Consider the following 55,730-nt stretch of genomic DNA (forward strand, 5'->3'; position numbering starts at 1 on the left):
CTCTCAGTGCACCCCGAGCACCGACTCCACCACGTCAGCCATCCCCGCTTCGCCCCGTGCGTTCGGGTGCAGGGCCGCGGCCGAGGACGTCGGGATCACCCCTTCGACCCACTTGACGTCCGAGTTCGCGCACACGTCGTGCCCCTTGCTCGGCGCGGCGGTGTCCGCGAAACCGGAGTCGTGCGACTTGGCCTGGTCGGACAGGGCGTCGTTGAGCTTGCCGAGCGCGTCCCTCAGGTACGCCACGTCGCCGGAGCCCAGCGGCAGCACCGGCCAGCAGCCGTCGCCGTCGGGGAGGACCGTCGGGTAGCCGACGACCACCACTCGCGCCTTCGGGGCCTTCTTGTGGATCTGGTCGAGCGTGGTGCCGACCTTCTTCGCGGTCGCGCTGATCCGGTCGGCCAGTTCGTCCTTGCCGCCCGCGGTGAGCCGGTCTTTGCACGGCGAGGCGCTCTGATGGGAGGTCACACAGGTCTGGGCCAGTGAGATGAATCCCACATCGTTGCCGCCGATGCCCAGGGTGACGAGCGTCGTGTCCGCGGTGACCGAGTCGAACTGCGGCGGGTTCGCGCCGTTGCGGGTCGACTGGGTGTCGGTCAAGTCCTCGGTCGTCGCGCCGCTGCAGCTGACGTCCACGAACTTCGCCGGCTTCAGCTTCGCCGACACCAGGTGCGGATAGTTGTTGTCCGACCGCGCGCATCCGGCTGGCGAGCCCGCCTGCTTCCCGGTCCGCGGTGCCGACGTGTACGAGTCGCCGAGCGCGACGTAGCGGCCGCTGCCGCCGCCGGTGTCCGCGCCGGACGGCGGTGCGGTCGACGAGTCGTGCTTCGACTTGTAGTAGCCGACGGCCAGCAATGCCCCCACGACCACGAGGACGAGCAACCCGCATCCACCGCTTTTGTTTGCCCCCACCCGACCGTTTTACCGGTCCCGCTCCTCGCCGACGACCCGCTTACGGGTGATCACGCAAAGACAGCGGCATGCAGTTCGCCCGCCAGTTCCAGCGCGTGCGGGACGGTTTCGGCCACATAGTGCAGATCGACCAGTGCCTCGGTGATGCCGTCCGCTTCGGCGGCCTTCAGCTGGGCTGCGACGTCCTCGACGGACGCCGTCTTCGAGCCCGGCGTCGGGTTGATCCGCAGCACCCGGCGCAGCGACTCCGGATCCCTTCCGGCCTTCTCCGCGGATTCGACGACCACGTCCCACTTCTGCCGCAGCATCGGGATCGGGAGCCCGGCGGGAAGCCAGCCGTCGGCGATCCGGCCGACGCGGCGCAGTGCCGCGTCCGACGCCCCGCCCAGCAGCACCGGCGGACCGGGCTGCTGCAGCGGACGCAGGCCGATCAGCGAGTCCGGGATGTCCCAGCGTTCGCTCTGGTGCCCGGCCGGATCCGCGGTCCAGAGCGTCCGCAGCACCTGGACCAGTTCGGCGAGCCGCGCGCCGCGGTGCTCCCACGGCACGCCGGCGGCGATGTACTCGTCGCGCAGCCAGCTGAGCCCGAGGCCGACGTCGAGCCTGCCGCCGGACAGCAGGTCCAGCGAAGTCAGCGAACGCGCCAGCAGCACTGGGGAGTAGAGCGGGCCGTTGAGAGTGCTCGACCCCAGCCGCGCGGTCTCGGTCGAATTCGCCGCGATGGTGAGCGCCAGCAGCGGATCGACGAAGCGCACGAACTCCGGCGGGTACGGCTGTTCGGGTGTACCGGACGGGTAATAGGTCTTCGGGGCGACCGGGGTCAGGACCCGGTCGCCGACCCACAGCGAAGCGAAGCCCATCCGCTCGGCTTCGGTGGCGAAGCCGGCGATGGCGGAGGGGTCGGCGAGCTTGCCGTACTGCGGCAAAGCGAGGCCAAGCCGGAATGAGGTCACCGCTGCTCCTTGATCAGAGTTTCGCTTGCGGGTCAACGAAGATCATCTTCCAGTGTGCCGGTCTTGGCTTCCTGGCGGGGAATTTCGCGGGCGTGGAAGCGATTTCGGTTGCCGTGCCAGCGATCCGGAGCGGTCGCGAAGCCGGACGGGACAGCGCTCGTCAGCGGCTTTACGATTAATCGAATAACGGGCACGCGCTCATATTCGCACGATCAGGTGATCTTCGCCGAGGATTCCGGGGTGCTGTCCGAAGGGTCCGGAACGGCCGTCTCCGGGGTGCCGCGAGACCGTCGCGGCGCGGTCGAGGGGGCTGGGTTGCGAGGCTTCATACGGGTTGCCGTAGACTTCGGAACTCGGAACGCACTACGGTCATCCCCGCCGGATGGTGGGGACGATGGAATGCGTCCTCCGGAGCCAGGGTGACCGGGCTCCACAGGGGTGTAGCTCAATTGGCAGAGCAGCGGTCTCCAAAACCGCAGGTTGCAGGTTCAAGTCCTGTCACCCCTGCGTACGGGAACTGGTGGAGCGGAGGAGTGGTCGTGAGCGACAGCGACGCCAGCGGCGAGCACGAGCAGGACGATTCGGGCAAGCAGCCCGGAGTCGAATCCCGCCCGGTGTCCGCCGCGGCTCGGCGCGAACGCCGCGCTTCCGCTCGGCCGGCAGGCAAGTCCGAGGCACGGCCGGGCTCGACCCGTCCGTCCGGCAAGGCGGGCGACAAGGTCGCGAAGCCCGCCGACGCCAAGGGCGTGCCCACCCCCAAACGGGACCGGAAGGCCAAGAAGGCCTCGGTGTTCGCCCGGTTCACGCGGTTCATCCGCGAGGTCTGGGCCGAGCTCCGCAAGGTCATCTGGCCCAACCGCAAGCAGATGGTCACCTACACCGCGGTCGTGCTGGTGTTCGTGGTGTTCATGGTGGCCCTCGTGAGCGGCCTCGATCTCGGCTTCAAGGAGCTGGTCGGGCTGGTCTTCGGCTGACGCCCGCAACGGGCGCGCCACCGCGCTGGCCGGGCCCCGGTCCGGCCCGGCAAGCGATCAACTGAGAGGACGGAACGTGACCTCCGACAACGGCACCGAAGCCGGTCGCGACCTGACCGAGCTTTCCGACGAGCAGGTGCAGACGGCACCCGGCGACGAGGAGTCCGCCGACGCCGTCGAGGTGCCCGTCGCCGAGGACGAGGTCGCCGCCGACGAGAGCGCTGAGGAAGCGGACGACGCCGCCGAAGCCGACGTGACCGAGCCCGCCCCCGAGGCGGACGACCCGGTCGCCGCGCTGCGCGCCGAGCTCAAGGCCGCGCCGGGCGAGTGGTACGTCGTGCACTCGTACGCCGGTTACGAGAACAAGGTCAAGACCAACCTCGAGACGCGTACCCAGACCCTGGACGTCGAGGACTACATCTTCCAGATCGAGGTCCCGACCGAAGAGGTCACCGAGATCAAGAACGGCCAGCGCAAGCAGGTGCAGCGCAAGGTGCTGCCCGGCTACATCCTGGTCCGGATGGACCTCAACGACCAGTCGTGGAGCGCGGTCCGCAACACCCCGGGCGTCACCGGGTTCGTCGGAGCCACCTCGCGGCCGTCGCCGCTAACCGTGGACGAGGTGCTGAAGTTCCTCGCCCCGCAGGTCGAGAAGGAAGCCCCGGCCAAGGCTGCCAAGGGCGGCGAATCCGCTGCGGCCGCGCCGTCCGGTGCGCCCGCCGTCGAGGTCGACTTCGAGGTCGGCGAGTCGGTCACCGTCATGGACGGCCCGTTCGCCACGCTGCCCGCCACGATCTCCGAGGTCAACGTCGACGGGCAGAAGCTGAAGGTCCTGGTGTCGATCTTCGGCCGGGAGACCCCGGTCGAGCTCTCGTTCAGCCAGGTCTCCAAGATCTGACGGCCGGGCCATCCCGGTCGGCAGTCCCCGCGTACTGGCAGGTGTGCGGGGGACTCACGTCAGTTAAGAAGGACACAAGGTAATGCCACCCAAGAAGAAGAAGCTTGCGGCGATCATCAAGCTGCAGATCAAGGCGGGTGCGGCCAACCCCGCGCCGCCGGTCGGCCCGGCGCTGGGTCAGCACGGCGTCAACATCATGGAGTTCTGCAAGGCCTACAACGCCGCGACCGAGTCGCAGCGCGGGGACGTCGTCCCGGTCGAGATCTCCGTGTACGAAGACCGGTCGTTCGACTTCAAGCTGAAGACGCCGCCGGCCGCCAAGCTGCTGCTCAAGGCCGCGGGCGTGGAGAAGGGCTCCGGCGAGCCGCACAAGACCAAGGTCGCCAAGGTCACCTGGGACCAGGTCCGCGAGATCGCGAAGACCAAGGAGACCGACCTCAACGCGCACGACATCGACCAGGCCGCGAAGATCATCGCCGGCACCGCCCGCTCGATGGGCATCACGGTCGAGTAATTGCTTCGGCCTCGCTGAAGCAAAACCAGTGGGAGAGCCAGGTGCTGGCTCGTCACCACACTGATCCACTGACTTACTAAGGACAGAAGCATGACCAAGCACAGCAAGGCCTACCGCCAGGCCGCGGAGCTGATCGACAAGGCGCGCCTGTACGCGCCGCTCGAGGCCGTGAAGCTGGCGAAGGAGACCTCCAAGACGAAGATGGACGCGACCGTCGAGGTCGCGATGCGTCTCGGGGTCGACCCGCGCAAGGCCGACCAGATGGTCCGCGGCACCGTGAACCTGCCGCACGGCACCGGTAAGACCGCCCGCGTCATCGTTTTCGCCGTCGGCGACAAGGCCGCTGAGGCCGAAGCCGCCGGCGCGGACGCGGTCGGCACCGACGAACTGATCGAGCGCATCCAGGGTGGCTGGCTCGACTTCGACGCCGCGATCGCGACGCCGGACCAGATGGCCAAGGTGGGCCGCATCGCCCGCATCCTCGGCCCGCGCGGCCTCATGCCGAACCCGAAGACCGGCACGGTGACCCCCGCGGTCGAGAAGGCCGTGAAGGACATCAAGGGCGGCAAGATCAACTTCCGCGTCGACAAGCAGGCGAACCTGCACCTGGTGATCGGCAAGGCGTCGTTCGACACCGAGAAGCTGGTGGAGAACTACGCGGCCGCGCTGGACGAGATCCTGCGCGCCAAGCCGTCGTCGGCGAAGGGCCGCTACGTCAAGAAGATCACCTTCACCACGACGATGGGCCCGGGCATCCCGGTCGACCCGGCGCGGACCCGCAACCTCCTCTCCGAGGAAGCCGCGGTCTGAGTCGCACATCACGCGAAAGGGTGGTCACGCTTCGTGCGTGACCACCCTTTTTTCGTGTCTCATGGACGTATGCCAACGACGTTCCTCGCCCCCGACGGGCTCCAGCTGAGCTACACGGTCTGGGAGGGCGACGGACGGCACCGGCGGCCCGTCGTGCTGCACCACGGTTTCGCCGCCGATTCCCAGGTGAACTGGGTCAACCCCGGAGTCGTGGACGCACTGGTCAAGGCCGGGTTCACGGTGATCGCGCTGGACGCGCGCGGACACGGCGAGTCGGAGAAACCGCACGACCCGGCGGCCTACGGCGAGGACATCATGGCCGCGGACCTGACCGCGCTGTTCGACGAACTCGGCCTGGACGAGGTGTGCCTGGCGGGCTATTCGATGGGCGCGATCGTCTCGCTGCTGGTGGCTACGAGTGACCGGAGAGTCCGCTGCCTCGCGGTCGGCGGCGTCGGCGCGGGAATCGTGGACTTCGGCGGGGTGGACGCCCGGGTCATCAACCGCAGCCAGATCGCGGACGGACTGCTGGCCGAGGACCGGTCGCAGGTGCCGCCGGCGGCCCGCCCGTTCCGCCGCCTGGCCCGCCGCGCGGGCGCGGACGTCGAAGCACTGGCCGCGGTCATGCACGCGACCCCGCACGGCCCGATGCGACTCACGAACCTGTCGGCGGCGACGCTGATCCTGGCCGGGGAGTCGGACGAACTGGCGACCCAGCCGGAACGCCTCGCCGCGGGAATCGCCGGTGCGAGGTTGGTGCGGGTGCCGGGGAATCACATGGAAGCCGTGGCACATCCGGCTTTCGCGGCGTCGTTGGTGGACTTCTTCGCGTACTCGGACACGGGGGAGACCCGGTTGCCGATCAGCTCGCCTGCCTGACGGTCAGCCCGGGGTGGAGGTCGCCGTGGGAGGAGGGCATTTCTCGGGGCCGGGCAGGTGATCGGTGATCAGCCACTGGCCTTTGTCCACTCTGGTCACCTTGAACACGCCTAGCGCCGGACCGCCGCTCACGCTGAACGAGCAGGAATCGATTGTCGTCACCGGCGGCGGAGTCGGGCCGGAGACGTACGACGGAAGCGATTCGGCGTAGTCGTTGACGTTCTTCACCTGCGCGTGGAGCTTCTCGACCGCGACCTTGCAATCGGGCTGGCCGGTGGTGTCCTTGGCGAACTTGTCCTGGATGTCCTCGCGGAATCGCCCGCAGGCGTCGTCGACCCGGCCCTGGGCGATGTTGTGGTAGACGAACCGCACCGCCTCGTTCGGATTCGTCGAGAAGATGTGGTTCGTGTGGTAGGTCCCGCCGCCCTCGGCGGCGATCTGGGCCGAGGTTTTGCCGTCGTCGCTGGGAAAGATCTGGTGGTATCCCCAGTTGACCAGGATCCCGAGGATGACCAGGGCGATCACCCAGCCCAGGATCTTCCCGCCGAGCCGCTTCACCCAGCGCGGGACCGGGCGACGGTTCTTCGGCGGTTCTTCGTACGCGGTCAGGGCTCCCGGCTGGTTCGGCGGGGCTGGCGGCTGGCCACCGGCCAGCGGTTGCGGCTGGCGGTTTCCGGCCGGGACCAGACCCGCGTCAGGGGCCGGTTCGGCGCCCTGCTGGGACTGGGTGAACCGCAGGTACTCCTGGAACCGCTGGAATTCCTGGAACTGGCGCAGCTGCTCCGGATCCAGCTGAGGCTCGCTCGCCGCTGGTTGCGCGGGAGTGCGCGGCGTGACCTCGGCTCCACCGGGCTGAGGCAACGCAGGCGGTTGCGCGGGCGGTTGTGCCGAGGATCCGCCCGAACCGGGAGAGGGGGTTTCTTCCGGCTTTCCGTGATCACGCTGTTCCGCCACGTCACCAATGATGCCCGCTCCGGCGCGATTTCCCGAGACTGCCCCGGTTCTCGCAGCTCAGCAAGGGGGTGCCCGCGAACGGCAAACAACCCTCCCGTATGCTGGTCGACGGTTCTACCAAAGACCGCTGGTTCTCTCCGGATTCCCGGGGAGCGAAGGTTCGCCCGCAACGGCGACGGCCCGCGCAGGAGGAACGAGGCTTTCACCCCAGTCTTCACGGCTGGGCAACGCCCCGCGTCTGACTGCGCGTGGGCGTTTTTTCGTTCGGGGGCGCCTCCGCCGAAGCCAGTGGTGACACTAGCCAAGAGAGGAGGCGACCATGGCGAAGCCCGACAAGGTGGCGGCCGTCGCCGAGATCGCGGAGAGTTTCCGCAGCAGCTCGGCCACCGTCGTTACCGAGTACACCGGCCTCTCCGTGACTCAGCTGTCCCAGCTGCGCCGCGCTCTCGGCACCAGTGCCAAGTACCGGGTCGCGAAGAACACCCTCGTCAAGCGTGCCGCTGAGGACGCCGGCCTCGAGGGGATCGAGGACCTGTTCGTCGGCCCGACCGCGATCGCTTTTGTGCACGGCGAGGCAGTCGACGCCGCGAAGGCGCTTCGCGACTTCGCGAAGGAAAACAACGCGCTTGTCATCAAGGGCGGTTACATGGACGGCAAGTCGCTGTCCGTGGACGAGATCACCAAGATCGCCGATCTCGACAGCCGCGAGGTGCTGCTCTCCAAGGCGGCGGGCGCGTTCAAGGCGAAGCTTTCCCAGGCCGCGGCGCTGTTCCAGGCGCCGGCGTCCCAGGTTGCCCGCCTGGCTGCCGCGCTGGAGGAGAAGCAGCGCAACGCCACCGGTACCGAAGCAGCCGAAGCACCCGCCGAGAGCTGAACCACCCCACCCCCCGAACGTCTCGTTCGTTTTTCTGAGAGGAAGCCATCATGGCGAAGCTGAGCACCGCCGATCTGATCGACGCCTTCAAGGAGCTCACCCTTCTTGAGCTGTCCGAGTTCGTGAAGGAATTCGAAGAGGTCTTCGACGTCACCGCCGCCGCCCCGGCCGCCGTCGTCGCCGCCGCCCCGGGCGCCGCGCCCGCCGAGGCCGCTGCGGAGCAGGACGAGTTCGACGTCATCCTCGACTCGGCCGGCGACAAGAAGATCCAGGTCATCAAGGTCGTCCGCGAGGTCGTCTCCGGTCTGGGCCTGAAGGAGGCCAAGGAGCTGGTCGAGGCCGCTCCGAAGGCGCTCCTGGAGAAGGTCGACAAGGAGGCCGCCGAGGCCGCCAAGGAGAAGCTCGAGGCCGCTGGCGCCAAGATCTCCATCAAGTGATCCCGGGCGCGCAAGCGCCTGTTGCACCACCTCGAAAGGGGCGGACACCCGACACGGGTGCCCGCCCCTTTCGCTGTCCGGACAAAAAAGACGCACAGTTGCCGAGCCGGGCCCGCGACACCCTCGTTCAGGCGAACAAACCGTGCGTCCGGCGACGCCGGGTCACCCCCTGTTTGCCGCGTTTCCGCCGGTTAACCCGTCAGGGTGAGCGGAAGTCGGCCATCTGGATCTGCGCCCGAACGTGACGTGCACTACCGTGCTGCCAGCGGTCGCCGTACTGGATCCCCGTCGCGTGAGGTGTGCACGGGGGCTGGCCAGAGAACAAAACTGGTGAGTAACCTGTTCGCGCTCAGCTCGTTGCACCTGGTTGAAGCGGAGTTCGCCGCGCGAGCTCCGCCGCTGCCAGCGGTGACGGGGCGGCGGTGCGCGACGACGCGGAACAGCTCCTGGAGGTGCGATGGGTGCCGAGGTGGTCATCGAAGGTCTGACGAAGTCCTTCGGAAAGCAGACCATCTGGCGGGACGTGACGCTGACCCTGCCTCCCGGCGAGGTCTCGGCGATGCTCGGCCCGTCCGGAACCGGCAAGTCCGTGTTCCTGAAGTCGATGATCGGCCTGCTCAAGCCGGACCGCGGACGATGCGTCATCAACGGCGTCGACATCGTCACCTGCTCCGAGCACAAGCTGTACGAGATCCGGAAGCTCTTCGGCGTCCTGTTCCAGGACGGCGCGCTGTTCGGCTCGATGAACCTCTTCGACAACGTGGCCTTCCCGCTGCGGGAGCACACGAAGAAGTCCGAGACCGAGATCCGCCGCATCGTGCTCGAGAAGCTCGAGATCACCGGTCTGGCAGGCGCGGACAAGAAGCTCCCCGGCGAGATCTCCGGCGGTATGCGCAAGCGCGCCGGCCTCGCCCGCGCCCTCGTGCTGGACCCGGAGATCATCCTGGTCGACGAGCCGGACTCCGGTCTCGACCCGGTCCGCACGACCTACATCTCGCAGCTCTTCCTGGACGTCAACGCCCAGATCGACGCGACGTTCCTGATCGTGTCGCACAACATCAACCTCGCCCGCACGGTGCCGGACAACCTCGGCATGCTGTTCCGCAAGGAACTCGTCATGTTCGGTCCGCGCGAGGTGCTGCTGACCAGCGACGAACCGGTGGTCGAGCAGTTCCTCAACGGCCGCAAGCTCGGCCCGATCGGCATGTCCGAGGAGAAGGACAGCGCCCAGATGGCCCGCGAGCAGGCCGAGGCCGAGGCGGGCCACGGCGACGTGCTCAACGAGGACGTGCGCGGCGTGGTGCCGCAGATGCAGGTCAGCCCGGGCGTGCCGGAGCGGGCCGGGGCGAAGCGGCGGATGGACCGCGTCATGCGGATCCTGCACACGCTCCCGCCGAGCGCGCAGGAGGGGATCATCGAATCCCTGACGCCCGAGCAGCAGCGGCACTACAACGTGCGGCCCAACCCCGGCGCCTTCCACCACCAGCCAGGCCCCGAGGACACCCAGCAGCTGCCTCCGGTCAGCTCGCCGGGTCCGGTGCCCAACCAGCACCAGGGACAGCTTCCCGCCGACCAGGTCGCGCGCATCCCCGGCGCCGCCGACCGCCGGTCGCCCCGGCACGGGCAGGGTGGCGCGTGACCACCAGCACGGCCAAGATCCCCGGCTACGGAATGCTGCGGGAGACCGGGAACCTGTTCGCGCTCGGCCTCGACATCATCCGCGGCATCTTCCAGCGCCCGTTCCAGTTCCGCGAGTTCATCCAGCAGGCCTGGTTCGTCGCGAGCGTGACGATCCTGCCGACGGCGCTCGTCGCGATCCCGTTCGGCGCGGTCATCTCGCTGCAGTTCGGCGCGCTCGCCCGCCAGCTCGGCGCGCAGTCCTACACCGGTGCCGGTTCGGTGCTGGCGACTGTGCAGCAGGCCAGTCCGCTGGTCACCGCGCTGCTGGTGGCCGGCGCGGGCGGCAGCGCGGTCTGTGCGGACATCGGCGCGCGGACCATCCGCGAGGAGATCGACGCGATGGAGGTGCTGGGCGTCTCCGCGGTCCAGCGCCTGATCGTGCCCCGCACGCTCGCCATGATGCTCGTCGCGCTCCTGCTCAACGGCATGGTCAGCGTCATCGGCGTGCTCGGCGGCTACTTCTTCAACGTCGTGCTCCAGGGCGGCACCCCTGGTGCGTACCTGTCCAGCTTCTCCGCGCTCGCGCAGCTGCCCGACCTCTGGGTCGGCGAGATCAAGGCGCTGATCTTCGGCTTCATCGCGGCGGTCGTGGCGGCTTACCGCGGCCTGCACCCGAGCGGCGGCCCGAAGGGCGTCGGCGACGCGGTGAACCAGTCGGTGGTCATCACGTTCCTGCTGCTCTTCGTCGTGAACTTCGTGATCACGCTGATCTACCTGCAGCTCGTGCCCGGAAAGCTGGACTGATCATGACGTTCCTCTCGGGGGCGAAGCGGATCGCCAACCGCCCGCTGGAGACCCTGGACACGCTCGGCGACCAGATGTCGTTCTACGGCAGGGCTCTGCTGTGGACGCCGCGCACGCTGCGCCGCTACACCAAGGAAGTGCTGCGGCTGCTGGCCGAGGTGAGCTTCGGTTCCGGCTCGCTCGCGGTCATCGGCGGCACGGTCGGCGTGATGGTCGGCCTGACGCTGTTCACCGGTGTTCTCGTCGGCCTCCAGGGCTACTCGGCGCTGAACTCGATCGGCACCTCGGCCTTCACCGGCTTCCTCACCGCGTTCTTCAACACCCGTGAGATCGCGCCGCTGGTCGCCGGGCTGGCGCTGTCGGCGACGGTCGGCGCGGGCTTCACCGCGCAGCTCGGCGCGATGCGGATCTCCGAGGAGATCGACGCGCTCGAGGTGATGGGCGTGCCGAGCCTCCCGTACCTGGTGACCACGCGGATCATCGCCGGGTTCGTGGCCGTGATCCCGCTGTACGTGATCGGCCTGCTGAGCTCGTACCTCGCCTCGCGGCTGGTCGTTATCTATATCTACGGACAATCCGCGGGTACCTACGACCATTACTTCGACCTGTTCCTACCACCGCAAGACGTGCTCTATTCGTTCATCAAAGTGCTGATCTTCAGCGTTTTGATCATTCTTTCGCACTGCTACTTCGGGTACCGGGCCAGCGGCGGGCCCGCCGGGGTGGGCGTGGCCGTCGGCCGCGCGGTGCGGCTTTCCATCGTCACGGTTTCGGTCGTGAACTTCTTCATCGGTTTCGCGATTTGGGGAACCGACGTCACGGTGAGGATTGCGGGATGACCACACTACGGCGCAGGTTGCTCGGCCTGCTGCTGGTGGCGGTGCTCGTCGGCGGGATCGCGCTCAGCATCGCGATGTACGACAAGGCGTTCAGCAAGTTCGTCACCGTGAAGCTCGACGCGGGCCACATCGGCAACCAGCTGCTCAAGCAGTCGGACGTGAAGGTCCGCGGTTTGATCGTCGGTTCGGTGCAGGACATCAAGGCCACCGAGAACGGCGCGGAACTGACCCTGGCGATGGATCCGGAGTCGGTGAAGCTGATTCCGGAGAACGTGTCCGCGCGATTCCTTCCCAAGACGTTGTTCGGCGAACGCTATGTGTCGCTGCAGATTCCGCAGGACCCGTCGAGCAGGACGCTTTCCCAGGGCGACGTGATCACCCAGGACCGCACTTCCGGCGCGGTCGAACTGGACCAGGCGCTCGAACACCTGATGCCGGTGCTGCAGGCGGTGCAGCCGCAGAAGCTGTCCAGCACGCTCACCGCGATCTCGACCGCGCTGCAGGGCCGCGGCAAGCCGCTCGGCGAAACGCTTTCGCAGCTCGGCCAGTACATCGGCGAGCTGAACCCGCACGAGCCGGAGCTGCAGCACAACCTCCAGGCGCTCGCGGAGTTCTCCGGCCACCTGAGCAACGCGACGCCGGATCTGGTGCAGAGCCTGGACAACCTGAGCACGACCACGCGCACCGTGGTCGCCGAGCAGGCGAACCTGTCGAGCCTCTACGGCAACCTCACCACCGCGTCGCAGGACCTGCAGTCGTTCCTCGAGGCGAACTCGCAGAACCTGATCAGCCTCGCCAGCACCGCGCGCCCGACCGCTGAGCTGCTCGCCAAGTACTCGCCGGAATACCCGTGCGTGCTGAAGCAGATGGCGAAGGTCGTGCCGGTCGCGGACGCGGCGCTGGGCAAGTACAACGGCAAGCCCGGCCTGAACGCGACCATCGAGGTCGTCGTCAACCGCGGGCCGTACAAGCCGGGCGAGGAACCGCGGTTCGAGGACAAGCGCGGCCCGCGCTGCTACGACCTCAACCCCGCGCCGGACCCGTTCCCGCAGCAACCGCCGGACGGCCCGTTCAAGGACGGCACCAAACAGGGCGCGGCTCCGAAGACCGTGGGCGAGGGCCTCAACCCGGCCAACTTCAAGGCGGACGCGGCCGGGGCCAACGGCGGCGGCACCTCGGGCGGCAACCCGGTCAACACCGCGGCCGAGAACAACTTCCTCGCCGCGCTGGTCAGCCCGGAGATGGGGATTTCGCAGAACCAGTTCCCGGGCTGGGGCTCGCTGCTCGTCGGCCCGCTCTACCGGGGCACGGAGGTGACGGTCAAGTGAGGGGACTCGCCGCACCGCTGATCAAGCTGACGATCTTCGTGGTCGTCACGGTGCTGTTCACGACAGTGCTCGGCATCAGCATCGCGAACATCAACACCACCAGCACGAGCGCCTACTCCGCGCGGTTCACCGACGCCACGCTCCTGCTGCCGAACGACGACGTGCGCATCGCCGGCGTCCGCGTCGGCCAGGTCAAGGACGTGAAGATCGTCGACAAGCGCCAGGCGCAGGTGGACTTCGAGGTCGACTCCGGACGCAAGCTCCCGGCAGGCGTCACCGCGCAGATCAAGTTCCGCAACCTGGTCGGCCAGCGCTACGTCTCGCTCGGCGAGGGCGACGACACCAGCGGCGCGACGCTCAAGCCGGGCGACACCATCCCGCTCGAGCGCACCACGCCCGCGCTGGACCTGACCGAGCTGTTCAACGGCTTCAAGCCGCTGTTCACCGCGCTGAACCCGGCCGACGTCAACAAGCTGTCGTACGAGGTCATCCAGGTCCTGCAGGGCGAGGGCGGCACGGTGGAAAGCCTGCTGTCGCACACCGCTTCGCTGGCCACCACGATCGCCAACAAGGACCAGGTGATCGGCGAGGTCATCGACAACCTCAACTCGGTCCTCGACACGGTCAACCAGCACACCCCGCAGCTCAACGACCTGATCGTGAAGCTGCAGCAGCTGGTGTCCGGCCTCGCCGCGGACCGCAAGCCGATCGGCGACGCGATCGAGGGGCTGGGCAACCTGGCCAACACGACCGCCGGTCTGCTGACCGACGCGCGGGCTCCGTTGAAGGACGACATCGCCGCTCTGGGCAAGCTCACCACGAACCTGAACCAGAACGAGCCGCTCGTCGAGCACTTCATCCAGTTCATGCCGAAGAAGGTCAGTGCGCTCACCCGCACCGCCGACTACGGCTCGTGGTTCAACTTCTACTCCTGCGAGATGACCGGGACGGTGGGCGTGCCAGGGCTGCTGCCGCCGACGGACTTCACGCTCGCGCCGGTGAACCGGGACAGGTGCAAGCCATGAAGTCCTTCCAGAAACGCAACCCGATCCCGATCGCGCTGGTCGGCATCGCGGTCATGGCGCTCGGCCTCGTCGCCGCCATGAATTCCGAGGACCTGCCGGTGATCGGCGGCGGCACCACCTACAGCGCGGACTTCTCCGAAGCGGCCGGGCTGCAGAAGGACAACGACGTGCGGATCGCGGGCGTGAAGGTCGGCAAGGTGTCCGACATCAAGCTCGACGGCCCGAACGTCAAGGTGTCGTTCAAGGTCAAGGACGCCTGGATGGGCGACAAGACCACGGCGGCGATCAAGATCAAGACGCTGCTCGGCCAGAAGTACCTCGCGCTCGACCCGCAGGGCAACGGCAACCTCGACCCCGGTTCGCCGATCCCGCGCGACCGCACGATGTCGCCGTACGACGTGCTCGACGCGTTCCGCGGCCTGTCGCAGACGGTCGACGCGATCGACACGAACCAGCTGTCGAAGAGCTTCGAGGCGATCACCCAGACGTTCTCGAACACGCCGCAGGACGTGAAGGGCGCGCTGTCCGGGCTGTCGAAGCTGTCGGACACGATCGCCAAGCGTGATTCGCAGCTGGCGAACCTGCTGGCCAACACGCGCCAGGTGTCGCAGACCCTGGTCGACCGGGACGCCGAGGTGCAGAAGCTGATCACCGACGGCAACCAGCTGCTGGACGAGATCGGCAAGCGCGAGCAGGCGATCAAGACGCTGCTCGACGGTTCGAAGCAGCTGTCGACGCAGCTGCAGGGCCTGATCGACGACAACGACGGCCAGCTGAACCCGGTGCTCACCCAGCTCGACCAGCTCACGTCGATGCTGCAGCGCAACCAGGACTCGCTGGCGCAGGGGATCCAGAAGTTCGCGCCGTTCATCCGGGTCTTCAACAACACGATCGGCACCGGGCACTGGTTCGACAACTACATCTGCGGCCTGGTGCTTCCTTCGGTCGGCCCGCTCAATCCGGAGGGGTGCAACTCCAAATGACCGACACCCGCTTCGGCCAGTCGCTCACCCGCGGCTTCACGATCGCGATCGTCCTCGCGCTCGTGGTCGCGGGCGCGCTCTGGTGGACGTTGAAGGACGCCGGCCGCAACCACCTGACCGCGTACTTCTCCGGCGCCGTCGGCCTTTACGAGGGCAACAGCGTCCGGATGCTCGGCGTGGACATGGGCACGGTGACCAAGATCCAGCCGATGGGCAACCAGGTCCGGGTCGACCTCGAGTACGACCGCTCGGTCGCGGTGCCCGCCGACGCGAAGGCGGTCATCGTGTCGCCGTCGCTGGTCAGCGACCGCTACGTCCAGCTCGCCCCGGCCTACACCGGCGGCCCGCGGATCTCCGACGGCGCGACGATCGGCCTCGACCGCACCGAGGTGCCGCTGGAGGTCGACCAGCTCGCCGCCAGCCTCGCCAAGGTCAGCGAGACGCTCGGACCGAACGGGGCCAACAAGAACGGCTCGCTCTCGGACCTGCTGAACACCGCCGCGAACAACCTCGACGGCAACGGCAAGGCGCTGCACGACACGATCACCAAGCTCGGGCAGGCGTCCGGAACGCTGGCGGGCAACAAGGACGACCTCTTCCAGACGGTGCAGAACCTCGGCAAGTTCTCCCAGTCGCTCGCCAACAGCGACGGCCAGGTGCGCCAGTTCGAGAGCCAGCTCGCCGACGTGAGCGGATTCCTCGCCGGGGAGAAGGACAATCTCGCCCAGACCGTGCAGCAGCTCGGCACCACGCTGCAGTCGGTGCAGGGCTTCATCGAACGCAACCGCGGCCGGTTGAAGTCCAATGTGGACAAACTGGCCAGCGTGACCAAGGTGCTGGTGGACCAGCGCAGCTCGCTCGCCGAGATCCTCGACGTCGCGCCGGTCGCGCTGTCCAACATCGTCGGCGTCTACAACGGCTCGTCCGGCACGCTCGACGCGCGGCCGAACCTCAACGAGCTGACGCAGCCGCCGCTGGTGATGGTCTGCAGCCTGCTCAAGCAGACCTCGGTGACCAAGCAGCTGCTCGGCAACGCCTGCGACGGCATCGCCAAGGTGGTCGACGGCGTGGTTCCGCTGCCGTCCACCGCGCAGGTCATCCAGGCGATGCAGAACGGCCAGCTGCCGCCGCTGCCGCTCCCGCTGCAGGGCCAGGTCTACGGGACGCAGGGGAGCTGACGTGAAGCGACTGACGAAGTTCGCCGCGGGCGGAGCGCTCGCCACGGTGTCCGCGCTCGTGCTGAGCGGCTGCGCGTTCAACGGCGTCTACGACGTCCCGCTGCCCGGCGGGGCCGACCTCGGCAGCCACCCGTACACGCTGAAGATCCAGTTCAAGGACGTGCTCGACCTCGTCCCGCAGTCCGGGGTGAAGGTCAACGAGGTGCCGGTCGGGCAGGTCAAGTCGATCGGGCTGACGCCGGACGGCTGGCACGCCGAGGTGACCGTCGAGGTCAACGGGGACGTCAAGCTGCCAGCCAACGCGATGGCCAACGTGAAGCAGTCGAGCCTGCTCGGCGAGAAGTACGTCGAGCTGGCCTCGCCGGGCGGCGACGAGGCGACCGGGCAGCTGGCGAACGGGGCGACCATCCCGCTCGCGCGCACCGGCCGCGACGTCCAGGTCGAGGAGGTGCTCGGCGCGCTGTCCCTGCTGCTCAACGGCGGCGGCGTGGAGCAGCTCAACACGATCACCAAGGAACTCAACAACGCCACCGCCGGCCGCGAGCCGGACATCAAGGCGCTGCTGGCCAACGCGAACGAGCTGGTCACCAACCTCGACAACCAGTCGGCCAACATCACCCGCGCGCTCGACGGCCTCAACCGGCTGTCCATGACGCTGCGGGACCAGAAGGACAAGCTGGTCGGCGCGGTCGACAACCTCGGGCCCGGGCTCGGGGTGCTGGAGCAGCAGCGCGGCCAGCTGGTGACCATGCTGAACGCGCTCAACAACCTCTCCGGCGTCGCGACCGACACGGTCAACAAGAGCAAGGCGGACCTGGTCGCCGACCTCAAGGCGCTCACGCCGACGCTGCAGAAGCTCGGCGAGGCGGGCAGCGACCTGCCGAAGGCGCTGGAGATCCTGCTGACCTATCCGTTCACCGACCAGGCCTACAACGACGTCAAGGGCGACTACTTCAACCTGTTCGCCAAGGTCGACCTGAACCTCAAGGACGTCATCGACAACCTCGGCCGCAGCAGGCAGAACGGCCTGAACGGGCTCCTTCCCGCGCCGGGGCTGACCGGCGGCGTCGAAGGCTCGCCCGCGAACCAGCCGCCGCCGCTGTCGTTCCCGGGCAGCCAGCCCGCGCAGCAACAGCAGGCTCCGTCCTCGACCGGCGGCCAGGGCGGCGGGCAGCCGTCGCAGAGCGGGTTGTCCGGCCTGTTCGGGGTGCTTTCCGGAGGTGCTGGCTGATGTTGCTGCGCAGGACGAAAATCCAGCTGGTGGTCTTCGCCATCATCTCGGTCGTGGCCATCGTGTACGCGCTGATCCGGTTCGCCGGCCTCGGCACGGTGTTCGGCAGCAACGGGTACACGGTCAAGCTGCAGCTCAACGAATCCGGCGGGATCTTCACCAACGCCGAGGTCACCTACCGCGGCTTCAACGTCGGCCGCGTCGGGCAGCTGCGGCTGACCCAGAGCGGGCTCGAGGCCGACCTGAACATCGACCCGTCGGCCCCGCGCGTGCCCGCCGACCTCGACGCGGTCGTCGCCAACCGGTCCGCGGTCGGCGAGCAGTACGTCGACCTGCGGCCGAAGAACGACCAGGGCCCGTACCTCGCGAGCGGTTCGGTGATCCCGGCCGCCCGCACGAGCACCCCGGTCAGCACCGACCGGCTGCTCGGCGACCTCGACTCGCTGTCGGCCTCGGTGCCGACCGACGCGCTGCGGAAGGTCGTCGACGAGTCCTACGACGCGTTCCGCGGCACCGGCGGCGACCTGCAGAAGCTGCTCGACACCGCGCGCAGCTTCACCACCACCGCGCAGCAGTACCTGCCGCAGACCGTGCAGTTGCTGCAGGCAGGCGGCCAGGTGCTGGACACGCAGAACGACGAGGCGTCGAACTTCGCGTCCTTCTCCAAGAGCCTCAACCAGCTCAGCGGGACGCTCAAGAACTCCGACGGCGACCTGCGCAAGCTGATCGGCGTCACCCCGCAGGTGGCGACCCAGATCAGCCAGGTGCTCAAGGAGACCGGGCCCGGCCTCGGCGCGCTGACCGCGAACCTGCTGACGACGGCCAACCTGACCGTGACCCGGCTGGACGGCCTCGAACAGGGCCTGGTGACCTATCCGGCACTGGCGGCCGCCGCGCCGTCGGTGGCCCCCGGCGACGGGACCGCGCACCTCGGCCTGGTGCTGAACCTGTTCAACCCGCCGTCGTGCACGAAGGGCTATCTGCCCTACAGCCAGTACCGTCCGGGTTCGGACACCTCGCCCCGGCCCGAGGACGACAAGGCCTACTGTGCCGAGCCGAAGGGCAGCCCGATCAACGTCCGGGGTTCCCAGAACGCGCCGTACAACGGCGTGCCGGTGCAGCCGTCGCAGCAGGACATCGCGGCGAACCAGAACCGGCCGGCGCAGCAGCTGCAGGAGCAGCGCGACGCTCAGGTGCCGGGCGTCGTCGGCAGCCCCGGGGTCTCGCTGAACAGCATGGGCTCGCTGCTGGGACTCGGCTGACCGGGATTTGATGACTGTTACCTACTCTGGAGTGTTATGAGTGCCGAGCACGCGGTCGCCGAGGAAGAGGTGACCGCTGATACGCCCGAACCGGCAACGGCGGTGGCGGCGAAGGAAAAGTGGACGCTTCCCGGATCGCCGCGGGTGTGGCTGTTCGGATCCGGGGCGTTCGCTCTCGCCGCGCTGGTGGTGGCGATCGTGTTCGGGATCATGTGGCTGGTCGCGGAGATGGACGGCGACCGGGATCTGGCTTCGGCGCGCGACGACGTGCTCAAGGACGGCACCGCCGCGGTGCTGGCCTACACCCAGGTCGACTACCAGCACCTGGACACGTACTTCCAGCAGCAGAAGGACGTCTCCAGCGACGACATGGCCAAGCAGATCGAGCAGGCCCAGCCGAACTATTCGAAGGCGCTGACCGACCAGAAGGTCAAGGTCACCACCACGATCCAGGACATCGCGGTCGAGGAGCTCAACGACCACGACGGCAAGGCCAGCTTCCTGGCCGCGATCAGCACGGACACCTCGGCGGGCGGGAAGAACGCCACCAAGGCGCTGCGGCTCGAGGTCCAGATGACCCGGGTCGACGGCAAGTGGAAGCTGTCCGGGATCGACCAAGTGCCGCTCGTCGCCGCCGGCAAGTAGCTTCACCCGCAGATCGGAGTTCCGCAGTGCCCCCCTCCCGTCGCCAGCCACCGCGCAGCAGCAGCACGCCACCGGCTCGCAAGCCGAAGGTCGCCGGGCTGCGCAAGCCGTCGGACCCGGCGGCGCCGGCGGCCTCGCCCAAGCCGCGCCCCCGGCCGCGGCCGCTCCCCGACGCGGATCCGGCCGAGGTGACCCAGGAACTGCGGATTCCCCGCGGCGGCCTGGTGCGCCCGGCCGACCCTGAGCCCGCTTCGACCGAGACCGAGCCCGCTTCGGCCGAGGTCGCGGAGACCGCTGTCGAGGAAGACGCCGCCGAGGTCTCCGGCGTAACCAAGGAAGCCCCGGCCGAAGAGGTCGACGCGCTCACCGGCGAGACCGTCGAGGACGAGGAACCGGCCCGGCCGAGCCCGCGGCGCAAGAAGCGCGACACCGGCTCGGAGAAGCCCTCGGACGTCGAGGAAGCCGAGACCAAGGCCCGGGCGGAGGACGCCGCCGAGGTGCCGGCTCAGCGGTCCGTGGTCAGCCGCAACACCGTGCGCGTCGCACTGCTGCTGGTGGTCGGGCTGGCACTGGTCGCGGCGGCGGTGATCTTCCAGGTCAAGGGTTCGGACGCGGCCGATTCGACGAGCAACCGCGCGGTGCTCGACGTGGCGAAGACCGCGCAGGTCAAGGACCAGGTCTCGAAGGCCATCGAGACGCTGTTCTCCTACGACTTCAACAACATCAAGAAGACCGAGGACGCGGCCAACCAGCTGCTCGCCACCGACCAGGTCAAGACGAGCTACAACGCGCTGATGGGCCAGGTCAAGAAGCTGGCTCCGGAGCAGAAGGTGGTCGTGACCTGCAAGGTCACCCGCAGCGCGGTGATCCGGCTGAACGGCGACCTCGCCAGGGTGATGCTGTTCATCGACCAGACGTCGACGCGTGCGGACACGAAGCAGACCGCCGCGGGCACGGCGCAGATGCACGTGGACGCCCAGCTGCAGGGCAACACGTGGAAGATCACCGACATGGACACCTACAAGGCCGCCGCACCGGCCGCCGGCGCCCCCGCGCCGTCCGCGCCCGCTTCGGCTCCGCCGTCGAAGTAAGCGTCCTGAGCAGTCGTCACGGCCCGTTCCCGGAACCTCCGGGGGCGGGCCGTTGTCGTGTCAGCGTCCGGAACGCCGTCCGAAGCGGCTCCTGCAGCTCAACCGGGCTCTCCGGCGGCTCCAGGGCCTCCGCGCCGGTCGCGGCCAGCCGGTCCAGCAGAGCGACCGTGAGACCGTCCAATTCGGCCCGCAGCACCGACAGGTCGGGACCGCCCTCGGGCAGGTCGCCGGGATGCGCGCTCCAGTGCGTGAAGAGCCGATGCTGGACCTGCTTGCTGGCGGCGATCTGATCCGACAGGAAACCGGCGGCCAGCTCCGGGTCGAGGCCCATTTCCCGGGCAAGCACTCGGACGCGGGCCAGCTCCCGCTGCTCGCGGACGGGATCGTCGACCGGCCGCCCGGCCCCGAACTTCGCGGCGGCGACCTGTTCGCTGATCGCCAGCCTGCGCAGGACCAGGTCGGGAAGCGACGCGTCGGGTACGGGCATCGTGCGCACCTCCGGGAGTTCGGGCCCGCCCAGTTGATCACCGGGACGCATCCGTTGCCAAGCGTCGCTTCCGGGCGTGCGCAACCCCTGTCCGGGGGACCCGGAATCGGGTGCCGAGCTGCCCGAAGTTCCCCTGTTTTCGTCCGCCGCGAAGCATCCGGCCACTCGCGGAATGTGATCCATCCCGCGCCCGCCGCGCCGATGCGGAAACCGCCGCCGAAACCGTGCGCAGGCCGCCCACCTGCGTCGCTGTCCGGCCGACCTGCGCGGCCGTCCCGGAGTACCCGGCGGTAACCGGGACCGCGGCCGGATCGGTCACCCTGTGCTGTCCGGGTTCGACGCTGCGCCAACCGGCGGGAGAGCCGCGCGGCATCTTGACTCCAAAGCCGCGTGGGTTCACGCTTACTGCCAACGGTCACGGCCGGGGAACGCGAACCTTGCGGGAGGGGCGCGAAAACCCGGGCGAACCGGGAGCCGGAAGGACGCAGTGAGGCTCAGGGAGACGCACTGCCCCAAGGTGACGCGATGCAGGCTGGGCCCCGTCGGGAGCGCCCCCTGGACAGACCGCGTCATCGGGGCTAGACTGCTTCTTTGCGCTGCCCTCTTTCAGGCTGCCCGGAGCCGGTAGTTAGGATAGTGGGCACACGGCACCCCTGACAGTCCGCGACAGCTGTTGCCATCGCGGCTGCTCACCGCTCATTGTCCCCGGAAGGACGCATCTTGGCAGTCTCTCCCGCGAACCAGGCCACTGCTGCGACCACCTCGGCTGAATCCCGCGCGCAGGCCACGGGAATCCCCGGAGCGCCCAAGCGGGTCTCCTTCGCGAAGATCCGCGAGCCACTCTCCACCCCGAACCTGCTTGACGTCCAGATCCAGTCGTTCCAGTGGTTCACCGGCAACGAGGCGTGGTTCGAGCGCCGCGTCAACGAAGGCGAAGAAAACCCGGTCGGCGGTCTGGAAGAGGTCCTCAACGAGATCTCGCCGATCGAGGACTTCTCGGGCTCGATGTCCCTTTCCTTCTCCGCTCCGCGCTTCGACGAGGTCAAGGCCTCGATCGAGGAGTGCAAGGACAAGGACATGACGTACGCGGCCCCGCTGTTCGTCACCGCCGAGTTCGTCAACAACAACACTGGCGAGATCAAGAGCCAGACGGTCTTCCTGGGCGACTTCCCGGTGATGACCGACAAGGGCACCTTCATCATCAACGGCACCGAGCGGGTCGTCGTGTCCCAGCTGGTGCGTTCTCCGGGCGTGTACTTCGACAGCAGTGTCGACAAGACGACCGACAAGGACGTCTTCAGCGTGCGCGTGATCCCGAGCCGCGGCGCGTGGCTCGAGTTCGACGTGGACAAGCGCGACACCGTCGGCGTCCGCATCGACCGCAAGCGCCGCCAGCCGGTCACCGTGCTGCTGAAGGCGCTCGGCTGGTCCACCGAGGCGATCCGCGAGCGCTTCTCGTTCTCCGAGACGCTGCTGGCCACCCTCGAGAAGGACCACACCGCGGGCACCGACGAGGCGCTGCTCGACATCTACCGCAAGCTGCGCCCGGGCGAACCGCCCACGAAGGAGAGCGCGCAGACGCTGCTGGAGAACCTGTTCTTCAAGCCGAAGCGCTACGACCTGGCCAAGGTCGGCCGCTACAAGGTCAACAAGAAGCTGGGCCTCGACACCCCGTACGAGACCGGCACGCTGACCGAAGAGGACATCGTCTCGGCCATCGAGTACCTGGTCCGGCTGCACGCCGGCGAGGACAAGATGACGAGCTCCGCCGGCGTCGAGGTGCCGGTCGAGACCGACGACATCGACCACTTCGGCAACCGCCGCCTGCGCACCGTCGGCGAGCTGATCCAGAACCAGATCCGGGTCGGCCTCTCCCGCACCGAGCGCGTCGTGCGCGAGCGCATGACCACGCAGGACGTCGAGGCGATCACGCCGCAGACCCTGATCAACATCCGCCCGATCGGCGCGGCGATCAAGGAGTTCTTCGGCACCTCGCAGCTGTCGCAGTTCATGGACCAGAACAACCCGCTGTCGGGCCTGACGCACAAGCGTCGTCTTTCGGCCCTCGGCCCGGGCGGTCTGTCCCGTGAGCGCGCCGGCATGGAGGTCCGCGACGTCCACCCGTCGCACTACGGCCGGATGTGCCCGATCGAGACGCCGGAAGGCCCGAACATCGGCCTGATCGGCTCGCTGTGCTCGTACGCGCGGGTCAACCCGTTCGGCTTCATCGAGACGCCGTACCGCAAGGTCGTCGAGGGCCAGGTCACCGACCAGGTCGACTACCTGACCGCGGACGAGGAAGACCGTTACGTCAAGGCGCAGGCCAACGCGCCGCTGACCGACGACGGGCACTTCGTCGAGTCCAAGGTCCTCGGCCGCCGCAAGGGCGGCGAGGTCGAGCTGATCGACCCGCTCGAGATCGACTACATGGACGTGTCGCCGCGGCAGATGGTCTCCGTCGCCACCGCGATGATCCCGTTCCTGGAGCACGACGACGCGAACCGCGCGCTGATGGGCGCGAACATGCAGCGGCAGGCTGTTCCGCTGCTGCGCAACCAGGCTCCGTACGTGGGCACCGGCGTGGAGCTGCGCGCCGCGGTCGACGCCGGGGACGTCCTGGTCGCCGAGCAGGCGGGCGTGGTCGAGGAGCTGTCCGCGGACATCATCACGATCATGCACGACGACGGCACGCGGAAGAGCTACGGACTGTACAAGTTCCGCCGCTCCAACCACGGCACGTGCTTCAACCACCGGCCGATCGTCAACGAGGGCGACCGGGTCGAGCAGGGCCAGGTCATCGCCGACGGCCCGTCCACCGAGAACGGTGAGATGGCGCTCGGCAAGAACCTCCTCGTCGCGGTCATGCCGTGGGAGGGCCACAACTACGAGGACGCGATCATCCTCTCCGAGCGCCTGGTGCAGGACGACGTGCTGACGTCGATCCACATCGAGGAGCACGAGATCGACGCCCGCGACACCAAGCTGGGCGCTGAGGAGATCACCCGGGACATCCCGAACGTCTCCGAGGAGGTCCTGGCCGACCTCGACGAGCGCGGCATCATCCGCATCGGAGCCGAGGTCCGCGACGGCGACATCCTGGTCGGCAAGGTCACGCCGAAGGGCGAGACCGAGCTGACCCCGGAGGAGCGCCTGCTCCGCGCGATCTTCGGCGAGAAGGCGCGCGAGGTCCGCGACACCTCGCTGAAGGTGCCGCACGGCGAGACCGGCAAGGTCATCGGCATCCGGGTGTTCTCCCGCGAGGACGACGACGAGCTGCCCCCGGGCGTCAACGAGCTGGTCCGCGTCTACGTGGCCCAGAAGCGCAAGATCCAGCCGGGCGACAAGCTCGCCGGCCGGCACGGCAACAAGGGTGTCATCGGCAAGATCCTGCCGGTCGAGGACATGCCGTTCATGGAGGACGGCACCCCGGTCGACATCATCCTGAACACCCACGGTGTGCCGCGACGGATGAACATCGGCCAGATCCTCGAGCTGCACCTCGGCTGGCTGGCCTCGCAGGGCTGGACGATCGAGGGCAACCCGGACTGGGCGAAGAACCTGTCCGAGGAGCTCTACGACGTCGCGCCGAACACGAACACCGCGACCCCGGTGTTCGACGGCGCGAAGGAAGAGGAGCTCACCGGGCTGCTCGGGGCGACCAAGCCGAACCGCGACGGCGAGCGCATGGTCAAGGAGAACGGCAAGGCCACGCTGTTCGACGGCCGCTCCGGCGAGCCGTACCCGTACCCGGTGTCGGTCGGCTACATGTACATCCTGAAGCTGCACCACCTGGTCGACGACAAGATCCACGCCCGCTCCACCGGCCCGTACTCGATGATCACCCAGCAGCCGCTGGGCGGTAAGGCGCAGTTCGGCGGCCAGCGCTTCGGCGAGATGGAGTGCTGGGCGATGCAGGCCTACGGCGCGGCTTACACGCTGCAGGAACTGCTCACGATCAAGTCGGACGACGTGGTCGGCCGCGTCAAGGTGTACGAGGCGATCGTGAAGGGGGAGAACATCCCCGAGCCGGGCATCCCGGAGTCGTTCAAGGTGCTCCTCAAGGAGCTCCAGTCGCTGTGCCTCAACGTCGAGGTGCTCTCCAGCGACGGCGCGGCGATCGAGATGCGCGACTCCGACGACGAGGACCTCGAGCGCGCAGCGGCGAACCTCGGCATCAACCTGTCCCGCAACGAGTCGCCCTCGGTGGACGACGTCGTGCACTGATTCGGTGTCGAGCGGGAACCTGCCTCCCGCGGGTTCCCGCTCCACCGCCGACCCCTCTCTAGCCGAAACAACCCCAAGGGGACTTAGACGTGCTGGACGTCAACTTCTTCGATGAGCTCCGGATTGGCCTCGCCACCGCCGACGACATCCGTCAGTGGTCCTTCGGCGAGGTCAAGAAGCCGGAGACCATCAACTACCGGACCCTCAAGCCGGAGAAGGACGGGCTCTTCTGCGAGAAGATCTTCGGTCCGACCCGGGACTGGGAGTGCTACTGCGGCAAGTACAAGCGCGTCCGGTTCAAGGGCATCATCTGCGAGCGCTGCGGCGTCGAGGTCACTCGCGCCAAGGTGCGCCGTGAGCGGATGGGCCACATCGAGCTGGCCGCGCCGGTCACCCACATCTGGTACTTCAAGGGCGTTCCGTCGCGCCTTGGCTACCTGCTGGACCTGGCGCCCAAGGACCTCGAGAAGATCATCTACTTCGCGGCCTACGTGATCACCGGCGTGAACACGGAGCTGCGGCACAACGACCTGCCGACCCTCGAGAACGAGATCGGCGTCGAGCGCAAGAACCTCGAGACGAAGCGCGACGCCGACATCGAGGCCCGCGCGCAGAAGCTGGAAGCCGACCTGGCCGAGCTGGAGGCGGAGGGCGCGAAGTCCGACGTGCGCCGCAAGGTCAAGGAGGGCGGCGAGCGCGAGATGCGTCAGCTGCGCGACCGCGCCGGCCGCGAGCTGGACCGCCTCGAGGAGGTCTGGACGACCTTCACGAAGCTCGAGCCGCGTCAGCTGATCGCCGACGAGCTGCTCTACCGCGAGCTGATCGACCGGTACGGCGAGTACTTCACCGGCGGCATGGGCGCGGAAGCGATCCAGAAGCTGGCGACCGAGTTCGACGTCGCCGCGGAGGCCGACAGCCTGCGCGACACCATCCGCAACGGCAAGGGGCAGAAGAAGCTCCGCGCGCTGAAGCGGCTCAAGGTCGTCGCCGCGTTCCAGGCGACCGGCAACGACCCGCGCGGCATGGTGCTCGACGCCGTCCCGGTCATCCCGCCGGACCTGCGCCCGATGGTGCAGCTCGACGGTGGCCGCTTCGCCACGTCGGACCTGAACGACCTGTACCGCCGCGTGATCAACCGGAACAACCGGCTCAAGCGGCTGATCGACCTCGGCGCGCCCGAGATCATCGTCAACAACGAGAAGCGGATGCTGCAGGAGGCCGTCGACGCGCTGTTCGACAACGGCCGCCGCGGGCGTCCGGTCACCGGCCCGGGCAACCGGCCGCTGAAGTCGCTGTCCGACCTGCTGAAGGGCAAGCAGGGCCGGTTCCGCCAGAACCTGCTGGGCAAGCGTGTTGACTACTCGGGCCGTTCGGTCATCATCGTCGGTCCGCAGCTGAAGCTGCACCAGTGCGGTCTGCCGAAGGACATGGCGCTCGAGCTGTTCAAGCCGTTCGTCATGAAGCGGCTGGTCGACCTGAACCACGCGCAGAACATCAAGTCCGCCAAGCGGATGGTGGAGCGGTCGCGGCCGCAGGTGTGGGACGTGCTCGAAGAGGTCATCACCGGCCACCCGGTGATGCTGAACCGTGCGCCGACCCTGCACCGGCTGGGCATCCAGGCCTTCGAACCGCAGCTGGTCGAGGGCAAGGCCATCCAGCTGCACCCGCTGGTCTGCGAAGCGTTCAACGCGGACTTCGACGGCGACCAGATGGCGGTGCACCTGCCGCTGTCGGCCGAGGCGCAGGCCGAGGCCCGGATCCTGATGCTGTCGGCGAACAACATCCTGTCGCCGGCGTCGGGCCGTCCGCTCGCCATGCCGCGACTGGACATGGTCACCGGTCTGTTCCACCTGACCCGGCTGAACGAGAACGCCGAGGGCGCGGGCAACGCGTACTCGTCGCCCGCCGAGGCGATCATGGCGTTCGACCGCAAGGCGCTGAGCCTGCACGCCCCGGTCAAGATCCGCGTCACCGACCGTCAGCCCGCGAAGGCCGACGAGGCGGCGCTCGCGGAAAAGGGCTGGGAGCCGGGCAAGCCGTGGCTGGCCGAGACGACGCTGGGCCGCGTCCTGTTCAACGACCTGCTGCCGGCGGACTACCCGTTCATCAACGAGCCGATGCCGAAGAAGCGGCAGGCGGCCATCGTGAACGACCTCGCCGAGCGGTACTCGATGACGCAGGTCGCGCAGACGCTGGACAAGCTCAAGGACGCCGGTTTCTACTGGGCGACCCGCTCGGGCGTCACGGTCGCGATCTCGGACGTGCTGACCCCGGTCGGCAAGAAGGCCATTCTCGACGAGTACGAGGGCAAGGCCGACCAGGTCGAGAAGCGGTACCAGCGCGGTCAGCTGTCCCACGCCGAGCGCAACAACGAGCTCGTCAAGGTGTGGACGCAGGCGACCGAAGAGGTCCACAAGATCATGGAGACGGCGCTGCCGGACGACAACCCGATCGCCATGATCGTGAAGTCGGGCGCCGCCGGCAACATGACGCAGGTCCGTTCGCTGGCCGGTATGCGTGGTCTGGTGTCGAACCCGAAGGGCGAGTACATCCCGCGTCCGATCAAGGCGAACTTCCGTGAAGGCCTGTCGGTGGCGGAGTACTTCATCGCCACCCACGGCGCCCGGAAGGGTCTGGCGGACACGGCGCTGCGTACCGCCGACTCGGGTTACCTGACCCGTCGTCTGGTGGACGTTTCGCAGGACGTCATCGTCCGCGAGATCGACTGCGGCACCACGCGCGGCATCATGATGCCGATCGGCGAGGACCTCGGCGACGGCAAGGTCGTGCGCGACCAGCACGTCGAGACCTCCGTGTACGCGCGGAACCTCGCGACGGACGCGGTGGACGCCAAGGGCAACGTCGTGCTGAACGCGGGCGACGACATCGGCGACCCGGCCATCGAGAAGCTGCTCTCCAGCGGCATCTCGAAGGTGAAGGTCCGCTCGGTGCTCACCTGCGAGTCGGCGGTCGGTGTCTGCGCGACCTGCTACGGCCGTTCGATGGCGACGGGCCAGCTCGTCGACGTCGGCGAGGCGGTCGGCATTGTCGCCGCCCAGTCGATCGGTGAGCCGGGCACGCAGCTGACGATGCGTACGTTCCACCAGGGTGGTGTCGCCGGTGACGACATCACGACCGGTCTGCCCCGTGTCACCGAGCTTTTCGAGGCTCGGGTGCCGAAGGGCAAGGCTCCGATCGCGGACGTCGACGGCCGCGTGCGGATCGAGGAGAGCGAGCGGTTCTGGAAGATCACCCTGATCCCGGACGACGGGTCGGAGGAGATCGTCTTCGACAAGCTGTCCAAGCGGCAGCGGCTCGCGAACACCCCGAACGGCCCGCTGGGCGACGGCGACCACGTCAACGTCGGCCAGCAGCTGCTCGAGGGCACGCCGGACCCGCACGAGGTCCTGCGCGTCATGGGCCCGCGCGAAGCGCAGATGCACCTCACGGACGAGGTCCAGAAGGTGTACCGGGCGCAGGGTGTGTCGATCCACGACAAGCACATCGAGGTCATCGTGCGGCAGATGCTGCGCCGCGTGACGATCATCGACTCCGGAGCCACGGACTTCCTGCCGGGCGAGCTGCCCGAGCGGACGAAGTTCGAGGCGACGAACCGGGCCGCGGTCGCCGAGGGCGGCGAGCCGGCTTCGGGCCGTCCGGTGCTGATGGGCATCACGAAGGCGTCGCTGACCACGGACTCGTGGCTGTCGGCGGCCTCGTTCCAGGAGACCACGCGCGTCCTGACCGACGCGGCCATCAACGGCCGCTCGGACAAGCTCGTGGGCCTCAAGGAGAACGTCATCATCGGTAAGCTCATCCCGGCCGGTACGGGCATCAACAAGTACCGGAACATCCAGGTGCAGCCGACCGAGGAGGCGCGGGTCGCGGCGTACGCGATCCCGTCCTACGACGACGGTTACTACACCCCGGACGTGTTCGGTTCGGGCACCGGCGCCGCGGTTCCGCTGGACGACTACGACTTCGGTCGCGACTTCCGCTGATCCGCTCCGCTTGAACGAAACGCCCCCGGCTTCGGCCGGGGGCGTTTCGCTGTATGCGGGGTCAGACCGTGGCGGGCACGTTGATCCGGTCGAGGAAGTCGGCGATCAGGTCGATTCTGGCGACCAGGGTCGCCGGGTCGATCTCGTCCCGGTACACCGCGTAGCACCACCCGTGCTCGAGGCCGATGAGGTCCGGAAGCAGTTCATGGTTGCCGCGCAGCCAGTCCATGGTCTCCGGGGCGATGACCTGGGCCGAGAGGTCCTGATCGCTGGCGTATCCGGTGAACTCGTTCTCGGCCGGCGTGAATTGCTCCCAGCGGGCGGCCGAGGGCGACGTTTGCGCCTCCGCTTCGAACAGCCTTTGCTGGTAGTTGAGATACGCCATGGTCCGCCCGAACATCCGCACCGGTTCGGTCGGGTACGCCTTGGCGATCTTCATGCTCGGCGTCGGCCCGACCTTGGTTTCGATGGTGTACTCGTAGATCCTTCTGGAGCTGTTGGCCCCGACCCGGAGCGAGCACCAGTACGCGCTGACCCGGAACTGCCGGTCCCGCCGCGGCAGGTCAGCCGCGAACTCGACGGTCGGAGGACTGCTGGGGAAGGTCATGCCCTCGGAGATGGTCTTCGGCCGGTACAGCTCGCCAAGAGGCTTCCGGCGCTGCGCGGACCGGGGCCGCCCGTATTTCAGATCGGCGACCATGGATCCGCCCAGTTCCTCGGGCACCGCGTGCAATGCGGCCTCCCGGGCTTGTCTCGCCCGTTTCTTCTTCAGATGCCAGCGGAAGCCGAGATAACTCGGGAGCACGACCATGACCAGGAGTCCGAGGATCGGCCTGAGCCAGTACCAAGCGTCGTGCTCTGCGAGGGCGAGATCCACGGCTCAGAACTCCAGATCCTTTTTGGTCTCGTCTTCCGAAGTTCCGTCCCCGGTCGTCGCGTACTCGACGGCCTTGCGCGCGTTCTCCAAGTGTCCCAACGGTTTCCCTGGCTTGACCGGCAGGTCGGTTTCGTTCTTGTCGTGGCTTCGGAGCCCGACCTGCGACCGTGCCTCGTCCAGCAGCTTCCCGCCGACGGTTTTCCCGAAACCGTCCTTGGCCCGCTTGGCGGTGGTCTTGCCGCCTTCCACGGCCATCTTGGCCACCTCGTCCTTGGCCGCTTTGAAGAACGTCTGGAACCGGGCGATCAAGTCCTTGATCATGTCCAGCAGCTTCTGCAGCTTGCTGACCTGCTTGGTCGCCTTGCCCGCGGTAGACGCCGCGCGCACCCCGGTCGCCGTGCCCGCCGCCGCGGTGGATGCTCCGAACGACGGGACCGCTGCGGCCAGTGCCGGGATCCAGATCATGATCAGCCAGGTGATCAGCTCGGTCAGCAATGCCTTGATGAAGTCCTCGATGACGGTCATCGCCATGCTGCACACCTGCAGCATCGTCGCGATGTCGCCGGCCTGGTCGGCGGTGCCGGTGATCCCGGTCGAGAACTTGGCCAGCTTCTCCGCCGCGGTTTCGGCCGCGCCGCCTTCCCACTGCGAGAGCGAGCTCTTCGCCTGCTCGCTGAACTGGTGCGCGAACTGCTCCAGCCCGCGCCCGATCGCCGTGAAGTTCTCGGCGGCTTTGGACAGTGCCGGGCCGTCGCCGCTGACGAAATGGATCGCGTCCTGGAGCGGGTCGCAGACGGCCAGCAGGAAGTTCAGTCCCTGGCCGACCAGCCAGCCGATCGGGTCGGAGCTGATGCTCATCGCGGTTTCCGCGCACGACTGGACGAAGTTGGTCGTCTCGGAAACCACCCCGCTCAGCCCGGTCGCGGTGTCGCCTGCCTTGATCGCGTCGCTGGTGCCCGCGTCGTAGATCCTCACCGCGCCGCCCACCACCGGCAGCGCGTTGACGATCTTCTTGCCGGTGCCGTCCTCCGGCTTGATCTCGATCTTGCCCAACGGATCAGACATCCCGCCCCCTACTTCCGTCCGCTGCCGAGGTTGTCGATCTTGCCCATGACGTCTTTCCAGCTGCGGCAGTGGTCCTCTTCGGTCTGGTCGTAGAACTGGCCGGCGCGGTTGATCTTGTCGGACGCGGACTGCAGGCCGGTTTCCATCGAGGTCAGCAGGTCTTTCAGGTCGTTGACCATGTCCGTGTACATGTGCTTGACGAGGATGCCGATGACGCCCCAGGACTCGTCGCCGACGTCGGCCTGCGCCACCTTGCCCTTGACCCCGGCGACCGCGGTCTTGTTGCCCGCCAGTTGGCGGGAGTAGTCGTAGAGCTTCGCCGTCTGCACCTGGTAGCCGGCCATCAGCGGTGGTCCTCGTCGTCGAACAGGTTCTTCAGGAAGTCGTCCCCGGCGGACCCGGCCGAGGACGGCGGTGGCGGCGGGGGAGGGGTCTTCTCCGCGGGGTCGGCCAGCAGCTCGCGCTCGGAATAGTCCTCGTGCTGTTCTTCCTCGACACTCCGCTGCGGCGCGGGCGCGCCCCGCTCCATCGCGGCACGCAATTCCTCGACGTCGGTGCCCAGCAGTTCGGCCTGGGTTTCCAGCACCTGCTCGGTGAGCTGCATCGAGTTGCCCGTGTGCTGGTCCACCAGCACGGCCTGCTGCCGCGCGGACTCGGCGACCGCCTGCTGCAGGGTCGCCATCACCATCCCGGACAACTCCGTCCCGCCGTGGCGCAGCGCGGCATCGGTGATCCGGATGTCCTTGATCGACCCGCCCGGGCCGGAGACGACGGTGACCGACTGGTCGGGCGACGTCGCGGTCGCTTCGAGCGCGCTCAGTTCCTCCTGCATCTGGGCGATGCCGGCGAACTGGTCGTCCACCCGCTGCAGCCTCGATTGGAACCGGTCGAATTCAGCGACCAGCCGGTCGAACTCGTCGGACATGCCGTCTCCCCTTGTGTTCTGTTGCCATACCGTCATGGCCCAATCCGGCATCTTACGGTCGGTATCCGACTAAACACGGCGAAACCGCCAAAAAAGCCCCGTCGCGCGCTCTCTGGTCCCGGTCGCGCTGCGTAGCGGGTCCGGAGACGGTACTTGTACGGTCGCGGCCCGGATCCGGCTGGCATAACTTCGCGCGCGTGGCTGATGTCGTGCCGTTCACGGACAACTTCTCGGATCTCTCCAACGCGCAGGGGTACCAGTTCGAATTCCGTTGCGAGCGCTGCGGAAACGGGTACCGGTCGGCGTTCCAGCGGGACGCGATGGAGACCGGGCGCAGCATGTTGCGCGCGGTGGGCTCGTTCTTCGGCGGGACGCTGCAGCAGTTGAGCAGCTCCGCGGACCAGTGGAAGTACGACCGGGCGACGAACTCGTCAGCGAAGGACCGCGCGCTGACCGCGGCCGTCGAGGAGATCACCCCGCGCTTCCGCCAGTGCCGCGGCTGCAGCGACTGGATGTGCGCGGATCAGTGCTGGAACGAGGAAATCGGCCAGTGCCTGCGCTGTTCGCCCAGCGTGGCGGAGGAGGTCTCGCGCGCGCAGGCGGCGGCGCAGCGGGACCAGATCTGGGACAAGGCGCGCGAGAAGAACTGGACCAAGGGTCTGGACCTGGGCACCCGCGCGAAGCTCACGTGCCCGGACTGCGGCCTGAAGGTGGACGGCGGGAAGTTCTGCACCGGATGCGGAAGCTCGCTGGCCCCGACTGTCCACTGTGGAGAGTGCGGCAAGGAGTCCAAGGCGGGCGCGGTGTTCTGCGCGGATTGCGGGCACCGGCTCTGAGGTCTCAGACCTTGGCGAGGGTTTCGCGCCGCTTCTTCACCCGGCGAGGGACGCTGGGCAAATAGGTGCGCTTGAGCAGCAACAGGCCGGGGAAAAGCAAGATCAGGGCACCGAGGAGATCGACGGCCGCGAACACCGAGCCGACTTGGTAGCCCAGATCTCCCCCGAACGGGCCCACTGCGATCTCGACGACGGCGCCCCGCGCGGGAAGCTCGTTCTTGTTCCATTCGGCGGTGATTTCGTGGATGATGCCGCCCTGCTCGTAGGTTCCGTACACCTCGGCCCGGTCGACGGTGCAGGACGGGCCGCCGGTGGTGCTCACACAATGCCGGGTGCCGCCGCCGCTGGCCCCGGTGACCGTCGCTTGCACCTGCGGAGCCAGCCCCGTCAGCACGGCGATCGAGTTGCCCGCCGGTCCGATTCCGACGGCGATCAGGGCGAGCGCGATGAGCGTCCGCGCGGTCAGCGAGATGGAGGTGACCGGCTGCCGGTCGCGTGCGTCGCGCCTGCGGTTCAGCGGCGTGCGGAGGACTCCGCCGCGCTTGCCGATCCAGGCGTCGTACCGGGTGTCCGCTCTGGTCGCGACTGAACGGAATTGCCGGTCGTTCGCCCACTTCTCCCAGATCGCTGAGGGGACAGCGGCGGCGAGAATCGCGAGTTTGCGGGAGTTGTCGAACATCCGGTCTTCGGTCAGCCCGCCGGTGTCGGTGGTCCAGATCGAGTCCTCGCGGAAGGCGACCTGGTGCACGCGGAAGAACCGGTCGTTCAGGAGCAGCTCGCGGACCTCGCCGGTCAGCATCTCCCGGGCGAACTCCGGATCCGAGGTGTAGACGGAGAACCGGCGGTCGAATTCGGGGTCGGTCTCGAATTCGTGCAGGGTGGTGTCGGGCCGCAGCCAGCTGAACTGGTTGCGGGTGATCCGCATGTCTTCGAGCGGAGTGAAGTGCTCTGGGGCGAAGGCTTTGATCTTCGGCGAGATGGTCAGCGCGGGCACGCTCGGGATCCGCAGCTCCACGACCGAGCAGATTGAACCCAGCGCCTCGGCCAGCTTCGACTTCCGGCGGAAGTTCTCGTCCCGGTAGGGAGATTCGGTCGAGTACTCGATGCCGAGCAGCCGATGCCCGTGATGGGTGAACTCGACCGTGGCCCGGCTCGGCCAGGGGTCGGGATGGTTGCGCGGGACAGCAAGCCCTTGCCGGGAAAGGAAACCGAAGCTGGGCTCGCCGCTTGAATCGACGTGCTTGGCCCAGCGCTGCGAGCGCCACCCCCGCCAGGCAAGCAGCGCGGCGACGACCAGCGGCACGCCGTACCAGGCCAGCGGCGGCACGGTCAGGCTGGCGGAGAACCAGTACAGCGTGGCGAGGGAGACGGTGATTCCGCTGAGCACATGGAAAACCGCCGCCAGGACCGCGCTGCGACGCTCGGCCCAGGCGGCGGTCCACAGCAGCAGGAAGGCCAGCGCGCAGCCGCCGAAGAAATAGCCGGGGACAACCAGCTCGTCCGTCACACAAACCCTTACATGTCCAGGTTTTCCCGAGTGTCCTTGGCGGAATGCTCTCCGGCCTCGTCGCTCGCGTCCTGGGACTTGCCGATGTCCCTCGCGTTGCTGATCATCTTGTCGGCGAAGTCGAAGCCGCCCTTGCCGACATAGGCGGAGCCCTTGCTCAGGTCGGACGGGTTCACGCCGATGACCTGCTTGACCGCCTCGCCGGGCATGCCCTTCAGCGCGTCGACCGTCGCGGTGCCGAAAGCGCTTCCCTTGGTTCCGGTGGCGTTGGCGACCGCACCGGCGAGCGCCTTCTCCGTGCCGGGGGTGATGCGGGCGCCGGACGGGGTGAGCTTCGAGCCCTGCTTGATCATCTCGTCGGCCCACTTGGCGAGGAACGTCAGGAACTTCTCGATCAGCTGGCCGAGTTTGCCGAGGTGGCTGGTGACCCGGCTGACCGTGCTGGCCACGCGGGCGACCGAGGCCGTCATCGCCGCGGCGACGGACGAGCCGAGGCTGACGACGGAGGCGGCGAGCGCGGGCAGCCACAGGTAGATGAGCCAGCTGACCAGTTCGGAGATCAGCGCCTTGACGACCTCTTCGATGACGGTCATCACCATCGACCACATCTGCAGGGTCTCGGCCACCGCGCCCGCGCTGGAGCCGATGCCCTTGATGCCCTCGGAGAACTGGGCCAGCGCCTTCTTCGCGGCGTCGCCGCCTTCGCCCTGCCAGTCCTTGAGCGCCTCGTCGCCTTCCTTGACGAAATTGTCGGCCAGGGTGACGAAGCCCTTGCCGATCTCGACGAAGTTGCCGGAGGCTTCCTTCAGGGCGGGACCGTCGCCGGTGACGAAGTGCAGGGCGTCCTGCAGCGGCTGGATCAGTTCGATCAGCATGTTCAGGCCGTTGCTGACCAGCCAGCCGACCGGGTCGAGCGCGAAGCTCGCCAGGTCCACCGCCGCGCCCGCGACGAAGCCGGCGCCGTCCTGCACCAGCTGGCCGCTGGCCGAGGCGAAGTCGCCGAAGCTCTTCGCGTCGCCGTAGTTCTCGATGGCGCCGGAGATCGTGTTGACGCCCTTGCCCACGAACGGCGTCTTCTTGGCCGCTTCGAGCGCGTCGTGGCCGAACCCGTCTTCGTGCTTGATTTTTACGCCGTCGGCGACGCTGTCCTGTCCCATGAGTTCCCCTTGCTCAGAGCGGTCCGTCGATCTTCGCGTCGAACTTGCCGAAGGTCATGACGGTGTCCTTCTCGTGCCCGTCGTAGATCTCCGCGGCTTTGCCGAGCTTGTCCTGAAACACCTCGACGCCGCTCTTCATGGCCTCGAGCAGTTGCTTGAGCTCGTCGAGCTTGCTCGTGTAGGTCTGCTTGGCGACCAGCCCGATCAGGCCCCACGACTTGTCGCCCACGTCGGCCTGGCCCACGAGGCCGTTGAATTTGCCCGCCTCGCTCTTGTAGTGGTCGAGCCCGGTGGAGTACTTCGTGATGGCCGTCGTGACGACGCTGTGGGTCATCGGTGGTCCTCCTCGTCGTTGAACAAGTTCTTGAGGAACTGGTCGCCCGCCGAAGCGGAAGGCGGCGGCGGAGCGGCCTGCGCCGGCTGCTGCTCAGCGCGAAGCAGGTTGTTGTTCGCGAAGTCCTCCTCGTCGCGAACCGGCGCGGCCGGCCGCTGCGGCTGCGCCTCCGGGAGGTTGGACTCCAATTCCTCGACCGTGGTTCCCATGCCCGCGGCTTGCGCTTCGAGAACCTGCTCGGACACGTTCAGCCCGAAGGCCGTGCCCACGTGCTCGTCGACGATCCCGGCCTGCTTGCGCGCGGATTCCGCGACGGCTTGGTGCAGCGTCGCCAGGATCGTGGCCGCCAGCTGGTCCGGCTGCTGGCGGAACGCGTCGGGGGAGAGCCGGAGGTCCTTGACCGAACCGCTCGGGCCCGCGACCACGGTGACCGACCGGTCCGGCGACGTCACCTGCGCTTCGAGCGCGTTCAGTTCCTCCTGCATGTCGCCGACCTTCGCGAACTGCGCTTCGGCCTGCTTGAGCTTCGTCTGGAACTTCTCGAACTCCGCGACGAGTCGGTCCATCTCTTCGGACACGGCGGTCACACCTTCCCTGCACCTCGCTGATGTGCGGGATTATGCCGCTTCTGTCGGCTTCGTGCTTCAAGAGTGCGGAATCCGCGGCGCCGGATTGCCGCAGGTCAGCAATCCGGCTCGCTAAGACGGGGACCCGACCTGCCGGGATTCCCTGATCTCGCGCAGGATGCGGACCCGCCGGGGCGCGCGCGGGCGGAAGATCGTCTTGAAGAACAGCAGCCCGAGAAGGAGGGGGATCAGCGCGCCGAGCGTGGTCGTCACGACGGCGGTGGTGTTCTGGAAGACCGTGTACCACCAGATCGGGCCGATCCGCACGTCGACGACGTCGCCGCGTTCGGGCAGTTCGCCGGAGGACCAGCTGGTGACGACCTCGTGCGTCCGGCCGTCGAGCTGGTAAGTACCGCGGACCGCGGGCGACCTGCTGCCGCAGATCTGCGTGCGGTTGGCGCCACAGGCATGGCCCGTGTCGCCCCTGTCGGATTCGAGGACCGTGAGCGGGACTTCCGCGGAGAGGCCAGCGGCGGTGGCCAAGCCGTTGGCGATCGGCAGCAGACCGCCCACCACCATGGCCGTGGCGAGCAGCGAGCGCGTCAGCACCGTCGTCGGGGCGAGCGGCTGCCGGTCCATCGATTCGCGGTAGCGGTTCACCCGGTTCCGCACGAAGCCACGGCGCTGGCCGAACCACAGGTCGTAGCCGGTTTCGGCGCGGGCGGTCACCCGGGAGAACTCGGTGTCGCGCCAGAGGTTCGGCGTGACAGCCGCGGCGAAGATCGCGAGGTGGCGGGCGTTGCCGAGCAGCCGGTCTTCGTTCAGCCCGTCCGCTTCGGCGGTCCAGAGCGCGTCGCGGTCGAACACGACCTCGTGGACCCGGAACCACAGGTCGTTGAGGATCAGCTCGCGCACTTCCGGGGTGAGCACCTTGGCGGCGAACTCCGGATCCTCCGTGGTGACCTCGAAACGGCGGTCGAATTCGGGGTCCACCGCGAACCTCTGCAGCTCCTCGGCCAGGAACTCCTGCGGCTTCCCCGGCGGCTTCGGGGTGCCGACTTGGATCCGGGTGATCCGGGCGTCCTCGAACGGGGTGCTGTAGTCCGGTTCGAACGCGCCGACCCTCGGCGTGATCAGCAGGGCCGGGCTGGCCGGGATCCGCAGTTCGATCATCGAGTAGATGCCGCCGACGCGGTCGGTGGCCCGGTCGGTGACCGTATCCGGCTCGCTGAGCGGGTATTCGACGCCGAGCAGCCGATGACCCTGATGCTCGAGCTCGAGGACTCGCCGCAGCGACAGGCTGTTCTGCTGGTCGAACGCCACGGTGCGGCCTCGCTTCGGCAGCACCCCGAAGCTCGCCTCGTTCGTGACGCCGAGACGGCGGAGCGAATCGCGTTGCCGCCAGGACTGCCAGAGCACGAAGGCGACGAACGCCACCGGCAGCGCGATCCACACCGCCAGCGGCGCGCGGACTTCCATGCTGACGGTGAACCAGGTCAGCGTCGTGCCGAGGAAGACGAGGCCGCAGGCGATGTTGCTGATCGCCGACGTGACCGTGCCGCCGCCCTCGGTCCGGCCCGCGATCCAGAGCAGGACGAACGAGGCCAGGAAGCCGAGAACGATGTACCAGGGAAGCGGTTCTGCCATCTATTCGCCCAGGTCGAGGTTGTCGCGGGGTTCTTCGCCGTCGTCGGCCGAGGGTTCTTGGCACCCTCGGCCCCGGAGCGGAGTATGCCGTTTCGTACCGGTTCGTGCGGCTCCGTCGGCGAGAAGAGACCAGAGTTCCCGGGATTCGATCACGAAAAGGTAACGAACATATCGGGCGAACAACCCCACCTCGGACGCCGAAGCGCCGAACATACTTTGGGCCGAACGGAGCATCGCAGGTCAGCGCCGCCGCTCCAGCCGGGTGTCGGGGTGCGGGCCGGGCAAGTCGGCCCAGTTCGTGGGATATTCACCCCTTCGGTCGACGTTCCCACGATTGATCACCGCATTGACAGTGCGTGCGGTTCGCCAGAGTATTTCGCGCATGTCCATTCCGGTTGCCCTCGTGTGGCGCCTGCACGTTGATCTGCGTCAGCAGGCCAGCGCGCTGTGTAGGAATTCCTGACCTTTTCTTCCGGCCGCGTTCGGCTGGTTGATTTCTCTTGCCCCGCAACGGGTTTCTGTGGCCCGAGGGGATAACCGCTTTTCCCGTTCCGGGTGGGTTTCGGGCTGCCCGGAGAACGGGGAAAGAAGTGCCTTCGCGGGCGCTTCACGGGAACACGAACAGGGAGACACAATGCGATTCAGCTCCTCCTCGGGCGCCCCGCCCCGATGGCGGAAAGCGCTGACCGTCGCCGGCGCGGTCGCGCTCGCGATCGGTGCGGTGACCTACACCGGGTCCAGCACCAGCGCCTACGCCGACGTCCAAGTGGTCACCGACGCCAAAACCGCGTCCGACGGCAAGCAGTACTGGGTGCAGAACCACCTGGTGAGCAAAGACCTTGCCGCGCAAGCGCGTTCCGCGGACGGCACGCCGAAGAAGTGGCTGCTGGTCTGGGCGGGCGACGAGAACATCGCCGACACCGCGGTGAAGGACGTCAAAAACCTGCCGGGATCGCTCGGCGGCGGTCTCGGCAAAGTCAAGAATGCCTTGCCCGGTCCCGATTTCCTCGCGGTGATCGACGCGACGCAGGGCTCGCCGACGTACGGCAAGGTGGTGAACACCGCGACCGTCGGGCCGCTTGTCGAGAACGAGCCGCACCACATGCAGTACGTGTGGCACAAGGGCGACACGATCTACGCCGGTGCGTTGTTCGCCGCGGCGACGTACGCGTTCGACGTCAGTGCGTTGCCGCAGTTGAAGCTCAAGGGCATCAGCCTGCCGACGCAGACGCTCGGCGGCTCCGTGCCGGACGCGTACTGGGTGTTGAAGGACGGCACCGCGTACGGCACGTACATGGGCGGGCCGGTCGTGCCCGGTCCGTACGCGTACCAGGACGGTTCCACGCAGATCGGCAACGGCTTCGCCGGCAGTCCGGGCGAGGTCGTGCACTTCGACCAGAACGCGCAGGTGCTGTCGCAGAATCCGGCGGCGACCCCGCAGGGCGACAACGCGAAGCTGTGCGACAACCTGCCGCAGATGGGCAAACCGTCCTGCGCGAACCCGCACGGCGTGCAGGCGCGCGAGGACCTCAACACCCTCGTCACCAGTGACTACGCCGAACCGCGCAACATCATTCTCGACCCGGTGAAGCAGCCGTCGCCGTATCTGCGCCGTCCGACGATCCGCACCTGGGACATCTCCGACCGCAACCACCCGAAGCTGAAAGCGGTGTCCTACCTGCACGACGGCCCGCGGGCGAATCCGGCGGACCCGCTGCACTCGGAAAGCCGCGCGGTCATGGAGACCACGGTGACGAACCTGCCCGGCCACAAGGGCGCGTTCGCCGAGACGATGCAGGGCGGCGCGATCTTCTACACGCCGGACATCACCGCGAAGGACCCGCACTGGATCGAGGTGTTCGACGACGGCACCGCGGGCAAGCCGATCTACTCGCAGAACGACTCCAACGGGGCCAGCTCCAACGGCGGCTGGCTGCAGACCAGCCCGGACGACCGGTTCCTGTACCACGCGGTGCAGGGCAGGCAGAAGGGCGCGCTCGGCCCGGACGACCCCGGCACCACCGGCGGCGTGTACGTGCTCGACATCCAGAAGCTGGTCGCGGCGGGCGACAAGGTCGAGGACATCAAGGGCCGCGTCGACACCGTGGAGAAGGCGCAGCAGGGCGGCGGGGGAGACCTGCCGACCGTCGTCGGCTCCGCGCCGATCAACCCGGGCGTGCCCGGGGCGGGCCCGCACTGGGGCGCGTACGACAACTTCGCGCTCGGCCAGGACGGTTTCTACCACGAAACCCAGCAGCCGCAGCACATCGCGGTGTCGAACTACTTCGTCGCCCGGTCCGGTTTGGACGGTGACCACAAGGTCAACCTGCTGAACCTGTCGCCGGACGGGAAGGTCGCGGTCGACGCGAACTTCCGCGACGAGTTCACCGGCCAGGTCGGCATCAACTTCAACCGGAAGTCGTGGCCGCACGGGGACTTCGGCAACGCCAAGCCGCACTCCGAGCTGTTCGTGGTCGCCGACCAGAACGTGAAGTAACTCGTTCCCGGCGCGCGGGCGTCCGTCCGCGCGCCGGGACTCTCCCCGAAGAAGGTCTCCATGGATCACCACGTCACTCCGGCCGCCACCGGATCGTCCGGGGTGGACAGTGCCGCGCTGATGCTGCGGCTGATACTGCTGCTGGCGACGGCATTCCTCGCCGGTACCGGGATTCTGCGTCCGCTCGTCGGACCGCTGCCGCGCAAGCTGTGGCTCACCACCGGCGCGCTGGGGGTCGGCTCGGCGGTGCTGGCCGCGGTGTCGGCGGCGACGGTCGACGTCAACCTCGTCGCGCTGATCGTGCACATCGTGCTCGCGTTGGCGGTGCCGGTGCTGCTTCGGTGGCCCTCGGCGGGCCGTTGGGCTTCGCTCGCGCTGGTCGTACTCGTGGTGTTGGAGACCTCCGTCGACGGCACGGGTATCTCCTTCGCTATCGACACTGTGTACGTCGCCGCAGCTGCGCTGTGGTTCGGCGTGACGCTGCTGTCGGCGTGGGTGCCGGTGGAGGAGTGGCGCTCGACGCCGTTGCGCGTCGGGCCGCTGTCGGTCAGCCTCGCCGGACTGTTGACGCTTGCGGGCGTCGTGCAGCTCGGCGTCTCCGGAGTCGCCTTCGACCGACGGCTGTACGAAACGCTCTTCGGCATCTCGCTGATCGTGGTGGTCCTGCTGCCCGCCGCGGTCACCGTCGTGTCAGCAATCTTGTTGTCTCGCAACGCTTCCATTCGCGGTTACCGCTACGGCGTCGCCGGGGTCGCGCTCGGTTTCGTCGCGTGGAGTGCGCTCGCCGCGGTGCCGCAGCCAGCGCCGTTACCGGTGCCCGGAGTGCCGCTGCTGGCGGACGCGACCGTCGGCGGCGCGAGCGTGCCGGTGCTGGTCAGCCCGCAACGGCCCGGACGCAACCTCGTGCACTTCCCGGCGAGCGCGGGCACGGACCTGTCCGCTGGCGTCGAGGGCGGGACCGTGACCACCGCGGCGGCGCGCGCCGGTGCGGAAGGCAGCTGGGCCGAGGTCGAACTTCCGCCCGGACGCAGCACTCTCGTCGTGCACAAGGGCGACGCGACCACCACGGTCGACGTCGACGCGGGCACGGAGGCAGGCCCGGCGGTGTCGGACGCTGACGCGCCGGAATGCGCGGAAGCCGCGCTCGGCGGTCTGGTGGCGGAGAAACGCGACGTGCTCACCAGTTGCCCGGCGGACGCGTTGTCGCCGGAGGACCGCGGTTCGCTGGTGAAGCTGGTCGAATTCCTCGCCTCGCGGAACCCGTCGGCGATCACGCTGGTCGAGGACAAGTCGCCGCGCGGGGTGCAAGCCGCCCAGCTCGTCCGTGAAACCGCCGCTCGCGCCGGGCTGCCGGTGCGCCCGGACGCGGCAGCGGACACCGCACTGGTGGTCGTCTCCGGCTGGAGCGACGGGTACCTCGCGATGAGCCGCGCCGCCGAGTCGCAGCGGCTCAAGCCGACGCACCAGTTCGGCCTGTATCTCGCGCCGTGGCTGCTCAACGGACCCATCGTCAACACCGTGGCCAGCGCGGCCATGCCGCTGCGCTTCGACCCGCGCGACCAGCTCGCGGTCAGCTACGCGGTGGCGGTCGGCAACAGCTTCGGCGGAGAAAGCCCGTCACTGGGCGGTTTCCGGACCTGGCTCGGTCCACAGTGGACAGCGGTGAACGGCGAGGTGCAGCTGTTCGCGGCCGCGCAGGTCAACGCGATGCCGATGTACCCGAACGAACCGCACGCGCCCGGCATGCAGGCCGCGCGCGACTACGCCGGGCAGTGGATCCCCGACGGAACCATCGTCCCGATCAGCGGCGCGCTCCGCTGACCCGCAGTTCCCCGAAGTACCCCGAAGAAAGGAAACCCCTGATGAAACGCACTGCCGCCCGGATCCTGCTGCCGCTCGCCGCGGCCGGGGCGTTCGCCGGATTCGGCGGGGGAGCGGCCAGCGCCGCCACCCCGGACGCCTCCGCTCCCGCCCAGCCCGCGGTCGCCGCTGGCCAGGCCGCCGCTCCGGAATCCTCCGTTGCCGGTCTCCCCGGTGGCCTGCCTTCCCTGCCGACCGGCGGCCTGCCCGCGCTTCCGACCGGCGGTCTGCCCACCCCGAGCCTCCCCGGCCTCCCGGGCGCGCCGACCGGAGGCAACCCGTCGATCTGGGTCGTCCCCGGCCTCGACGCGGGCAGCCTCCTCGGCCCCACGACCCAAGCCCCGGCGCAGCTCCTCGCGCCGGTGTTCAACCTCGTCACCGCCGTTTCCTGAGCACTGAAGGAGAAAGCCATGAAGAAGACAGTCGTCCGCGCCGTAGCCGCCACCGCGCTCGCCGGAGCCGCGGTGCTCGGCGCCGCCGCTCCCGCGCTGGCCGCCGCGCAGGACCAGCCCGGTGTCGTCGTGGTCGACGAGCCGGACACGTCGAACCTGAACAACATCTGGACGTTCGCGCCGCTCGGCGTGCCCGTGCTGGGCCTGATCCAGTCGCTGAACGGCGTCCCCGGCCGGATCCTGCCCGGCTGACCCCGACCCCGCCGGTGGTTCCCCTCGTCCCCGGGAACCGCCGGCGGACCCCGGAAAGAAGGACCATGGACAGACAGCTGATCGGCCGGCTCGCGATCGCCGGGATCGCGGTGGCCGCCGTCGCCGCGGCAGCAGTGATCCTCGGCGACGACGCAGACCCCGCCCCGGTCGCCGTCTCGACGCCGGCCGCGGTCGTGCCGCAGCGCGCCCCGGACCGCACCGTCACGCGCACCCTGGCCCCGACGACGTCCACCGCGCCGGCCGCGCCCGCTCTGTCCAGTTGGCAGATCACCTACGAACTCGCCGGCTCCGGCACCGCCACCGTCGTTTACGACGACAACGGCCTCGGCCTGGTGCACCAGGAGCTGTCCGTGCCGCTGCCCTGGCGCAAGACCCTGACCTGGCCGAAGTCCGCCGTCGCGCCGACCGTGCAGCTGATGGGCCAGTCGAGCGGCCCGGTCGAATGCCGGATCTCGGTGAACGGCGTGCTGGCGCGGTCCGCGAAAGCCGCCGACGGCGAGGTCGCCAGCTGCGCGGGACGGCTCAGCTGAGGTCTTTCGAGAACCAGTGCTCGGCGTACTTGTCGTCGTTGAACGCCTCGACCTCCGCGTAGCCCATCGACGCGTACAGCGCGCGTGCTTCGACCAGGTCGTCCCGGGTGTCGAGCCGCATCCGGACCGAGCCCAGCCGCTTCGCCGCCTCTTCGGCCGCCGTGACGATCAGCTTCCCGCCGCCGTGCCCGCGGTGCTCCGGGCGCACGTACACCTTCGTCAACGCGCTCAGCCCCGGCTCGACCACGCGGACCCCGACACAACCGGCCGGTTTGCCGTCCCGGTAGGCCATCAGGAAGGCCCCGGTCGGCGCGACGAGGCCGTCGGCGGGCTCGTCGGCCAGCGCCTCGTCCACCTCGGCGGGCGTGGCCGGACGGCCGTAATACCGCGACGCCACCTCGTCCATGTACTCGCGCAGGATCGCCGTCGCGTCGGGGTGTTCGGCCGGGATTTCGCTGATCTTCCAGTCCACGTCCCTCATCTTGGGGAGTCCGTCCACCGATTTCCCCGGCAGGTACCGTGCAGTCCGGCAGGGGAACCGAACGAGGAGGCGACATGGACGGCAGCGAGAACGTCGACCAGCCGGGGGACAAGAAGACCGGCGGCAGCCATGCCGCGCCGGAGGGGGCTGGAGTGCACCCGCTGATCGATCTGTCGCGCGACCCGAACCCGGGCAAGCCCGACCACGCGAAGCCGGACGAGGACTGACCCGCGGCTGGCCGGACGGGGACTGATCTCCGGCCCGGCCTGGACGAGGATTGACCCGGCCGGGCGAGGACTGACCCTCGGCTCGGCCCGGACGGGGACTGATCTCCGGCCCGGCCTGGACGAGGATTGACCCGGCCGGGCGAGGACTGACCCTCGGCTCGGCCCGGACGAGGACTAACCCGCGGCCCGGTCCGGACGAAGATTGGCCGCGGCCCGGTCCGACGAGGTTTGACCCCGGCCCGGCGGGTGCACACCGCCGGGCCGGGTTTCGCGGCTCCGCCCAGCCCTGAGGCGGGCGCCGTCTCCGGTGAGGTGCTTGTCACCCCGGGCGAGGTCCATTGTGGAACACCCGGCGGCTCTTCTTCTTGCCGCTGAAGAATTTCTCTCGCGTTCTTAACGCCGTCGCAAGCCGCGGCGCGGCTGCCGGCGAGCGATGCCCGGCGCGCGTCCATTCATTGGTCGCCCCGTCCCGGCATGCGAACCGAAGTGCGCTCTGACCGCGGGAACCCGGCCGGGAATAGCGTCGCCGAGCCCCGCGTTCTGCATCTCGGGAAGTCCCGCGCGGCACCGTCCCAAGGCCCCGATCTGGGGTTACGATGACCGGTCGGCGACCGTAGCGACCCCCCGCCCGGACCGCTCCGTGAGTGGACGGGTATCTTTGGAGACCGTGCCCGGCAGGCGTCGGGCCGCTCCGCGTGCCGTTGGGCATGAGCGGGGTGCTTTTGCACCCGGTTCACCGGCCTCGCCACGTGGGGTTCCGACGGAAAATCCCTCCGGGAAGTTACCGGTCGCGAGACCGTGACGCGGGCCGACACGCCCGACCGCGGGGACCGGTGAAGACACGAAGAAGCAAGATCACGACAGGAAGCTGGTCCATTGCCCACGATCCAGCAGCTGGTCCGCAAGGGCCGCCAGGACAAGGCTGCCAAGCAGAAGACCGCGGCCCTCAAGGGGAGCCCGCAGCGTCGTGGCGTGTGCACCCGCGTGTACACCACGACTCCCAAGAAGCCGAACTCGGCCCTGCGCAAGGTTGCTCGTGTGAAGCTGACCAGCGGTATCGAGGTCACCGCGTACATCCCGGGCGAAGGCCACAACCTGCAGGAGCACTCGATGGTGCTCGTGCGCGGTGGCCGGGTCAAGGACCTGCCGGGTGTTCGCTACAAGATCATCCGCGGTTCGCTCGACACCCAGGGTGTGAAGAACCGTAAGCAGGCGCGCAGCCGGTACGGCGCGAAGAAGGAGAAGAGCTAATGCCTCGCAAGGGTCCGGCGCCGAAGCGGCCGCTGATCTCCGACCCCGTCTACGCCTCCCCGCTGGTCACCCAGCTGGTGAACAAGGTGCTGAAGGACGGCAAGCGGTCCCTGGCCGAGCGCATTGTCTACGGCGCTCTCGAAGGCGCTCGCGAGAAGACCGGCACCGACCCGGTCGTCACGCTGAAGCGCGCGCTCGACAACGTGAAGCCCACCATCGAGGTGAAGAGCCGCCGCGTCGGTGGCGCCACCTACCAGGTGCCGATCGAGGTCAAGCCCGGCCGCTCCACCACGCTGGCGCTGCGCTGGCTGGTCTCCTTCTCGCAGGCCCGCCGCGAGAAGACGATGATCGAGCGGCTGCAGAACGAGCTGCTGGACGCGAGCAACGGCCTTGGCGCCAGCGTCAAGCGTCGCGAAGACACGCACAAGATGGCCGAGTCCAACAAGGCCTTCGCGCACTACCGCTGGTGATGACCGCCCGGCTGCCGATAGAAGCCATGCCGGGCCCCACGTTCGAGACAGGGGAACATTCTCGTGGCACGTGAAGTGCTGACCGACCTCAACAAGGTCCGCAACATCGGCATCATGGCGCACATCGACGCCGGTAAGACCACCACCACCGAGCGGATCCTGTTCTACACCGGGATCAACTACAAGCTCGGCGAAGTCCACGACGGCGCCGCCACGATGGACTGGATGGAGGAGGAGCAGAAGCGAGGCATCACCATCACCTCGGCTGCCACCACCACCTTCTGGAACGACTACCAGATCAACCTGATCGACACCCCCGGGCACGTCGACTTCACCGTCGAGGTGGAGCGCAACCTGCGGGTGCTCGACGGCGCGGTCGCCGTCTTCGACGGCAAGGAAGGCGTCGAGCCGCAGTCCGAGCAGGTCTGGCGGCAGGCGGACAAGTACGACGTCCCGCGCATCTGCTTCGTCAACAAGATGGACAAGCTGGGTGCGGACTACTACTACACCCTGCAGACCATCTCGGACCGTCTCGGCGTCCGGCCGCTGGCCATCCAGCTGCCGATCGGCGCGGAGAACGAGTTCGAGGGCGTCATCGACCTGGTCCGGATGAAGGCCCTGGTCTGGCGCGGCGAGGTGCAGAAGGGCGACGACTACTCCGTCGAGGACATCCCGGCCGAGCTGGCCGACCGCGCGGCCGAGTACCGCGAGAAGCTGATCGAGGCCGTCGCCGAGACCGACGACGCGCTGATGGAGAAGTTCCTCGAGGGCGAAGAGCTGACCCAGGACGAGATCAAGGGCGGCATCCGCAAGCTGGTCGTCACCCGCGAGGCGTTCCCGGTGCTCGCCGGCTCCGCGTTCAAGAACAAGGGCGTGCAGCCGATGCTGGACGCGGTCATCGACTACCTGCCGTCGCCGCTGGACGTGCCGCCGGTCGAGGGTCTGCTGCCCGACGGCGAGACCCCGGTCACCCGGCACGCGACGACCGAGGAGCCGTTCTCCGCGCTCGCGTTCAAGATCGCCGCGCACCCGTTCTTCGGCAAGCTGACCTACATCCGGGTCTACTCGGGCAAGGTCGCCTCCGGCGCCCAGGTCGTCAACGCGACCAAGGAGCGCAAGGAGCGCATCGGGAAGATCTTCCAGATGCACTCCAACAAGGAGAACCCGGTCGACGAGGCTCTGGCCGGCCACATCTACGCGGTCATCGGCCTGAAGGACACCACCACCGGTGACACCCTTGCCGACGCGCAGAACCCGGTCGTGCTCGAGTCCATGACCTTCCCGGACCCGGTCATCAAGGTGGCCATCGAGCCGAAGACCAAGGCCGACCAGGAGAAGCTCTCCCTGGCGATCCAGAAGCTCGCCGAGGAAGACCCCACGTTCCAGGTCAACCTGGACGAGGACACCGGTCAGACGATCATCGCGGGCATGGGCGAGCTGCACCTCGAGGTGCTGGTCAACCGCATGAAGTCCGACTACAAGGTCGAGGCGAACATCGGCAAGCCGCAGGTCGCCTACCGCGAGACCATCAAGAAGACCGTGGACAAGCTCGACTACGTCCACAAGAAGCAGACCGGTGGTTCCGGCCAGTTCGCGAAGGTCATCGTGAAGCTGGAGCCGCTCGAGCGCACCGACGGTGCTCTCTACGAGTTCGACAACAAGGTGACCGGTGGCCGCGTGCCGCGGGAGTACATCCCGTCGGTCGACGCGGGCGCCCAGGACGCGATGCAGTACGGCGTGCTGGCCGGCTACCCGCTCGTCGGGTTGAAGTTCACCTTGTTGGATGGCGCGTACCACGAGGTCGACTCTTCCGAAATGGCGTTCAAGATCGCCGGTTCCATGGCGATGAAGGAAGCCGCGAAGAAGGCAGGCCCGGTCATCCTCGAGCCGATGATGGCCGTCGAGGTCACGACTCCCGAGGACTACATGGGTGACGTGATCGGCGACCTCAACTCCCGCCGTGGCCAGATCCAGGCCATGGAGGAGCGCGCCGGTACCCGTGTCGTGAAGGCACTGGTCCCGCTGTCGGAGATGTTCGGCTACGTCGGCGACCTGCGGTCCCGTACCCAGGGCCGGGCGAACTACTCCATGGTGTTCGACTCCTACGCCGAGGTTCCCGCGAACGTCGCGAAGGAAATCATCGCGAAGGCGACGGGGGAGTAATCCCCTCCGCTCGCGGGCATTAAGGGACTCTCCTGAACGTCCGCAGCAACGACGAAGGAACATTCGCGGGGCGGCAGCCACGCTGCCCCGCGAGCACAAAGCAAATCCAGTCCAGGAGGACATTCCAGTGGCGAAGGCGAAGTTCGAGCGGAGCAAGCCGCACGTCAACATCGGCACCATCGGTCACGTCGACCACGGCAAGACCACGCTGACCGCGGCGATCACCAAGGTTCTGCACGACGCGTACCCGGAGCTGAACGAAGCCCGTGCGTTCGACCAGATCGACAACGCGCCGGAAGAGAAGCAGCGCGGTATCACGATCAACATCTCGCACGTCGAGTACCAGACCGAGAAGCGTCACTACGCGCACGTGGACGCCCCCGGTCACGCTGACTACATCAAGAACATGATCACCGGTGCCGCGCAGATGGACGGCGCGATCCTGGTGGTCGCGGCGACCGACGGCCCGATGCCGCAGACCCGCGAGCACGTGCTGCTGGCCCGCCAGGTCGGCGTGCCCTACATCGTCGTGGCGCTGAACAAGGCCGACATGGTCGACGACGAGGAGATCCTCGAGCTCGTCGAGCTGGAGGTCCGCGAGCTGCTGTCCTCGCAGGAGTTCCCGGGCGACGACGCGCCGGTCGTGCGCGTCTCCGGCCTCAAGGCCCTCGAGGGCGACCAGAAGTGGGCCGACGCCGTGCTCGAGCTGATGCACGCCGTCGACGACAACGTGCCGGACCCGGTGCGCGAGCTCGAGAAGCCCTTCCTGATGCCGATCGAGGACGTCTTCACGATCACCGGCCGCGGCACCGTCGTGACCGGTCGCGTGGAGCGCGGCCAGGTCAACGTCAACGAAGAGGTCGAGATCGTGGGTATCCGCGAGAAGTCGACCAAGACCACCGTCACCGGTGTCGAGATGTTCCGCAAGCTGCTCGACTCGGGCCAGGCGGGCGACAACGTCGGCCTCCTGCTGCGCGGCATCAAGCGCGAGGACGTCGAGCGCGGCCAGGTCGTCGTGAAGCCGGGCACCACCACCCCGCACACCGAGTTCGAGGGCCGGGTCTACATCCTGTCCAAGGACGAGGGCGGACGGCACACCCCGTTCTTCAACAACTACCGCCCGCAGTTCTACTTCCGCACCACGGACGTGACCGGCGTCGTGACCCTCCCCGAGGGCACCGAGATGGTCATGCCGGGCGACAACACGGACATCAGCGTCGTGCTGATCCAGCCGGTCGCCATGGACGAGGGTCTGCGCTTCGCCATCCGCGAGGGTGGCCGGACCGTCGGCGCGGGCCAGGTTACCAAGATCAACAAGTGACGTCGGCGCCCTGAATTCGGGTCAATACACCCCCGAGTTCAGGGCGTCAACTCACGTGTGCGACACTATTCAGGTTGCTCGTCCTGGGGCGGCCGAATCCTGATCGGTTTTCAATCGACTGGGTTCCGGCCGCCCTGGTATGAGCGGCCACGGTCCGTGGAGCTCGTCCTTCGGGTGAGGCTAGCGGGCAAGGCCAGTAGGGACGACCCCGTGTCGGCCCGCGGCCTCCTCACGTAGAGGAAGACCAGGCAAGACGACGATCCTTAGGGATCCGTCTGTGCGGCGGGCGCGACACGCCCGACCGCGTGGACCGGGGACAGGGCCGTTGAACTGCTGAAACCCGGGCTCCGGCCCAGGTTGACGAGACAAAGCGGCACGAGACGACAAGGAACGCAGCCACCATGGCGGGACAGAAGATCCGCATCCGGCTCAAGGCCTACGACCACGAGGCGATCGACACCTCGGCGCGCAAGATCGTGGAAACGGTCACGCGCACCGGTGCCCGTGTTGTCGGGCCGGTGCCGCTGCCTACCGAGAAGAACGTTTACTGCGTCATCCGCTCGCCGCACAAGTACAAGGACTCGCGCGAGCACTTCGAGATGCGCACGCACAAGCGTCTGATCGACATCCTCGACCCGACGCCGAAGACGGTCGACGCGCTCATGCGCATCGACCTCCCGGCGAGCGTCGACGTCAACATCCAGTAAGCGTTGGGCGAGCGGCGGAGATAAGAACTCATGTCTGACAGGCAAATGAAGGGCATCCTGGGCACCAAGCTCGGCATGACCCAGGTCTTCGACGAGCAGAACCGGGTCGTCCCGGTCACTGTCGTCAAGGCCGGTCCGAACGTGGTGACCCAGGTCCGGACCACCGACAAAGACGGCTACGCGGCCGTGCAGCTGGCGTTCGGCGCGGTCGACCCGCGCAAGGTGAACAAGCCGCGCACCGGCCACTTCGACAAGGCTGGCGTGACGCCGCGCCGGCACCTCGCCGAGCTGCGCACCACCGACGCCGAGACCTACGAGGTCGGCCAGGAGATCACCGCTGAGGTGTTCGAGGCTGGCACTTCGGTCGACGTGACCGGTACCAGCAAGGGCAAGGGCTACGCCGGTGTCATGAAGCGCCACGGCTTCAAGGGCCAGGGCGCGAGCCACGGTGCGCAGGCCGTGCACCGCAAGCCGGGTTCGATCGGCGGCTGCGCCACGCCGGGCCGCGTGTTCAAGGGCCTGCGCATGGCGGGCCGGATGGGTAGCGACCGGGTCACCACGCAGGGCCTGACCGTGCACGCCGTGCGCGCCGAGGACGGCCTGCTGCTGATCAAGGGCGCGGTGCCCGGTCCCAAGGGCGGCCTGCTGTTCGTGCGCAGCGCCGCGAAGGGTGGAAACTGACGATGACGAGCGTCGAGCTGAAGACTCCGGCCGGTAAAGCCGACGGCACCGTCGAGCTCCCCGGGGAGATCTTCGACGTGCAGGCCAACGTCGCGCTGATGCACCAGGTCGTGGTGGGCCAGCTGGCCGCCGCGCGCCAGGGCACGCACGACACGAAGACCCGCGGTGAGGTCTCCGGTGGCGGCAAGAAGCCGTACCGGCAGAAGGGCACCGGGCGCGCCCGCCAGGGTTCGACCCGTGCGCCGCAGTTCGCCGGCGGTGGCGTCGTGCACGGCCCCACGCCGCGCGACTACACCCAGCGCACCCCGAAGAAGATGAAGGCCGCCGCTCTGCGTGGCGCCCTCTCCGACCGGGCCCGCGCCGGCCAGCTGCACGTCGTGACGGAACTGGTCACCGGCGAGAAGCCGTCGACCAAGACCGCGAAGTCGGCGATCGCCGCCGCGACCCAGGCCAAGCGCGTTCTCGTGGTCCTGCACCGCGACGAGGAGCTCGCCTGGGTGTCCGCGCGGAACCTGCCGTACGTGCACCTGATCTGGGCTGACCAGCTCAACACCTACGACGTCCTGGTCAACGACGACGTCGTGTTCACCAAGGCCGCCTACGACGCGTTCGTGGCAGGTCCCGTCCGCGGGAAGGTCGTCAAGGCCCTCGCGCGTTCGAGCGAGGTTTCGGAAGGGAGTGACGAGAAGTGAGCTCGGTCGCCATCCCGGACCCCCGCGACATCCTGCTCGCGCCGGTGATCTCCGAGAAGTCCTACGGACTGCTCGAGGACCACAAGTACACGTTCATCGTCCGTCCGGACGCCAACAAGACCCAGATCAAGATCGCGGTCGAGAAGGTGTTCGGCGTGAAGGTCGTCAGTGTCAACACGGCCAACCGCCAGGGCAAGCGGAAGCGGACTCGTACCGGCTTCGGCAAGCGCAAGGACACCAAGCGCGCCATCGTGACTCTTTCGCCTGAGAGCAAGGCGATCGAGATCTTCGGCGGACCCACCGCGTAAAGGACTGAGCTGACAATGGGCATCCGCAAGTACAAGCCGACGACCCCGGGTCGTCGCGGTTCGAGCGTCTCGGACTTCGCCGAGATCACCCGGTCCACGCCGGAGAAGTCGCTGCTGCGTCCGCTGAGCAAGACCGGCGGCCGGAACGCTTCGGGCAAGATCACCACCCGGCACAAGGGCGGTGGCCACAAGCGCGCCTACCGCGTGATCGACTTCCGTCGTCACGACAAGGACGGCGTGCCGGCCAAGGTCGCGCACATCGAGTACGACCCCAACCGCACCGCGCGCATCGCGCTGCTGCACTACGCCGACGGCGAGAAGCGCTACATCATCGCGCCGGAGAAGCTGAAGCAGGGCGACACGGTCGAGAACGGCCCCCGCGCCGACATCAAGCCGGGCAACAACCTGCCGCTGCGCAACATCCCGGTCGGCACCGTGATCCACGCGATCGAGCTCCGCCCCGGCGGCGGCGCGAAGATGGCCCGGTCCGCCGGCGCCCGCGTGCAGCTCGTCGCCAAGGACGGTCCCTACGCCCAGCTGCGTCTCCCCTCGGGCGAGATTCGCAACGTGGACGTGCGCAACCGCGCGACCGTCGGCGAGGTCGGCAACTCGGAGCACTCGAACATCAACTGGGGCAAGGCGGGCCGCAACCGCTGGCGCGGCAAGCGCCCGACTGTCCGCGGTGTCGTGATGAACCCGGTCGACCACCCGCACGGCGGTGGTGAGGGCAAGACGTCCGGTGGTCGCCACCCGGTGAACCCGAACGGCAAGCCCGAAGGCCGCACTCGCAAGAGCAAGCCGTCCGACAAATTGATCGTCCGCCGCCGGCGCACCGGCAAGAAGCGCTGAGCAGGGAGGTAGAAGCACATGCCACGCAGCCTTAAGAAGGGCCCGTTCGTGGACGACCACCTGCTCAAGAAGGTGGACGCTCTCAACGAATCGGGCAAGAAGACCGTGATCAAGACTTGGTCGCGGCGCTCCACGATCATCCCGGACTTCCTGGGTCACACGATCGCGGTGCACGACGGCCGCAAGCACGTCCCGGTGTTCGTCACCGAGGCGATGGTGGGTCACAAGCTGGGCGAGTTCGCCCCGACGCGGACCTTCAAGGGCCACATCAAGGACGACCGCAAGTCGCGCCGCCGCTGAGCGGGCCAGAGAAAGTTAAGGGAAGCAGATGAACGCCCAGTCAAACGCCACGGCCGCAGCCGAAGAGCTGCCTACGGCCGTCGCGCGGGCTCGTTTCGTCCGGGACGCCCCGATGAAGGTGCGCCGGGTGATCGAGCTCGTCAAGGGTCGTAGCGTCAGCGAGGCCTTGGCCGTGCTCCGGTTCGCGCCGCAGGCGGCCAGCACGCCGCTCGCGAAGGTCATCGCCAGCGCGGCGGCCAACGCCGAGAACAACCTCCAGCTGGACCCGGAGACGCTCTGGATCAAGTCCGCGACCGCCGACGAGGGCCCGACCCTCAAGCGCATCCGTCCGCGTGCCCAGGGCCGTGCGTACCGGATCCGCAAGCGCACCAGCCACATCACCGTGGTGGTCGAGTCGCGGCCTGCGGAGAAGAAGAGCAACAAGAAGGCAGGTGGCCGGTAGTGGGCCAGAAGATCAACCCGCACGGCTTCCGCCTGGGTATCACCACTGACTGGAAGTCGCGCTGGTACGCCGACAAGCAGTACGCGGAGTACGTGGCCGAGGACGTCAAGATCCGCAAGCTGCTCTCCACCGGCATGGAGCGCGCCGGCATCTCCAAGGTCGAGATCGAGCGCACCCGTGACCGGGTTCGCGTCGACATCCACACCGCCCGGCCGGGCATCGTCATCGGCCGCCGCGGCGCGGAGGCCGACCGGATCCGCGGCGCGCTGGAGAAGCTGACCAAGAAGCAGGTCCAGCTGAACATCCTCGAGGTGAAGAACCCCGAGGCGGACGCGCAGCTGGTCGCGCAGGGTGTCGCGGAGCAGCTGAGCAACCGCGTGGCGTTCCGCCGCGCGATGCGCAAGGCGATCCAGACCTCCATGCGCTCGCCGCAGGTCAAGGGCATCCGCGTGCAGTGCGGCGGTCGTCTCGGCGGTGCCGAGATGTCCCGTTCCGAGCACTACCGCGACGGCCGGGTCCCGCTGCACACGCTGCGCGCTGACATCGACTACGGCTTCTTCGAGGCCAAGACGACGTTCGGCCGCATCGGCGTGAAGGTGTGGATCTACAAGGGCGAGCTGGTCGGCGGCCTGAAGGCGCGCGCCGAGCGCGACGCCGCCGCGTCGGCCGCGGACCGCGCGCCGCGCCGCGACCGCGGCGACCGGCCGTCCCGCCCGCGCCGTTCCGGCGCGTCGGGCACGACCGCGACGTCGACCGAGGCTGGTCGCGCCGCTGCCGCCGCGAAGAGCGACAACGCGACCGAAGCGGCTCCGGCCGCCGAGACCGCAGAAAAGACGGAGGGCTGAGACGTGCTCATCCCGCGCAGGGTCAAGCACCGCAAGCAGCACTCCCCGAAGCGCCACGGCGCCGCCAAGGGCGGTACCAAGGTCAACTTCGGCGAGTACGGCATCCAGGCGCTTGAGCACAGCTACGTGACGAACCGGCAGATCGAGTCCGCTCGTATCGCCATGACCCGTCACATCAAGCGTGGCGGCAAGGTGTGGACGACGATCTACCCGGACCGCCCGCTGACCAAGAAGCCGGCGGAAACCCGCATGGGTTCCGGCAAGGGTTCGCCCGAGTGGTGGATCGCCAACGTGAAGCCGGGCCGCGTGATGTTCGAGATCAGCTTCCCGAACGAGGAGACCGCCCGCGAGGCGCTCCGCCGCGCGATCCACAAGCTGCCCATGAAGTGCCGCATCGTGACCCGGGAAGGTGAGTTCTGATGGCTAACGGAGCCGCACAGGCATCCGAGCTGCGTGAGCTCACCGCCGAAGAGCTCGTGCTGCGTCTGAAGGAATACAAGGAGGAGCTCTTCAACCTCCGCTTCCAGATGGCGACCGGGCAGCTGGACAACAACCGTCGGCTGCGCACCGTCCGCACGGACATCGCGCGGATCTACACGGTCATGCGCGAGCGCGAGCTCGGCCTGTCCGTGGCTCCCGACGCCGAAAGTGAAGGTGCCGCATGAGCGAGGCTGCCACCGAGAAGACCGCCCGGAACTACCGCAAGGTCCGTGAGGGTTACGTCGTCTCGGACAAGATGGACAAGACGATCGTGGTCGAGCTCGAGGACCGCAAGAAGCACCCGCGCTACTCGAAGGTCGTCCGCACCACCTCCAAGGTGAAGGTGCACGACGAGAACAACGAGGCGGGCGTGGGCGACCGGGTCACCCTGATGGAGACCCGTCCGCTGTCGGCGACCAAGCGCTGGCGTCTGGTGCAGGTCGTGGAGAAGGCCAAGTAAGCAGGGCTCTTTCGGGAGTCCTTGGTTCCGCAAGGCTCGCGACAGCGAGAACCAGCGCGACATACAGGAGTTGACGTGATCCAGCAGGAGTCGCGGCTTCGGGTTGCCGACAACACGGGCGCGAAGGAAATCCTTTGCATCCGCGTGCTCGGCGGATCCGGGCGGCGCTACGCCGGCATCGGCGACATCATCGTCGCCACCGTGAAGGACGCCATCCCGGCCGCCGGGGTGAAGAAGGGCGATGTCGTCAAGGCTGTCATCGTCCGCACGGTGAAGGAGCGCCGTCGTCCGGACGGTTCCTACATCCGGTTCGACGAGAACGCCGCCGTGCTCATCAAGAACGACAACGAGCCCCGGGGCACCCGCATCTTCGGCCCGGTGGGCCGCGAGCTGCGCGACCGAAAGTTCATGAAGATCATTTCGCTCGCGCCGGAGGTGCTGTGATGAAGGTGAAGAAGGGCGACACGGTCGTCGTTATCGCCGGCAAGGACAAGGGCGCCAAGGGCAAGGTCATCCAGGCCTACCCGGACCGCGAGCGCGTTCTGGTCGAGGGTGTCAACCGGATCAAGAAGCACACCCGGATCACCCAGACCCAGCGCGGCGCGCAGTCCGGCGGCATCGTGACCCAGGAAGCGCCCATCCACGTCTCGAACGTGATGGTCGT

The 55,730-nt window shown here is 68.0% G+C and carries 58 protein-coding genes and 1 tRNA gene (1 of these 59 running past the window's edge); 45 read left to right on the plus strand and 14 right to left on the minus strand.

From position 1 onward, the window contains the following. Positions 1–3: 3 nt before the first annotated feature. Together WA670_RS42460 and WA670_RS42465 are read right to left on the minus strand one after the other, a co-directional pair. On the minus strand, positions 4–912 hold the full coding sequence (locus WA670_RS42460; RefSeq protein ID WP_336161831.1) for an SGNH/GDSL hydrolase family protein: 909 nt from the start codon (positions 910–912) through the stop codon (positions 4–6). 50 nt (positions 913–962) lie between these two features. Further along, the gene (locus WA670_RS42465; protein WP_275293180.1) at positions 963–1,865 is read right to left on the minus strand and encodes a TIGR03619 family F420-dependent LLM class oxidoreductase; all 903 of its coding nucleotides are present in this window, start codon (positions 1,863–1,865) and stop codon (positions 963–965) included. A gap of 434 nt (positions 1,866–2,299) precedes the next feature. Between WA670_RS42465 and WA670_RS42470 the strand changes: the two genes are divergently transcribed. The 6 genes from WA670_RS42470 to WA670_RS42495 all read left to right on the plus strand — a co-directional run bounded on the left by WA670_RS42470 (position 2,300) and on the right by WA670_RS42495 (position 5,940). Beyond that, positions 2,300–2,372, plus strand: a tRNA-Trp gene (locus tag WA670_RS42470). A 32-nt stretch (positions 2,373–2,404) separates the two neighbouring features. Then, positions 2,405–2,839, plus strand: a complete 435-nt coding sequence (secE, locus tag WA670_RS42475) for a preprotein translocase subunit SecE (RefSeq protein WP_107051120.1) — start codon at positions 2,405–2,407, stop codon at positions 2,837–2,839. Positions 2,840–2,915: 76 nt separating this feature from the next. Next, a complete protein-coding gene (nusG, locus tag WA670_RS42480) occupies positions 2,916–3,737 on the plus strand; it encodes a transcription termination/antitermination protein NusG (protein ID WP_037816303.1) in 822 nt (273 codons plus the stop codon). A gap of 82 nt (positions 3,738–3,819) precedes the next feature. Next, positions 3,820–4,251 (plus strand): 50S ribosomal protein L11, encoded by a 432-nt coding sequence (gene rplK / locus WA670_RS42485; RefSeq protein ID WP_037360170.1) that lies wholly within the window; start codon positions 3,820–3,822, stop codon positions 4,249–4,251. A gap of 90 nt (positions 4,252–4,341) precedes the next feature. After that, positions 4,342–5,061 (plus strand): 50S ribosomal protein L1, encoded by a 720-nt coding sequence (gene rplA / locus WA670_RS42490; RefSeq protein WP_037816302.1) that lies wholly within the window; start codon positions 4,342–4,344, stop codon positions 5,059–5,061. Positions 5,062–5,130: 69 nt separating this feature from the next. Then, a complete protein-coding gene (locus WA670_RS42495; RefSeq protein ID WP_037816301.1) occupies positions 5,131–5,940 on the plus strand; it encodes an alpha/beta fold hydrolase in 810 nt (269 codons plus the stop codon). Between the two features lie 3 nt (positions 5,941–5,943). Here the strand turns inward: WA670_RS42495 and WA670_RS42500 are convergent, their stop codons facing one another. Further along, positions 5,944–6,894 carry a hypothetical protein gene (locus tag WA670_RS42500; protein WP_336161836.1) on the minus strand — a complete coding sequence of 317 codons (951 nt, stop codon included), beginning with the start codon at positions 6,892–6,894 and terminating at the stop codon, positions 5,944–5,946. A gap of 319 nt (positions 6,895–7,213) precedes the next feature. On the opposite strand from WA670_RS42500, the gene rplJ reads away from it, so the two are divergent. The 13 genes from rplJ to WA670_RS42565 all read left to right on the plus strand — a co-directional run bounded on the left by rplJ (position 7,214) and on the right by WA670_RS42565 (position 20,211). Continuing rightward, the gene (rplJ, locus tag WA670_RS42505; protein ID WP_037816297.1) at positions 7,214–7,768 is read left to right on the plus strand and encodes a 50S ribosomal protein L10; all 555 of its coding nucleotides are present in this window, start codon (positions 7,214–7,216) and stop codon (positions 7,766–7,768) included. 50 nt (positions 7,769–7,818) lie between these two features. Next, the gene (gene rplL, locus WA670_RS42510) at positions 7,819–8,205 is read left to right on the plus strand and encodes a 50S ribosomal protein L7/L12 (RefSeq protein ID WP_336161839.1); all 387 of its coding nucleotides are present in this window, start codon (positions 7,819–7,821) and stop codon (positions 8,203–8,205) included. Positions 8,206–8,662: 457 nt separating this feature from the next. Beyond that, complete coding sequence (locus WA670_RS42515; RefSeq protein WP_037816295.1) at positions 8,663–9,844, plus strand: ABC transporter ATP-binding protein; 1,182 nt, start codon at positions 8,663–8,665, stop codon at positions 9,842–9,844. Between the two features lie 32 nt (positions 9,845–9,876). Continuing rightward, a complete protein-coding gene (locus WA670_RS42520; protein ID WP_051165981.1) occupies positions 9,877–10,629 on the plus strand; it encodes an MlaE family ABC transporter permease in 753 nt (250 codons plus the stop codon). A 2-nt stretch (positions 10,630–10,631) separates the two neighbouring features. Continuing rightward, the gene (locus tag WA670_RS42525) at positions 10,632–11,468 is read left to right on the plus strand and encodes an MlaE family ABC transporter permease (protein ID WP_037360186.1); all 837 of its coding nucleotides are present in this window, start codon (positions 10,632–10,634) and stop codon (positions 11,466–11,468) included. Next, entirely contained in the window at positions 11,465–12,796 is a 1,332-nt protein-coding gene (locus WA670_RS42530; RefSeq protein ID WP_037816294.1) for an MCE family protein, read from the plus strand. The genes WA670_RS42525 and WA670_RS42530 overlap by 4 nt, the downstream gene beginning before the upstream one ends. Next, positions 12,793–13,821, plus strand: a complete 1,029-nt coding sequence (locus WA670_RS42535) for an MCE family protein (RefSeq protein ID WP_037816293.1) — start codon at positions 12,793–12,795, stop codon at positions 13,819–13,821. Before WA670_RS42530 ends, WA670_RS42535 begins: the two co-directional genes overlap by 4 nt. Further along, complete coding sequence (locus WA670_RS42540) at positions 13,818–14,804, plus strand: MCE family protein (RefSeq protein ID WP_134733102.1); 987 nt, start codon at positions 13,818–13,820, stop codon at positions 14,802–14,804. The genes WA670_RS42535 and WA670_RS42540 overlap by 4 nt, the downstream gene beginning before the upstream one ends. After that, positions 14,801–15,982 (plus strand): MCE family protein, encoded by a 1,182-nt coding sequence (locus tag WA670_RS42545; RefSeq protein ID WP_037816291.1) that lies wholly within the window; start codon positions 14,801–14,803, stop codon positions 15,980–15,982. The genes WA670_RS42540 and WA670_RS42545 overlap by 4 nt, the downstream gene beginning before the upstream one ends. Before the next feature lie 10 nt (positions 15,983–15,992). Next, positions 15,993–17,213, plus strand: coding sequence for an MCE family protein (locus WA670_RS42550; RefSeq protein WP_336161877.1), 1,221 nt, complete (start codon positions 15,993–15,995; stop codon positions 17,211–17,213). Continuing rightward, complete coding sequence (locus WA670_RS42555) at positions 17,213–18,475, plus strand: MCE family protein (protein ID WP_037816290.1); 1,263 nt, start codon at positions 17,213–17,215, stop codon at positions 18,473–18,475. The genes WA670_RS42550 and WA670_RS42555 overlap by 1 nt, the downstream gene beginning before the upstream one ends. Before the next feature lie 36 nt (positions 18,476–18,511). After that, positions 18,512–19,120, plus strand: coding sequence for a hypothetical protein (locus tag WA670_RS42560; RefSeq protein ID WP_043827673.1), 609 nt, complete (start codon positions 18,512–18,514; stop codon positions 19,118–19,120). 26 nt (positions 19,121–19,146) lie between these two features. Further along, a complete protein-coding gene (locus WA670_RS42565) occupies positions 19,147–20,211 on the plus strand; it encodes a hypothetical protein (protein WP_336161842.1) in 1,065 nt (354 codons plus the stop codon). A gap of 16 nt (positions 20,212–20,227) precedes the next feature. Here the strand turns inward: WA670_RS42565 and aroQ are convergent, their stop codons facing one another. Further along, positions 20,228–20,698 carry a gamma subclass chorismate mutase AroQ gene (gene aroQ, locus WA670_RS42570; RefSeq protein WP_336161844.1) on the minus strand — a complete coding sequence of 157 codons (471 nt, stop codon included), beginning with the start codon at positions 20,696–20,698 and terminating at the stop codon, positions 20,228–20,230. Positions 20,699–21,418: 720 nt separating this feature from the next. On the opposite strand from aroQ, the gene rpoB reads away from it, so the two are divergent. Next, on the plus strand, positions 21,419–24,922 hold the full coding sequence (gene rpoB, locus WA670_RS42575; protein WP_037816287.1) for a DNA-directed RNA polymerase subunit beta: 3,504 nt from the start codon (positions 21,419–21,421) through the stop codon (positions 24,920–24,922). Between the two features lie 89 nt (positions 24,923–25,011). Next, the gene (locus WA670_RS42580; protein WP_037816286.1) at positions 25,012–28,923 is read left to right on the plus strand and encodes a DNA-directed RNA polymerase subunit beta'; all 3,912 of its coding nucleotides are present in this window, start codon (positions 25,012–25,014) and stop codon (positions 28,921–28,923) included. 61 nt (positions 28,924–28,984) lie between these two features. On the opposite strand, the gene WA670_RS42585 is transcribed toward WA670_RS42580, so the two are convergent. From WA670_RS42585 to WA670_RS42600, 4 genes are read right to left on the minus strand one after another with little or no spacing between them, the layout of a single operon-like run. After that, complete coding sequence (locus WA670_RS42585) at positions 28,985–29,800, minus strand: hypothetical protein (protein WP_134663735.1); 816 nt, start codon at positions 29,798–29,800, stop codon at positions 28,985–28,987. Positions 29,801–29,803: 3 nt separating this feature from the next. Continuing rightward, on the minus strand, positions 29,804–30,865 hold the full coding sequence (locus tag WA670_RS42590) for a hypothetical protein (protein ID WP_336161845.1): 1,062 nt from the start codon (positions 30,863–30,865) through the stop codon (positions 29,804–29,806). Positions 30,866–30,873: 8 nt separating this feature from the next. Next, on the minus strand, positions 30,874–31,209 hold the full coding sequence (locus WA670_RS42595) for a hypothetical protein (protein WP_134663737.1): 336 nt from the start codon (positions 31,207–31,209) through the stop codon (positions 30,874–30,876). Next, positions 31,209–31,790 (minus strand): YbaB/EbfC family nucleoid-associated protein, encoded by a 582-nt coding sequence (locus tag WA670_RS42600; RefSeq protein ID WP_336161847.1) that lies wholly within the window; start codon positions 31,788–31,790, stop codon positions 31,209–31,211. The genes WA670_RS42595 and WA670_RS42600 overlap by 1 nt, the downstream gene beginning before the upstream one ends. Positions 31,791–31,987: 197 nt before the next feature. Here WA670_RS42600 and WA670_RS42605 point away from each other — a divergent pair, with 197 nt between their 5' ends. Then, on the plus strand, positions 31,988–32,626 hold the full coding sequence (locus WA670_RS42605; RefSeq protein ID WP_240691485.1) for a double zinc ribbon domain-containing protein: 639 nt from the start codon (positions 31,988–31,990) through the stop codon (positions 32,624–32,626). A gap of 4 nt (positions 32,627–32,630) precedes the next feature. Here WA670_RS42605 and WA670_RS42610 read toward each other — a convergent pair whose 3' ends face one another. The 5 genes from WA670_RS42610 to WA670_RS42630 all read right to left on the minus strand — a co-directional run bounded on the left by WA670_RS42610 (position 32,631) and on the right by WA670_RS42630 (position 37,837). After that, the gene (locus WA670_RS42610; RefSeq protein ID WP_336161849.1) at positions 32,631–34,133 is read right to left on the minus strand and encodes a hypothetical protein; all 1,503 of its coding nucleotides are present in this window, start codon (positions 34,131–34,133) and stop codon (positions 32,631–32,633) included. 8 nt (positions 34,134–34,141) lie between these two features. Continuing rightward, entirely contained in the window at positions 34,142–35,290 is a 1,149-nt protein-coding gene (locus tag WA670_RS42615) for a hypothetical protein (RefSeq protein WP_336161851.1), read from the minus strand. A gap of 13 nt (positions 35,291–35,303) precedes the next feature. Beyond that, positions 35,304–35,624 (minus strand): hypothetical protein, encoded by a 321-nt coding sequence (locus WA670_RS42620; protein WP_238608647.1) that lies wholly within the window; start codon positions 35,622–35,624, stop codon positions 35,304–35,306. Further along, positions 35,621–36,202, minus strand: a complete 582-nt coding sequence (locus WA670_RS42625; protein WP_336161852.1) for a YbaB/EbfC family nucleoid-associated protein — start codon at positions 36,200–36,202, stop codon at positions 35,621–35,623. The genes WA670_RS42620 and WA670_RS42625 overlap by 4 nt, the downstream gene beginning before the upstream one ends. A gap of 120 nt (positions 36,203–36,322) precedes the next feature. Next, the gene (locus tag WA670_RS42630) at positions 36,323–37,837 is read right to left on the minus strand and encodes a hypothetical protein (RefSeq protein ID WP_336161854.1); all 1,515 of its coding nucleotides are present in this window, start codon (positions 37,835–37,837) and stop codon (positions 36,323–36,325) included. Positions 37,838–38,471: 634 nt separating this feature from the next. Here WA670_RS42630 and WA670_RS42635 point away from each other — a divergent pair. The 5 genes from WA670_RS42635 to WA670_RS42655 all read left to right on the plus strand — a co-directional run bounded on the left by WA670_RS42635 (position 38,472) and on the right by WA670_RS42655 (position 43,389). Further along, positions 38,472–40,334 carry a hypothetical protein gene (locus tag WA670_RS42635; RefSeq protein ID WP_336161856.1) on the plus strand — a complete coding sequence of 621 codons (1,863 nt, stop codon included), beginning with the start codon at positions 38,472–38,474 and terminating at the stop codon, positions 40,332–40,334. 60 nt (positions 40,335–40,394) lie between these two features. Beyond that, the gene (locus WA670_RS42640; RefSeq protein WP_336161858.1) at positions 40,395–42,155 is read left to right on the plus strand and encodes a hypothetical protein; all 1,761 of its coding nucleotides are present in this window, start codon (positions 40,395–40,397) and stop codon (positions 42,153–42,155) included. Positions 42,156–42,196: 41 nt separating this feature from the next. Further along, positions 42,197–42,586 carry a hypothetical protein gene (locus WA670_RS42645; protein ID WP_336161859.1) on the plus strand — a complete coding sequence of 130 codons (390 nt, stop codon included), beginning with the start codon at positions 42,197–42,199 and terminating at the stop codon, positions 42,584–42,586. Between the two features lie 18 nt (positions 42,587–42,604). Beyond that, entirely contained in the window at positions 42,605–42,838 is a 234-nt protein-coding gene (locus WA670_RS42650; protein ID WP_336161861.1) for a hypothetical protein, read from the plus strand. Positions 42,839–42,903: 65 nt separating this feature from the next. Next, entirely contained in the window at positions 42,904–43,389 is a 486-nt protein-coding gene (locus WA670_RS42655) for an MmpS family transport accessory protein (RefSeq protein WP_336161862.1), read from the plus strand. Here WA670_RS42655 and WA670_RS42660 read toward each other — a convergent pair. Beyond that, entirely contained in the window at positions 43,382–43,870 is a 489-nt protein-coding gene (locus WA670_RS42660) for a GNAT family N-acetyltransferase (RefSeq protein WP_275293161.1), read from the minus strand. The two genes, WA670_RS42655 and WA670_RS42660, sit on opposite strands and share 8 nt — an antisense overlap. A gap of 74 nt (positions 43,871–43,944) precedes the next feature. On the opposite strand from WA670_RS42660, the gene WA670_RS42665 reads away from it, so the two are divergent. The 18 genes from WA670_RS42665 to rplX all read left to right on the plus strand — a co-directional run. Next, complete coding sequence (locus tag WA670_RS42665) at positions 43,945–44,097, plus strand: hypothetical protein (RefSeq protein WP_101436018.1); 153 nt, start codon at positions 43,945–43,947, stop codon at positions 44,095–44,097. Between the two features lie 876 nt (positions 44,098–44,973). Continuing rightward, a complete protein-coding gene (gene rpsL, locus WA670_RS42670) occupies positions 44,974–45,348 on the plus strand; it encodes a 30S ribosomal protein S12 (protein WP_003102113.1) in 375 nt (124 codons plus the stop codon). Next, positions 45,348–45,818, plus strand: coding sequence for a 30S ribosomal protein S7 (gene rpsG / locus WA670_RS42675; protein ID WP_007031033.1), 471 nt, complete (start codon positions 45,348–45,350; stop codon positions 45,816–45,818). Before rpsL ends, rpsG begins: the two co-directional genes overlap by 1 nt. 63 nt (positions 45,819–45,881) lie before the next feature. Then, entirely contained in the window at positions 45,882–47,981 is a 2,100-nt protein-coding gene (gene fusA, locus WA670_RS42680; RefSeq protein ID WP_037816271.1) for an elongation factor G, read from the plus strand. 127 nt (positions 47,982–48,108) lie between these two features. Beyond that, positions 48,109–49,302, plus strand: coding sequence for an elongation factor Tu (gene tuf / locus WA670_RS42685; protein WP_037816270.1), 1,194 nt, complete (start codon positions 48,109–48,111; stop codon positions 49,300–49,302). A 401-nt stretch (positions 49,303–49,703) separates the two neighbouring features. Then, positions 49,704–50,009: a 30S ribosomal protein S10 gene (gene rpsJ, locus WA670_RS42690; RefSeq protein ID WP_003102098.1), complete on the plus strand. Its 306-nt coding sequence runs from the start codon at positions 49,704–49,706 to the stop codon at positions 50,007–50,009. 30 nt (positions 50,010–50,039) lie between these two features. Next, on the plus strand, positions 50,040–50,690 hold the full coding sequence (gene rplC, locus WA670_RS42695) for a 50S ribosomal protein L3 (protein ID WP_037816269.1): 651 nt from the start codon (positions 50,040–50,042) through the stop codon (positions 50,688–50,690). Positions 50,691–50,692: 2 nt separating this feature from the next. Next, entirely contained in the window at positions 50,693–51,382 is a 690-nt protein-coding gene (gene rplD, locus WA670_RS42700; protein ID WP_037816268.1) for a 50S ribosomal protein L4, read from the plus strand. Then, positions 51,379–51,690 (plus strand): 50S ribosomal protein L23, encoded by a 312-nt coding sequence (rplW, locus tag WA670_RS42705; protein ID WP_009072304.1) that lies wholly within the window; start codon positions 51,379–51,381, stop codon positions 51,688–51,690. The genes rplD and rplW overlap by 4 nt, the downstream gene beginning before the upstream one ends. 15 nt (positions 51,691–51,705) lie before the next feature. After that, positions 51,706–52,539 carry a 50S ribosomal protein L2 gene (rplB, locus tag WA670_RS42710; protein ID WP_037816266.1) on the plus strand — a complete coding sequence of 278 codons (834 nt, stop codon included), beginning with the start codon at positions 51,706–51,708 and terminating at the stop codon, positions 52,537–52,539. A gap of 18 nt (positions 52,540–52,557) precedes the next feature. Then, positions 52,558–52,839 (plus strand): 30S ribosomal protein S19, encoded by a 282-nt coding sequence (gene rpsS / locus WA670_RS42715; RefSeq protein WP_003102083.1) that lies wholly within the window; start codon positions 52,558–52,560, stop codon positions 52,837–52,839. A gap of 28 nt (positions 52,840–52,867) precedes the next feature. Next, the gene (rplV, locus tag WA670_RS42720) at positions 52,868–53,281 is read left to right on the plus strand and encodes a 50S ribosomal protein L22 (RefSeq protein ID WP_037816265.1); all 414 of its coding nucleotides are present in this window, start codon (positions 52,868–52,870) and stop codon (positions 53,279–53,281) included. Next, positions 53,281–54,126, plus strand: coding sequence for a 30S ribosomal protein S3 (rpsC, locus tag WA670_RS42725; protein ID WP_037816264.1), 846 nt, complete (start codon positions 53,281–53,283; stop codon positions 54,124–54,126). Before rplV ends, rpsC begins: the two co-directional genes overlap by 1 nt. A 3-nt stretch (positions 54,127–54,129) precedes the next feature. After that, entirely contained in the window at positions 54,130–54,546 is a 417-nt protein-coding gene (rplP, locus tag WA670_RS42730) for a 50S ribosomal protein L16 (RefSeq protein WP_009072313.1), read from the plus strand. Continuing rightward, positions 54,546–54,791 (plus strand): 50S ribosomal protein L29, encoded by a 246-nt coding sequence (rpmC, locus tag WA670_RS42735; RefSeq protein ID WP_009072314.1) that lies wholly within the window; start codon positions 54,546–54,548, stop codon positions 54,789–54,791. Before rplP ends, rpmC begins: the two co-directional genes overlap by 1 nt. Then, positions 54,788–55,066 (plus strand): 30S ribosomal protein S17, encoded by a 279-nt coding sequence (gene rpsQ / locus WA670_RS42740; protein WP_037816263.1) that lies wholly within the window; start codon positions 54,788–54,790, stop codon positions 55,064–55,066. The genes rpmC and rpsQ overlap by 4 nt, the downstream gene beginning before the upstream one ends. Before the next feature lie 75 nt (positions 55,067–55,141). After that, on the plus strand, positions 55,142–55,510 hold the full coding sequence (gene rplN / locus WA670_RS42745) for a 50S ribosomal protein L14 (protein ID WP_004558867.1): 369 nt from the start codon (positions 55,142–55,144) through the stop codon (positions 55,508–55,510). Continuing rightward, a protein-coding gene (rplX, locus tag WA670_RS42750) for a 50S ribosomal protein L24 (RefSeq protein ID WP_009072317.1) crosses the window boundary here: on the plus strand, positions 55,510–55,730 show its 5' portion. Its footprint extends 94 nt past the window's final position; only the first 221 of its 315 coding nucleotides appear in the window; its start codon is at positions 55,510–55,512; its stop codon lies off the right edge, out of view. Before rplN ends, rplX begins: the two co-directional genes overlap by 1 nt.

It is taken from the genome of Amycolatopsis sp. VC5-11, from assembly GCF_037034185.1.
GTDB lineage: Bacteria > Actinomycetota > Actinomycetes > Mycobacteriales > Pseudonocardiaceae > Amycolatopsis > Amycolatopsis nivea.

What these genes read in the sequence shown, in the direction of transcription:
- WA670_RS42635 (WP_336161856.1), top strand. Translation starts at nt 38,472, where the DNA reads ATGCGATTCAGCTCCTCCTCGGGCGCCCCGCCCCGATGGCGGAAAGCG.
- WA670_RS42545 (WP_037816291.1), top strand. Translation starts at nt 14,801, where the DNA reads ATGACCGACACCCGCTTCGGCCAGTCGCTCACCCGCGGCTTCACGATC.
- rplL (WP_336161839.1), top strand. Translation starts at nt 7,819, where the DNA reads ATGGCGAAGCTGAGCACCGCCGATCTGATCGACGCCTTCAAGGAGCTC.
- WA670_RS42555 (WP_037816290.1), top strand. Translation starts at nt 17,213, where the DNA reads ATGTTGCTGCGCAGGACGAAAATCCAGCTGGTGGTCTTCGCCATCATC.
- WA670_RS42540 (WP_134733102.1), top strand. Translation starts at nt 13,818, where the DNA reads ATGAAGTCCTTCCAGAAACGCAACCCGATCCCGATCGCGCTGGTCGGC.
- WA670_RS42600 (WP_336161847.1), bottom strand. Translation starts at nt 31,790, where the DNA reads ATGTCCGACGAGTTCGACCGGCTGGTCGCTGAATTCGACCGGTTCCAA.
- rplJ (WP_037816297.1), top strand. Translation starts at nt 7,214, where the DNA reads ATGGCGAAGCCCGACAAGGTGGCGGCCGTCGCCGAGATCGCGGAGAGT.
- aroQ (WP_336161844.1), bottom strand. Translation starts at nt 20,698, where the DNA reads ATGCCCGTACCCGACGCGTCGCTTCCCGACCTGGTCCTGCGCAGGCTG.
- WA670_RS42615 (WP_336161851.1), bottom strand. Translation starts at nt 35,290, where the DNA reads ATGGGACAGGACAGCGTCGCCGACGGCGTAAAAATCAAGCACGAAGAC.
- WA670_RS42660 (WP_275293161.1), bottom strand. Translation starts at nt 43,870, where the DNA reads ATGAGGGACGTGGACTGGAAGATCAGCGAAATCCCGGCCGAACACCCC.
- WA670_RS42595 (WP_134663737.1), bottom strand. Translation starts at nt 31,209, where the DNA reads ATGGCCGGCTACCAGGTGCAGACGGCGAAGCTCTACGACTACTCCCGC.
- WA670_RS42590 (WP_336161845.1), bottom strand. Translation starts at nt 30,865, where the DNA reads ATGTCTGATCCGTTGGGCAAGATCGAGATCAAGCCGGAGGACGGCACC.
- rplD (WP_037816268.1), top strand. Translation starts at nt 50,693, where the DNA reads ATGACGAGCGTCGAGCTGAAGACTCCGGCCGGTAAAGCCGACGGCACC.
- rpsJ (WP_003102098.1), top strand. Translation starts at nt 49,704, where the DNA reads ATGGCGGGACAGAAGATCCGCATCCGGCTCAAGGCCTACGACCACGAG.
- WA670_RS42655 (WP_336161862.1), top strand. Translation starts at nt 42,904, where the DNA reads ATGGACAGACAGCTGATCGGCCGGCTCGCGATCGCCGGGATCGCGGTG.
- rplC (WP_037816269.1), top strand. Translation starts at nt 50,040, where the DNA reads ATGTCTGACAGGCAAATGAAGGGCATCCTGGGCACCAAGCTCGGCATG.
- rpmC (WP_009072314.1), top strand. Translation starts at nt 54,546, where the DNA reads ATGGCTAACGGAGCCGCACAGGCATCCGAGCTGCGTGAGCTCACCGCC.
- WA670_RS42495 (WP_037816301.1), top strand. Translation starts at nt 5,131, where the DNA reads ATGCCAACGACGTTCCTCGCCCCCGACGGGCTCCAGCTGAGCTACACG.
- WA670_RS42525 (WP_037360186.1), top strand. Translation starts at nt 10,632, where the DNA reads ATGACGTTCCTCTCGGGGGCGAAGCGGATCGCCAACCGCCCGCTGGAG.
- rplK (WP_037360170.1), top strand. Translation starts at nt 3,820, where the DNA reads ATGCCACCCAAGAAGAAGAAGCTTGCGGCGATCATCAAGCTGCAGATC.
- rplA (WP_037816302.1), top strand. Translation starts at nt 4,342, where the DNA reads ATGACCAAGCACAGCAAGGCCTACCGCCAGGCCGCGGAGCTGATCGAC.
- rplB (WP_037816266.1), top strand. Translation starts at nt 51,706, where the DNA reads ATGGGCATCCGCAAGTACAAGCCGACGACCCCGGGTCGTCGCGGTTCG.
- WA670_RS42630 (WP_336161854.1), bottom strand. Translation starts at nt 37,837, where the DNA reads ATGGCAGAACCGCTTCCCTGGTACATCGTTCTCGGCTTCCTGGCCTCG.
- WA670_RS42520 (WP_051165981.1), top strand. Translation starts at nt 9,877, where the DNA reads ATGCTGCGGGAGACCGGGAACCTGTTCGCGCTCGGCCTCGACATCATC.
- WA670_RS42560 (WP_043827673.1), top strand. Translation starts at nt 18,512, where the DNA reads ATGAGTGCCGAGCACGCGGTCGCCGAGGAAGAGGTGACCGCTGATACG.
- WA670_RS42530 (WP_037816294.1), top strand. Translation starts at nt 11,465, where the DNA reads ATGACCACACTACGGCGCAGGTTGCTCGGCCTGCTGCTGGTGGCGGTG.
- rplV (WP_037816265.1), top strand. Translation starts at nt 52,868, where the DNA reads ATGAACGCCCAGTCAAACGCCACGGCCGCAGCCGAAGAGCTGCCTACG.
- WA670_RS42640 (WP_336161858.1), top strand. Translation starts at nt 40,395, where the DNA reads ATGGATCACCACGTCACTCCGGCCGCCACCGGATCGTCCGGGGTGGAC.
- rpsQ (WP_037816263.1), top strand. Translation starts at nt 54,788, where the DNA reads ATGAGCGAGGCTGCCACCGAGAAGACCGCCCGGAACTACCGCAAGGTC.
- rpsG (WP_007031033.1), top strand. Translation starts at nt 45,348, where the DNA reads ATGCCTCGCAAGGGTCCGGCGCCGAAGCGGCCGCTGATCTCCGACCCC.
- WA670_RS42515 (WP_037816295.1), top strand. Translation starts at nt 8,663, where the DNA reads ATGGGTGCCGAGGTGGTCATCGAAGGTCTGACGAAGTCCTTCGGAAAG.
- WA670_RS42645 (WP_336161859.1), top strand. Translation starts at nt 42,197, where the DNA reads ATGAAACGCACTGCCGCCCGGATCCTGCTGCCGCTCGCCGCGGCCGGG.
- WA670_RS42650 (WP_336161861.1), top strand. Translation starts at nt 42,605, where the DNA reads ATGAAGAAGACAGTCGTCCGCGCCGTAGCCGCCACCGCGCTCGCCGGA.
- rpsS (WP_003102083.1), top strand. Translation starts at nt 52,558, where the DNA reads ATGCCACGCAGCCTTAAGAAGGGCCCGTTCGTGGACGACCACCTGCTC.
- WA670_RS42620 (WP_238608647.1), bottom strand. Translation starts at nt 35,624, where the DNA reads ATGACCCACAGCGTCGTCACGACGGCCATCACGAAGTACTCCACCGGG.
- WA670_RS42665 (WP_101436018.1), top strand. Translation starts at nt 43,945, where the DNA reads ATGGACGGCAGCGAGAACGTCGACCAGCCGGGGGACAAGAAGACCGGC.